Source organism: Fischerella thermalis PCC 7521, assembly GCF_000317225.1.
Taxonomy (GTDB): domain Bacteria; phylum Cyanobacteriota; class Cyanobacteriia; order Cyanobacteriales; family Nostocaceae; genus Fischerella; species Fischerella thermalis.
In genome coordinates this window covers 57672-101563 of the sequence record NZ_AJLL01000037.1, presented here as the reverse complement: position 1 = coordinate 101563, position 43892 = coordinate 57672, and the positions used below count along the sequence as shown (strand labels likewise).

32 protein-coding genes, 1 pseudogene and 1 CRISPR repeat array (1 of these 34 only partly in view) are annotated in these 43892 nt (G+C 41.5%); of the genes and pseudogenes, 20 read left to right on the top strand and 13 right to left on the bottom strand.

Annotation, left to right across the window (positions count from 1 at the left end; genetic code table 11):
* The first annotated feature begins 138 nt into the window (after positions 1–138).
* Positions 139–993, top strand: a complete 855-nt coding sequence (purU, locus tag UYK_RS0109365; protein WP_009455970.1) for a formyltetrahydrofolate deformylase — start codon at positions 139–141, stop codon at positions 991–993.
* A 175-nt stretch (positions 994–1168) separates the two neighbouring features.
* Here purU and UYK_RS0109360 read toward each other — a convergent pair whose 3' ends face one another.
* Positions 1169–2179 (bottom strand): DMT family transporter, encoded by a 1011-nt coding sequence (locus UYK_RS0109360; RefSeq protein ID WP_235182315.1) that lies wholly within the window; start codon positions 2177–2179, stop codon positions 1169–1171.
* Between the two features lie 384 nt (positions 2180–2563).
* Between UYK_RS0109360 and UYK_RS0109355 the strand changes: the two genes are divergently transcribed.
* From UYK_RS0109355 to UYK_RS0109340, 4 genes are all read left to right on the top strand, one after another.
* On the top strand, positions 2564–2914 hold the full coding sequence (locus UYK_RS0109355) for a hypothetical protein (RefSeq protein ID WP_009455973.1): 351 nt from the start codon (positions 2564–2566) through the stop codon (positions 2912–2914).
* A 201-nt stretch (positions 2915–3115) separates the two neighbouring features.
* A complete protein-coding gene (gene tatC / locus UYK_RS0109350) occupies positions 3116–3919 on the top strand; it encodes a twin-arginine translocase subunit TatC (RefSeq protein ID WP_009455974.1) in 804 nt (267 codons plus the stop codon).
* 62 nt (positions 3920–3981) lie between these two features.
* Entirely contained in the window at positions 3982–5655 is a 1674-nt protein-coding gene (gene nadB / locus UYK_RS0109345) for an L-aspartate oxidase (protein WP_026086416.1), read from the top strand.
* A 426-nt stretch (positions 5656–6081) separates the two neighbouring features.
* Positions 6082–7731 (top strand): mechanosensitive ion channel, encoded by a 1650-nt coding sequence (locus UYK_RS0109340; RefSeq protein WP_016871309.1) that lies wholly within the window; start codon positions 6082–6084, stop codon positions 7729–7731.
* A gap of 97 nt (positions 7732–7828) precedes the next feature.
* Here UYK_RS0109340 and argH read toward each other — a convergent pair whose 3' ends face one another.
* From argH to trmD, 6 genes are all read right to left on the bottom strand, one after another.
* Positions 7829–9229, bottom strand: coding sequence for an argininosuccinate lyase (gene argH, locus UYK_RS0109335; RefSeq protein ID WP_016871308.1), 1401 nt, complete (start codon positions 9227–9229; stop codon positions 7829–7831).
* Positions 9230–9382: 153 nt separating this feature from the next.
* The gene (locus tag UYK_RS0109325; protein ID WP_016871307.1) at positions 9383–9568 is read right to left on the bottom strand and encodes a hypothetical protein; all 186 of its coding nucleotides are present in this window, start codon (positions 9566–9568) and stop codon (positions 9383–9385) included.
* A 299-nt stretch (positions 9569–9867) separates the two neighbouring features.
* Entirely contained in the window at positions 9868–10656 is a 789-nt protein-coding gene (gene larB / locus UYK_RS0109320; protein ID WP_009455990.1) for a nickel pincer cofactor biosynthesis protein LarB, read from the bottom strand.
* Positions 10657–10977: 321 nt separating this feature from the next.
* Positions 10978–12774 carry an ABC transporter substrate-binding protein gene (locus UYK_RS0109315; protein WP_016871306.1) on the bottom strand — a complete coding sequence of 599 codons (1797 nt, stop codon included), beginning with the start codon at positions 12772–12774 and terminating at the stop codon, positions 10978–10980.
* Positions 12775–12900: 126 nt separating this feature from the next.
* Entirely contained in the window at positions 12901–13380 is a 480-nt protein-coding gene (gene ispF / locus UYK_RS0109310) for a 2-C-methyl-D-erythritol 2,4-cyclodiphosphate synthase (RefSeq protein ID WP_009455995.1), read from the bottom strand.
* A gap of 110 nt (positions 13381–13490) precedes the next feature.
* On the bottom strand, positions 13491–14219 hold the full coding sequence (trmD, locus tag UYK_RS0109305) for a tRNA (guanosine(37)-N1)-methyltransferase TrmD (RefSeq protein ID WP_009455997.1): 729 nt from the start codon (positions 14217–14219) through the stop codon (positions 13491–13493).
* A gap of 704 nt (positions 14220–14923) precedes the next feature.
* On the opposite strand from trmD, the gene UYK_RS26035 reads away from it, so the two are divergent.
* The 3 genes from UYK_RS26035 (at position 14924) to cphA (ending at position 19048) form a co-directional block, all read left to right on the top strand.
* A complete protein-coding gene (locus tag UYK_RS26035) occupies positions 14924–15190 on the top strand; it encodes a hypothetical protein (protein WP_102205944.1) in 267 nt (88 codons plus the stop codon).
* A gap of 119 nt (positions 15191–15309) precedes the next feature.
* Positions 15310–16173, top strand: a complete 864-nt coding sequence (locus UYK_RS0109300) for a cyanophycinase (RefSeq protein WP_009455999.1) — start codon at positions 15310–15312, stop codon at positions 16171–16173.
* Positions 16174–16345: 172 nt separating this feature from the next.
* The gene (cphA, locus tag UYK_RS0109295) at positions 16346–19048 is read left to right on the top strand and encodes a cyanophycin synthetase (RefSeq protein ID WP_009456001.1); all 2703 of its coding nucleotides are present in this window, start codon (positions 16346–16348) and stop codon (positions 19046–19048) included.
* Between the two features lie 68 nt (positions 19049–19116).
* Here the strand turns inward: cphA and tatA are convergent, their stop codons facing one another.
* The 3 genes and pseudogenes from tatA to UYK_RS26030 form a co-directional block, all read right to left on the bottom strand.
* Entirely contained in the window at positions 19117–19296 is a 180-nt protein-coding gene (tatA, locus tag UYK_RS0109290; protein WP_009456003.1) for a twin-arginine translocase TatA/TatE family subunit, read from the bottom strand.
* A gap of 436 nt (positions 19297–19732) precedes the next feature.
* A CRISPR array of direct repeats spans positions 19733–25021; the repeat unit is 37 nt; unit sequence GTTGCAACTTAAATTAATCCCTATTAGGGATTGAAAC.
* A 363-nt stretch (positions 25022–25384) separates the two neighbouring features.
* Positions 25385–26983, bottom strand: coding sequence for an Hsp70 family protein (locus UYK_RS0109285; protein ID WP_016871304.1), 1599 nt, complete (start codon positions 26981–26983; stop codon positions 25385–25387).
* Positions 26984–27038: 55 nt separating this feature from the next.
* A pseudogene (locus tag UYK_RS26030) lies at positions 27039–27183 on the bottom strand (UV damage endonuclease UvsE); the annotation flags it as partial.
* 205 nt (positions 27184–27388) lie between these two features.
* Between UYK_RS26030 and UYK_RS0109275 the strand changes: the two are divergent.
* From UYK_RS0109275 to UYK_RS0109230, 9 genes are all read left to right on the top strand, one after another.
* Complete coding sequence (locus UYK_RS0109275) at positions 27389–28198, top strand: creatininase family protein (RefSeq protein ID WP_009456013.1); 810 nt, start codon at positions 27389–27391, stop codon at positions 28196–28198.
* A gap of 315 nt (positions 28199–28513) precedes the next feature.
* Positions 28514–31696, top strand: a complete 3183-nt coding sequence (locus UYK_RS0109270) for a cation-translocating P-type ATPase (protein ID WP_009456014.1) — start codon at positions 28514–28516, stop codon at positions 31694–31696.
* Between the two features lie 323 nt (positions 31697–32019).
* Positions 32020–33222 (top strand): methionine adenosyltransferase, encoded by a 1203-nt coding sequence (gene metK / locus UYK_RS0109260; RefSeq protein WP_016871301.1) that lies wholly within the window; start codon positions 32020–32022, stop codon positions 33220–33222.
* A gap of 357 nt (positions 33223–33579) precedes the next feature.
* The gene (locus tag UYK_RS0109255) at positions 33580–33834 is read left to right on the top strand and encodes an RNA recognition motif domain-containing protein (protein WP_009456016.1); all 255 of its coding nucleotides are present in this window, start codon (positions 33580–33582) and stop codon (positions 33832–33834) included.
* A 132-nt stretch (positions 33835–33966) separates the two neighbouring features.
* Positions 33967–34224 (top strand): hypothetical protein, encoded by a 258-nt coding sequence (locus UYK_RS0109250; protein ID WP_009456017.1) that lies wholly within the window; start codon positions 33967–33969, stop codon positions 34222–34224.
* A gap of 165 nt (positions 34225–34389) precedes the next feature.
* Complete coding sequence (locus tag UYK_RS0109245) at positions 34390–34578, top strand: hypothetical protein (protein ID WP_016871300.1); 189 nt, start codon at positions 34390–34392, stop codon at positions 34576–34578.
* Between the two features lie 358 nt (positions 34579–34936).
* Positions 34937–35140, top strand: a complete 204-nt coding sequence (locus UYK_RS0109240; protein WP_009456018.1) for a hypothetical protein — start codon at positions 34937–34939, stop codon at positions 35138–35140.
* Between the two features lie 274 nt (positions 35141–35414).
* Positions 35415–36602, top strand: a complete 1188-nt coding sequence (locus tag UYK_RS0109235; protein WP_026086415.1) for a pyridoxal phosphate-dependent aminotransferase — start codon at positions 35415–35417, stop codon at positions 36600–36602.
* A gap of 136 nt (positions 36603–36738) precedes the next feature.
* Positions 36739–37179 carry a secondary thiamine-phosphate synthase enzyme YjbQ gene (locus UYK_RS0109230; protein ID WP_009456020.1) on the top strand — a complete coding sequence of 147 codons (441 nt, stop codon included), beginning with the start codon at positions 36739–36741 and terminating at the stop codon, positions 37177–37179.
* 261 nt (positions 37180–37440) lie between these two features.
* Here the strand turns inward: UYK_RS0109230 and UYK_RS0109225 are convergent, their stop codons facing one another.
* Together UYK_RS0109225 and UYK_RS0109220 are read right to left on the bottom strand one after the other, a co-directional pair.
* Entirely contained in the window at positions 37441–38424 is a 984-nt protein-coding gene (locus UYK_RS0109225; RefSeq protein ID WP_016871298.1) for an alpha/beta hydrolase family protein, read from the bottom strand.
* A gap of 61 nt (positions 38425–38485) precedes the next feature.
* Positions 38486–39163: an SDR family oxidoreductase gene (locus UYK_RS0109220; RefSeq protein WP_009456022.1), complete on the bottom strand. Its 678-nt coding sequence runs from the start codon at positions 39161–39163 to the stop codon at positions 38486–38488.
* A gap of 456 nt (positions 39164–39619) precedes the next feature.
* On the opposite strand from UYK_RS0109220, the gene UYK_RS0109215 reads away from it, so the two are divergent.
* The 3 genes from UYK_RS0109215 (at position 39620) to UYK_RS0109205 (ending at position 42955) form a co-directional block, all read left to right on the top strand.
* A complete protein-coding gene (locus UYK_RS0109215; protein WP_009456024.1) occupies positions 39620–39934 on the top strand; it encodes a hypothetical protein in 315 nt (104 codons plus the stop codon).
* Positions 39935–40076: 142 nt separating this feature from the next.
* Positions 40077–41804 (top strand): succinate dehydrogenase/fumarate reductase flavoprotein subunit, encoded by a 1728-nt coding sequence (locus UYK_RS0109210; RefSeq protein ID WP_009456026.1) that lies wholly within the window; start codon positions 40077–40079, stop codon positions 41802–41804.
* An 806-nt stretch (positions 41805–42610) separates the two neighbouring features.
* The gene (locus UYK_RS0109205) at positions 42611–42955 is read left to right on the top strand and encodes a DUF1815 family protein (protein WP_009456028.1); all 345 of its coding nucleotides are present in this window, start codon (positions 42611–42613) and stop codon (positions 42953–42955) included.
* 147 nt (positions 42956–43102) lie between these two features.
* Here UYK_RS0109205 and UYK_RS0109200 read toward each other — a convergent pair whose 3' ends face one another.
* A protein-coding gene (locus UYK_RS0109200; protein ID WP_009456029.1) for a CHAT domain-containing protein crosses the window boundary here: on the bottom strand, positions 43103–43892 show its final stretch. The gene runs 1325 nt beyond the window's last position; only the last 790 of its 2115 coding nucleotides appear in the window; its start codon lies beyond the right edge, outside the window; it ends in the stop codon at positions 43103–43105.

Genomic DNA, 43892 nt, shown 5'->3' with positions numbered 1-43892 from the left:
TACTCTACCTAAACCTCGTATTTTGAGGTAAACGAACACAGATACACACCGATACACACCGATAGATTATCCGTGTTCATCTGTGTTCATCAGTGTTCGATTTTTCAAAACTTTATTTTCGCCGTAGTTAAAATTACTATGTCAAGTCCGACAGCAACGTTATTAATTTCCTGTCCCGATCAACAGGGACTTGTAGCTAAATTCGCCAATTTTATCTACGCCAATGGTGGTAATATTATCCATGCAGATCAACATACAGACTTTGCAGCCGAGTTATTTCTCACACGCCTAGAGTGGCAATTAACAGGATTTAATTTACCACGGGAATTTATTGCACCAGCCTTTAATGCGATCGCTCAACCATTAAATGCTAAATGGGAACTACACTTTTCTGATACTGTTCCCCGCATTGCCATTTGGGTTAGTAAGCAAGACCATTGTTTATTTGACTTAATTTGGCGACACCGTGCTAAAGAATTTACTGCGGAAATTCCCTTAATTATCAGCAATCATCTTCCACTTCAGGAAGTCGCAGAGCAATTTGGCATTGACTATCATTATATTCCTATTAATAAAGATAATAAATTAGAACAAGAAGCCAAACAACTAAAATTACTGCGTGAGTACAAAATTGATTTAGTTGTGTTGGCAAAATATATGCAAATTCTCAGCGCTGATTTTATTGCTAAATTTCCACAAATTATTAATATTCACCACTCTTTTCTACCAGCTTTTGTGGGTGCAAATCCTTACCAAAAAGCTTTTGAACGAGGTGTAAAAATTATTGGTGCGACAGCCCATTATGTGACTTCTGATTTAGATGCAGGACCAATTATTGAACAAGATGTCGTGCGGGTTAGTCACCGCGATGAAGTCGAAGATTTGATTAGAAAAGGAAAAGATTTAGAAAGAATTGTCCTAGCAAGAGCAGTGCGATCGCATTTACAAAATCGTGTGTTGGTCTACGGCAACCGCACAGTAGTATTTGAATAAAAGGGAACAGAGATCAGGGAAAGTAGGGTTCCCTCTGGAGAAAAGGGGAAGAGGTTTTCGTATTTGGTTGTAAAATTTTCTCATAAATAGCTGAGTTGAAAATACTTGGTGTCTTAGTGCCTTGGTGGTAAAAATTTTAACCACTAAGACTCCAAGACACAAAGATTTTTGACGCCTACTTCAGATAAAACAATAATCCAACTCCCGCGATCGCTATGATCACACCTGCGATCGCTCTCCAAGTAACTTTCTCACCTAGCCACATTCCAATAGGAATAATAAACACCGGACTAGTTTGCAGCAAGGTAGAAGCAACTCCCGCAACAGTAAATTTTAAAGCTATCTGCTGTAACCAAATTCCTAAGTAAGTTCCGCAAAAAGCTGCAAAAATAATTGCTGCTAAGACTCGTGATTGCCTAGCCTCGGCTATACTAAATAAGTTTTCTGATGGAGACTCTAAAACTTGCCTCCGTAGGCTTTGCCTGTATAGCAGTGATTTTAATATAGATTTGGAAAAGGTAAAAATTAGCAAAATCAGCACACCAGCACTCAACCGCAACAAAGCTGCCCACAAAGGATTCATAACAGATTGTGCAAATGCTGCACGCGAAAACAAAGCCCCCACAGCATTAGCAATTGCTGCCAATACTCCAAACCCTATTCCCCGCCATAGATTTACTGTCACACGAGAAGACGAAGAGGAAAAACTATTCCCTTGTCCCCCTTCGCTCCCCTCTCCCCGCGTCCCCCTACCTTCAGGAGTTCGTTCTGTCACTACCCAAGCAACTCCTAAAATCGTCAGCAAAATCCCACACCAAGCACTTAGATTTAGCTGTTCTTGGAGAAAAATCATTGCACCAATAGCTGTCATGGGTGGGGCTAAGGTTCCCATCAGTAAAGCGCGTCGCGCTCCTAAATTATTGATTGAAGCAAAGAAGACTGTATCACCAAAACCAATACCCACTACTCCACTGAGGAGAATTAGAGAAAGGGGAATAGGAGCAATGCTGGGAAATAATTCGCTACTCAGTACGATGGTGAGTAAAAGCAGAGCGATCGCAACTATGCCTTTCATTAAGTTGAGTTGCAGAGGCGGGATACGTTCACCCAAACGGCTATACACCACAGATGCGATCGCCCACAAACAAGCAGCAGACAAAGCTGCTATTTCACCTTGAAAACTCATGAAGAAGGCAAAAGGCAAAAGGCACAAGTGATAAGGAAATCCCATAAATTAGATAATGCTGACTTGAAAATTTCACCCCGAGCTTTCCATTGAAGCCAGTTAATGACGAATTTAAAAAAATATTAAAAATAATATTTACCCCTTTGCAAAAACTCAAGATTTTTCATATTTTAAGAAAAATACTCTTATAAACATTAGCACTCAATGCACGTTACTGCTAATTTTTTGCTGGTTCAAATTTAGCACTCAAGATATAAAAGTGCTAATTCATTGAGTGTTTTACTACCTATGACATAAGGTGTGATAACACTTTTTTTTCAGATGCATTTTCAATCCAGTTGCAGATATATTTAGTTTAAAAAGATTGATATTGGGGTAACAGCAATGAAATATACTTTTGATATTGTTGGAGTATCTCAAGTTTTACAATTTTTTAATCACCAACAACAAAATTTGCACAAACCACAACACCAAGGTGTGGAATATATCGCAACACACACATGTACATTAGACGCGCTGCTAGAATCTGTGGAGCCAGTACCGCAAAAATGGAATTGGGACAAAGATGAAGTTGTAGGTACAGTGATTAATTTTTGGATGCAGAATTCCGATAGTATTCGTTATTGGAAAGCACGTTTAATAGATGCTGGCAGGGATAACTTACTAGTAGCAAGAATTGCAGATATTAAAGCGTTAAAGAAAGAATTGGAATATCTATTAGGTGGAAATTTATAGCTAGATGTAAAGCTTCGTTATTGGGTATTGGGCATCGGTCATTGGGGAGGAGATTTTCCCATTACCAATTACCAGCCTACGCGACAGCATAAGTATATGAGTGAGCATGATATAAATTCTCAACTTCTACGAGAAGTCCGAGATCCGGGTAGCGGCGACCCCAGATAAAATAGTTAACAAATGATGCTCGCTAGCTGACCCATGACGCCTTTACAAGACGCAAACACTGTAACTGCTCACACTACTCCCAGTGTTGACTTTGAAACCGATGAGCAAAAAGAAACCGATCCTTTGGATGAATTGCCAGGAGAGGTCGAAATGACCCTTTTTGAGCATCTAGAGGAGTTGCGACTGCGGATTTTTTATGCGCTGATTGCAGTAGCAGTAAGTGTAGTTGGCTGTTTTTTTGCTGTCAAGCCTATAGTTCAGTTGTTGGAAGTGCCAGCCAAAGGAGTCAAATTTCTCCAGCTTGCACCCGGAGAATACTTTTTTGTATCTCTGAAAGTCGCAGGCTATAGTGGTTTGCTCCTCGCTAGTCCCTTCATACTATACCAAATCGTCCAGTTTGTACTGCCAGGCTTAACTCGCCGTGAACGCCGCTTATTAGCTCCTATAGTTCTAGGATCAACAGTGCTGTTTGCAGTAGGTTTAGTATTTGCTTATTCCCTACTGATTCCAGCTGCTTTAAAATTCTTTATTAGCTACGGTGCAGATGTCGTAGAACAACTATGGTCAATTGACAAATATTTTGAATTTGTCCTGTTGTTATTATTCAGTACGGGGTTAGCATTCCAAGTACCGATTATCCAACTTTTACTCGGTAGTTTAGGAATTGTCTCGTCAAAACAAATGCTCTCTGGCTGGCGTTATGTAATTTTAGGTGCAGTAGTTCTAGGAGCCGTCATAACGCCTTCTACAGACCCCCTTACCCAAACTCTCCTAGCTGGAGCCGTACTAGGGCTGTATTTTAGCGGAATTGGGCTAGTTAAGCTCATAGGTAAATAGAAGACACGGATAAATATCTCTCCCCCACTCCCCACACTCCCCATCTCCCCACTCCCCCTACCTTGTTGCAGATAGACATTTTTAACCAATTTGATGTTTTAGTAGTCGGCGCTGGTGCTGCTGGACTGTATACGGCGCTTTGTTTACCACAGTCCTTACAAGTTGGTCTGATTACCAAAGAAACTTTAACCTTGTCTGCTAGTGATTGGGCGCAGGGTGGTATTGCTGCTGCGATCGCTCCTGATGATTCACCACGGTTGCACATTGAGGATACAATCAAAGCAGGTGCGGGTTTGTGCGATCGCCCCGCAGTCGAATTCCTTGCCGAACATGCCCCAGACTGCATTAAATCTCTGGTAGAGCTTGGGGTTGCTTTTGATCGTCACGACAATCATTTAGCTTTAACTTTAGAAGCCGCCCACTCTAAACACCGGGTTCTTCACGCTGCTGATACTACAGGTAGAGAAGTAATCACCACTCTGACTGCACAGGTACTGCAACGGAAAAATATTCAAGTCATTCAGCAAGCTTTGGCATTGAGTTTGTGGATAGATCCTCAAACCCAAACCTGTCAGGGGATTAGCTTGTTTTATCAAGGTGAAATTACATGGATCAAAGCTGGTGCAGTAGTGCTAGCAACAGGTGGTGGTGGTCAGGTATTTGCTCAAACCACTAACCCAGCTGTGAGTACCGGAGATGGAGTAGCGATCGCAGCTCGTGCTGGAGCAATTCTCAGAGATTTAGAATTTGTACAATTCCACCCTACTGCTTTGACAAAACCAGGGGCGGAACGCTTTTTAATTAGTGAAGCTGTACGTGGTGAGGGAGCGCATCTAATAGATAATGAAGGGCGGCGTTTTGCTTTTGATTATCATCCGGCTGGTGAACTCGCCCCCAGAGATATCGTGAGTCGGGCAATTTTTAGTCACTTACAAAAAACCACTGCTGACCCCGCCACCGCCCACGTGTGGTTAGATATGCGCCCTATTCCTGCTGACAAAATTCGTCACCGCTTCCCTAACATCATTCATGTTTGTCAACGCTGGGGTATCGATGTTTTTTCCGAACCAATTCCCGTCGCTCCTGCTGCTCATTACTGGATGGGTGGTATTCTCACAGATATGATGAATCGCACCAACATTCCCGGTTTATACGCTGTCGGAGAAACTGCAAGTACTGGAGTACATGGTGCTAATCGCCTTGCTAGTAATTCTTTATTAGAATGTATTGTTTTTGGCGCGCAGATGGCCCATCTGGAGCTAAAGAGTGAATCAGTAAGTGAAGAACCGCTTCCAACAGTGTGGGAATTTGTTACAGATTTAGATAATTGGCACAAACAACGAGCATATTTAGAAGATTTGCGCCAAAAAATTCCCCGTTTAGTGTGGCAATATGCTGGTATCTGTCGAGAACAGTCAGGCTTAGAAATCGCGATCGCCACCGTCAAATCTTGGCAGCAAGATTTTGCTGATTTGCAACTAAGCCAATTTTTAATTTGTTTACACCCCAAACAAAGCGTTAGTTTCAAATTGCCAGATGTAGAACGACAATTGAGACTGTGGGCAGAAACTCACAATCTATTGGATGTAGCTTATTTAATCCTCACCAGTGCTGCTTTTAGAAAAGAAAGCAGAGGGGGACACTATCGCCTAGATTATCCCCAGTCAGATCCTAATTGGCAAGTTCATACACTGGTACAGTATTACAATTGGTGGAAAGCGCCTGTATTGACATAGGTTTTGGTTATTTGCTGTTAGTAGTTGGGCCTTACACTGTCCCTAATCCCCACGGCTGCAAGAATAAGGATTAGGGTCAGTCGGGAGTCAATAATAAATAAATTACTAACTATATAACTATTAATCGCTAACAATTAGCTATTAATTTTTGACTAATGATTAATTACATGATGGTCTAATAAAATAATTGTATTTGTCAATACTAGTCAACTACTAATAGATAGATGTTATAATTTGCTTTTTCAATAAAAAATTAAAAAATTCTCACAAAGAATGTTTGAGATCAATTGCCTGTAAAATTAAAATTTAAATTCAAACGTAAAACACTATAAAGTTATTGGCATGTGGAATTGTCCAGGGCAATCTACATCAAAAGCATCTACAGTGTTTTCTGCGATTTAACTTCAATTTAAATACCGAAAAACCATGAATACAACTTGGCAAAATATAACCCAAGTAATGGCAGCCGATTTGTGGATTAGGGTAGAAAAATTTTTAGCACAATCGCCCACATTACCACCGCAAGAGACTGGATTCAACACCTATGTGCAAAACTCTTTCCAACAGATAGGTGCATTTCTGCCTCGATTGCTGGGAGCAGTATTAATTTTGTTAGCTGGCTGGTTGATTGCTGCTAGTGTTGCTGCTGTCACACGAGGAATTCTCAATCGCACCCAAATAGATAACCGCATCGCCGCAGGTGTAGTTGGACGTGAAGACAACCAACTTCCCAAAGTCGAAACATTGATTTCCAATTTGGTGTTTTGGGGCATTCTACTACTGACCTTAGTTGCCGTTCTAGACACACTGGAATTAAGAGTTGCTTCACAACCACTGAATACTTTTCTCAATCAAATTGGCGACTTTTTACCTAGATTGGTGGGTGCGCTGATTTTTGCAGGAGTTGCTTGGTTAGTAGCCAGTGTTGTCAAGCTAATCACAATCAGAGGATTGCAGGCGTTAAGAATAGACGAACGTTTAAGTCCGCCAGAAGATGGCGGTACTACTCAAAATCAATTGCCTCTGAGTAATACCATTGGTAATGCTCTGTATTGGTTCATCTTTTTACTATTTTTGATACCAATACTAGATACTCTGGGGTTACAACGGGCACTACAACCAGTAGAAACACTGGTAACAGAGATTTTGGCAATTCTACCGAACGTCCTTGGAGCAATCATTATTGGTGTTGTCGGTTGGTTCATAGCAACTATTGTTCAACGGATTGTCACCAATTTACTCGCAGCAACAGGAATTGACAATTTAGGAACTCGATTAGGATTATCACGCACTGAGGGAACTCAACCTCTTTCCAGAATCATTGGCACAATTGTTTATGTTCTAATTTTGATTCCTGTAGCGATCGCAGCTTTGAATACTCTACAAATAGCAGCGATTTCAGTGCCGGCAATCGCGATGTTGCAACAAGTTCTCAATGTGCTTCCCGCCATCTTCACAGCGATCGCCATTTTAATTCTTGCCTATTTCTTGGGGCGGTTTGTGGCAGATTTAGTCACTAACATTTTGACCAGTATAGGTTTTAACAATATTTTGTCCGTGTTGGGTATATCACCGCCCCCAAGACGGATTGTGATTCCCGCAGAAGAACCAACAGCACCCACCCCCCCCAGCCGCACCCCCTCGGAAATTGCGGGCATTATTGTATTAGTTGGGATTATGTTGTTTGCGACTGTGGCAGCAGTCAATATCCTTAATATCCCTGCCCTAACAATGCTAGTAACTGGTATTGTTGTCGTACTCGGACGCATCTTGGCTGGAGTGATTATATTTGCTATCGGTTTATATCTAGCCAATCTAGCTTTCAACATTATTACTAGTTCTGGTAATCCCCAAGCTAGAATTTTAGGTCAGGTGACACGGATAGCAATTATCACTCTAGTCACCGCAATGGCATTACAACAAATTGGTGTTGCACCCGATATTGTCAATCTCGCCTTTGGCTTGCTACTAGGTGCGATTGCAGTGGCGATCGCTCTTGCTTTTGGTTTAGGATCTCGCGATCTTGCCAGAGAACAAGTCCAAGAATGGTTAGAATCTTTCAAAAATAGAGGTTAATGGAGCTTACAAGCACGTCACTCAAAAATCCAAAACACTAATTTAGTATTACAGCTTGAAGTTATAAACCGGGTTTTTGTTACCACAAAAACTCGGTTTATTTTGTTGGTGAATTAATCTCAATTTGAGTACGGGCATGAGATAATGCTATTCTTACCTGCTCAAAACCTGTACCACCGTAGCTATTACGAGCAGCAACTACTTGTCGAGGAGATATTGCTTCGTAAATGTCGGCTGCGAATGCTGGATGAAGTTGTTTCCACTCTTCCAGGGTTAAATCTTTCAGGAGTTTGCCAGCAGCAATGCTGGTTTTTACTACTTTACCCACAAGGTTGTATGCTTCTCGAAATGGTACACCTCGTGCTGCTAGATAATCGGCTACATCGGTAGCATTGGAAAAGTCTTCACATACTGCTTGTGCTAGGCGCTGGGTACGAAATTCCAGACCCTCCCGTAGCAAAATTGTCATTGCTTCTAGACATGCTTTGACGGTTTTAACACTATCAAATAAAGCTTCTTTGTCTTCTTGTAGATCTTTGTTGTATGCCAAGGGCAGTCCCTTCATAATTACTAACAAAGCTTGGAGATGACCGAAGACACGCCCAGTTTTTCCCCGCACTAATTCTGGGACATCAGGGTTTTTCTTTTGAGGCATGATGCTGGAACCAGTTGCACAGCTATCTTTCAGGGTGACAAAACCAAATTCTTCAGATGCCCAAAGAATGATTTCTTCTGAAAGTCGGCTCAAATGAACCATAATTAAGCTGGCAGCACACAAAAATTCGATCGCAAAATCGCGATCGCTCACCCCATCCAGACTGTTAGCATAAACACTATCAAAATCCAATAGTTGGGCTGTGTAATGGCGGTCAATTGGGAAAGTTGTTCCAGCCAAAGCACCACAGCCCAAAGGTGAAATATTCACTCGCTTCCAAACATCTCCCAAGCGTTCCCAGTCTCGTTGTGCCATTTGAAAGTATGCCAACAAGTGGTGAGCTAAACTCAAGGGTTGGGCGCGTTGCAAGTGGGTGTAACCAGGTATTAAAGTTTCAACGTGATTATCAGCAATATCTAACAGGACACTTTGGAATTCTCGCAGTTGCTGACGAATTTGTTGGATCTGATCACGTAGATACAATCTAGTATCTGTTCCTACTTGGTCGTTGCGGGAACGCCCTGTGTGTAATTTTTTACCCACATCCCCAATAATTTCCACAAGGCGATGCTCAACAGCAAAGTGTACGTCTTCTGCTTCCATACCGGGGTTAAACTTGCCTTGGCGATATTCTTGCCGGATTTGTTCTAAACCAGCAACTAATTGTTCTCCTTCTTCGGGAGAAATGATCCCACATTTAGTTAGCATCTGGGCATGAGCAACAGAGCCAGTCAAATCATATTCTATTAACTCAATGTCAAAACTAATACTTGCATTAAAACGAGCGATCGCAGGATGCAAGGCTAATTCAAATCGCTGGCTCCAAGTTTGCTGTTGAGTCATGTTCAGAGGCTGGGGATCGGGGACTGGGGATTGGAAGGGGGACAAGGGAGGTGGGGAGTGTGGGGAGTGTGAGGAGTAGAGGAATAACAACTAACCACTAACCACTATCCACTAACCACTAACAACCAACAATCAACCATCAACAAATAACCACTAACCAAAACTTGTCAGATTCCGAATCATATAACCAATTGCCAATCCAATCAAGAGCGCCCAGGCTTGGCCTGATTGGACAAAATGCGTAAAGGCTTTTTGCATCTGACCAATAAGATTTGGATCAGTGATGTTTTGAGCTAGGATATTCAAATTTTCCGGTAAATGCCAAATTAACTGAGACATCGAATCACTAAGTAATTGAATTTGTTCAAATTTATTCTTGAATAAGGGTTAAAGGGGGACAAGGAAGAACTTTTCACCAATCCCTGATCACCGTTTCTCCTGATCCCTTTTAGGGATCCGAGTTCTCCACTTTCCAATCCAAAATCAAAAATGGTATTACATCTTTGCCCTTTCCCTCTGATTACATCGAGATACTGATCGTTAGCCAAAAGCTTAAAGCAAAGGCAGCCAACGCGATCAAAAGTTTCATTTCTGAGTGATGTTTTTCACTAATGTAAAAGTAACATCACCGTTATAACTCAAGAATCAGATGATGCCATCCGCAATTTCTCGGCTGTTCGCAAAATTTTTCCTGCTAACACTGCTGCGCCAAAGCCATTATCAATATTCACTACACCAACTCCAGATGCACAAGAGTTGAGCATTGTCAATAGAGGTGCTAAACCTCCGAAACTTGCACCGTAACCAATGCTAGTAGGAACAGCAATCACCGGACAGTCTGCTAAACCTGCTACTACACTGGGTAAAGCACCCTCCATACCTGCGACGACAATCAACACAGAGGCATTTGCAATCACGTGGCGGTTACTCAGCAAGCGGTGAATGCCGGCGACTCCCACATCCCAGAGGCGCTGGACACGAAAGCCGGAAAGTTCTGCGGTGACAGCGGCTTCTTCAGCTACAGGTAAATCGGCTGTACCAGCAGAAATAATGCCAATTGTGCCAGGATAACGTGGCTGAAGATTGGGAGGAGCGATCGCACAAATTCTTGCTGATTCGTAGTATCGTAAATCTCTCACCTTGGGTTGCAGTGCTGCATAAATCTCCGGTACAATGCGAGTTGCCATAACTACAGGATTACGTAGACGCATTGTCTCCATAATTTGAGCAATTTGAGAGGGGGTTTTACCAGGGCCCCAAATCACCTCCGGAAAACCAGTTCTGATGGTGCGATGATTGTCAATTTTGGCAAACTCACCCACAGGTTCATAAGCTAAATATTTGAGTTCATCCAGGGCCACATCCAGGGAAACATTACCATTGGCAACAGCTTCAAGTAGCGATCGCAAATTTTCGTCATTTGTCATTTGTCAATGGTCATTGGTTGTTTGTTTGTTGTTTGTTAGTTGTACCAGACGTGCCATGGCACGTTTCTACATCGGTTAGTAGTTATTTTCCATTCTTCACACTCCACCACTACAGGAAGCCCTCCGGGCGTCTACGGGGGTTCCCATACCCTTACCTTAAGCCTATGAGCGCGTCTACGTGACGGAAAACGGAGCCACTGCGTCCTTGGGGGTTCAAGAGTTGTAGCACGTGGCGTCTGCGACCCCCTCACCGCTACGCGTCTACATACACACTCCTCATACCCTTCACACTCCCCCATCACCCCACCTCCCCACTTTAATTTAATTTTCCTCAGCAATTTTTAACTCATAAAGGTTCCAGAACGGGCCACCGAGGGCGGTATACTTGATGCCTTGGAAGCGATCGCGTACTGCCTGCAAATCTAATCTTTCTACCAAGTGAATAAATGGTAATTGTTCTGAGGCTATGCGCTGATACTCGTAATAAATTTCCTTGCGTTTGTTTTCATCTATTTCTTGAGCGCCCTTAATATAAAGACGGTCAATTTCCTTTTCCCAATCAGAAACTACCCAACCAGTCATAGGTGGATCCCCTGGCTGAGGACCAAGATTAAACGCATGGGATGCACCGTTAATTCTCCAGATGTTACTAGCACTGTGAGGTTCAACACCACCACCAGCAAAACCACCAAGATAACAATCCCAATCTTGAGTGACTTTCAGTTTTTCCAGATAAGCGTTGAAACTGAGGATTTGCAAATCAACTTGAATGCCAATCTTAGCTAAATCCTGCCTAATTTGTGCAGCCATATCCCCCCTAACTTTCCTTTCAGCGTTCGTCAGTAGGGTGAATCTCACTCGATTGCCATCTTCATCTACTAGCTGATTTTGGCCATTGTATTTGAACCCTGCTTGCAAAAGTAATTTCTTGGCTTTTTCTGGATCATAATTGTAAACTTTTAAGCCTTTTTCTGGAGGCAGAAAGTAGGGACTTTTGACATAAACGAAGGAATTTTGCAACTCACCTAAGCCACGAAATGCATTTGTTTTCATTGTTTCGCGGTCAATGGCATAGGCTACTGCTTGTCTAAATTCCTTCTTATTAAACCAACGAGATTTTATCGGATCTACAAAAGGCTGACCCTTAGCATTTTTAGCTTGATTGAGATTAAAAGAAATAAATGTAGTGCCAGTATCTGGTCCACCATTATAAATTTTAAACTTTGCTCGTTTTTCTTCCCGCTTCAATAAACTAAAACCTTCTGGAGGAACTTCGAGATTATCCAACTGTCCGGAGCGGAAACTGATTAACTGGTTATCAGTCGATTCAATTATCTGGAAAATCAACCTTTCTATGTAAGGTTGAGGATTGCCTTGAGCATCTTTGCGCCAATAGTATGGATTGCGTCGGAATATGACTCGCTGACTGGGGATATAAGTTTCCATAACATAAGGCCCATTACCAATAATTTCTTTGGGATCAGTGCCTGTTGTCCACATTGTTAGAAACTTGGGATTACCACCAGAATCGGTTGTGTGGACAGATTCTTTGAGAGCATGAGCAGGCAAAATTGTAATACCACCTACCCATCTCAAAAAAGGAGCAAAAGGTTCCGGTACAGTGAATTCTACTTTCAGGTCATCTATTTTGCTTACCTTAGGAGTATCACCACGCTCATTAATTCTTAAAGAATCTTTCGTCGGCGTGGGTATTTTGGGGTTTAGGTAAATGTCATTGTAGCTAAATACAATATCATCAGCAGTCATTGGTTTACCATCTGACCACTTAAGTCCTTTTTTGAGAGTGATGACAACTCGCTGTCCATTGTCAAGAACTTGCCAAGACTCAGCCAAACCAGGTTCTAACTCATTAGTAAGAGGATTTTCGTTAATTAATGAGTCATAAAGGGGTCCAAAGACACTGTATGCTGACTCATTTAGGGCTGGGTTAAAAGTGGAAGGCTCACCCAAAACAGCCACAATCATTTGCGGCACTTGAGCAGCTTTTGTTTGATAATTAGACGGGTTGCAAGCAACAGTTACCAGTGCGGTGATTAAAGCCAGAATTATTAATAAGCGAAAACGCTTAATAGAGGGAAAGATACTAGCAAAACTCATCATTTATTAATATCAAAATATTTTTATTTGCTCTCAACTAAATTTGACGCTAATAGCTCAAGTCAGCTAAAAGCTGACTATAATTATGAACTATTTCACCTAATTGAGTGGGTTTAACTGAATAAATTACCCTTGTAAAAGTAAAACCACTGCATAAGCGCAAATACCTTGTTCTTCCCCAACAGGACCTAGTTTTTCATTGGTAGTAGCTTTAATTCCAACTTGATTTGGTTGTAATTGTAAAACTCCTGCAATTTTTTCCTTCATCTTTTGAATATGAGGTTTTAATTTTGGGCGTTCTGCTACTACCACCGAGTCTATATTGCCTATTTGCCAGCCTTGAGAGCGAATAAGTTGGTGAACTTTACTCAATAACACCAAACTATCAGCACCTGCCCATTGCGGATCGCTAGGGGGAAAATAATGTCCAATATCGCCTAGCGATAAAGCTCCTAGCATAGCATCCATAATCGCGTGGGTGAGGACATCAGCATCACTATGGCCTAGCAAACCCAGAGAGTGAGGTATATTGATACCGCCAAGAATCAGAGGACGATCGCTCACTAGTCGATGAATATCATAACCGTTGCCAATCCGAATGTTCATTTTTAGTCCAGTGTCAAATGTCAATTCTTAGTAGTTAGTAGTTAGTAGTTGTTTAATACTTACTCCTCACACACCTCACACCCCTCACACTCCCCACCTCCCCATCTCCCCTAATCCCCTCCAGAGGTACCGAGTTCCCCATCTTTCCCTTCCTTCTCTTCTAGCCAAGCCTTGAGCAAATCAGGACGGCGATCGCCTGTTCTTTTGATTTGTTGTTCTAATCGCCACTTAGCAATTTCAGTATGATTGCCAGACAGTAGCACATCTGGTACTTTCCAGCCACGGAAATTTGCTGGACGGGTGTATTGGGGATAATCTAATAATCCTTCTTCAAAACTTTCTGATTTGAGGGACTCGACCTTACCAACAGTTCCTGGTAGTAGGCGCATTACACCATTAATCAAAGCCATTGCTGGAATTTCCCCACCGGTCAGAATAAAATCACCCAAAGATATTTCACGGGTGACTAAATGCAGTACTCGCTCATCTACACCTTCATAGTGACCACAAATGACCACCAATTGGTCATAATTGGTTGCTAATTCTCGTAACAGAGGTTGATTTATTGTTTGTCCTTGGGGACTCATCAGAATCACCTCTCTTCTGGGTAAAACAGGTAGGGATTCAACGGCGGCAAAAATTGGTTCTGGTTTCATGAGCATTCCGACACCGCCGCCGTAGGGTTCATCATCGACTTTACGATGCTTATCGGTAGTAAAGTCGCGGGGATTTATTAAATTGACCTGAGCAATCTGTTTGGCCAAGGCTTTACCAATCAGCCCGGAACTCAAAATAGAGGTAAAACTATCAGGAAATAGCGTAACTATATCAAAGCGCACAGTATTTCGTATTGGAGAACACTAATCTTAAATTTGGAATGTCCAGCACAGTACGGCAGAAATCATTAGAAAGTTAATAAACAAGTCACAAAATGGGTAGATGTTATGGTGATTAATTCTTTCTGCCAGGATTACCAAAAATTGTTGCCAAAGGCAAAAACTTTTGGTGTTTCCTTTTTGCCTACCCACCAGATACATAGTCTGAACGAGCGTCTACAGCATAGCAGCATAGCTGCTTTTTGGCGTTGGCTTCAAACTAGCCGATGTTGTATGTAACACATATGAGTTTGGTTGGTTGTATCTAGTTGTATCTATAAGTACTAGAAATAGTGGCATTCTATGAGTCAATAAAAGTTTTTCTAATTACTTAATTTATGTTTAAATATTGTCACATCTAAATTTAACTAATTCGGCTTAAGTCCTGGGCTATACCCAAAGTTAGCAGTGGGATATCAGCCGGAAGATGAAAAATTAACTTAATAACTGCCTTGGGAAGCAGGGTGGCTGCGCGGGTTCTCCTTTGAGGAGATAAAGGCACAAAAGCCAGAGATGCTGAGGAAGGCTCTGATTGTCTTCACAGACAAACATCATTAAAATCATGTCCCCAACAGAGCATCAGCAAATGAGACGCGAAACCTCCCCTATAACGCGAAGCGTTTAGTGGTAGGTACTTCACTATTCTGACTAGGTTAACAACTTCCAGGATGCATCGAACCAGCCTCAAAAAGAAAGTGCGTCAATATCTGTTTGTGTTTCCCAAAATTCGAGGAGACACTCAAATGGACAACCACCCGAGGGACACGCGACAAAGCGTCTACAAGCTCATGGTATTGCGATCGCAGTCACTACAACAAGATGCTATTAACTATAACTGCAAATCTGTTGCCACCGTGACGGCAAGGAATATGGGGGATTGGGGATTGGGGATTGGGCATCGGGCATTGAGTATTGGAAAATCATCAGTATCTTAATTACCAATTACCCATTACCAATTACCCATTACCAATTACCCATTACCAATTTAGGCGCAAAAATAATTGGGCTGCTGACCTTGTAATTTTCACCTGAAGTTGTTGACAGGAGAAACACAATGCCGGAATTACAAGCTAAATTGCTGGAAATGAGGACACCCCAAGCAACAAAAACTGCCGTTCTGGTGATCGGAGGCGCAGAAGACAAAGTCCATGGCCGCGAGATTTTGCGGACTTTTTTTGCTCGTGCTGGTGCTAATGACGCCCACATAGCAATTATTCCCTCTGCCTCTCGTGAACCCTCTATCATCGGTGGTCGCTATATCCGTATTTTTGAGGATATGGGTGCTAAAAAAGTTGAGCTTCTGGACATACGAGAAAGGGAGCAGTGTGAATACCGTGATTACCAACAGTCCCTGGAAGCTTGTACCGGGGTTTTTTTAACAGGAGGTGATCAATTGCGATTGTGTGGTGTCTTATCAGACACACCAGCAATGGATATTATCCGGCAGCGAGTTAGATCTGGAGAACTAACTCTCGCAGGTACTAGCGCAGGTGCGGCTGTCATGGGACATCACATGATAGCAGGCGGTGGTAGTGGTGAGTCACCCAATCGTTCCCTGGTGGATATGGCTACTGGTTTGGGATTTATCCCTGAGGTGATTGTAGACCAACATTTTAACAATCGTAATCGTATGGGACGTTTGATGAGTGCGATCGCTTCTCACCCAGATCGTCTGGGGATTGGCATTGATGAAGACACTTGTGCGCTGTTTGAACGCGATGGTTGGTTACAAGTTTTGGGCAAGGGTTCAGTTACAATAATAGACCCGACCGAAGTCACTCACACAAACGAACCCCATGTGGGAGCAACTGAACCTTTGAATCTTCACAATTTGCGCCTACACATTCTCAGTCATGGCGATCGCTTCCACCTTTACCAACGCACTGTTTTACCTGCTGTCTACCGCATCTCCAACTGACGGACTTAAGTATCTGGAGTTACACTGAGTTGATCGCGCAATTCTACGTTGCAGCAGAAAAATGAGAGTACTACGATGTAAGAAGAAAAAAACTGTTTACCATGAACAGTTTGGCGGTCAATTTCAGTAAGAAACTAGAATTTTGGTTCCGAATCTCCATCTACCTATTCCCATGAGAATCCTCAAAATCCAGACCTTACGCGGCCCCAACTACTGGAGCATTCGACGCCACAAGCTGATCGTCATGCGCCTTGATCTAGAAAATCTTGCCGAGACGCCCTCGAATGAAATCCCTGGCTTTTATGAAGGACTAGTTGAGGCTCTGCCTAGTCTGGAAGGTCACTACTGCTCGCCTGGCTGTCGTGGTGGTTTTTTGATGCGAGTACGCGAAGGCACCATGATGGGTCACATTGTGGAACATGTCGCCTTAGAACTGCAAGAATTAGCCGGTATGCACGTCGGTTTCGGTCGTACTCGGGAAACGTCTACATCGGGTGTTTACCAAGTCGTCTTTGAGTATCTAAATGAGGAAGCCGGACGCTATGCAGGTAGAGCCGCAGTCCGGCTGTGCCAAAGTATTGTTGACCGAGGTCGTTATCCAAAGGCGGAGCTAGAACAAGATTTACAAGACCTGAAAGACTTATGGCGTGATGCAGCCTTGGGACCTTCCACAGAGTCAATCGTCAAAGAAGCTGAAAAAAGAGGTATTCCCTGGATGCAACTAGGGGCACGCTTCTTAATTCAACTGGGCTATGGTGTCAACCAAAAGCGGATGCAAGCAACCATGACCGATAACACCGGTATCTTGGGAGTAGAACTAGCTTGCGACAAAGAAGCCACCAAACGCATACTCGCAAATGCAGGAGTACCAGTTCCCAAAGGTACGGTAATTAACTTTTTGGACGATTTGCCAGAGGCAATTGAATATGTTGGAGGCTATCCCATTGTTATTAAACCCTTAGACGGAAATCACGGGCGTGGCATCACCATCGACATCCAAAATTGGGAAGAAGCAGAGGTAGCCTACGACGCCGCCAGACAAATTTCTCGCTCAATTATTGTAGAGCGGTATTACAAGGGACGTGACCATCGAGTCTTGGTTGTAGACGGCAAAGTAGTGGCAGTTGCGGAACGTGTACCTGCTCATGTGGTTGGTGATGGCAGATCTACCATTGCGGAATTGATAGAGGAAACCAATAAAGACCCAAATCGTGGTGAGGGACATGATAAAGTTCTCACCAAAATTGAACTAGATCGTACCAGTTATCAGTTACTGGAAAGGCAAGGTTACACCCTCGACAGTGTATTAGCGAAAGACGAAATTTGCTATTTACGGGCAACGGCAAACTTAAGTACGGGTGGTATTGCTGTAGATAGAACAGATGAAATTCACCCAGAAAACGTTTGGTTAGCCCAGCGTATCGTCAAGATTATCGGTTTAGATATCGCCGGCATTGATATTGTCACATCGGATATTAGCCGCCCCTTACGAGAGGTTGATGGTGTAATTGTGGAAGTCAATGCTGCTCCCGGCTTCCGGATGCATGTTGCCCCCAGTCAAGGCACCCCCCGTAACGTTGCAGGAGCAGTGATTGATATGCTGTTCCCCAACGAACAAGCTAGCCGGATTCCGATTTTGAGTGTCACGGGTACAAATGGCAAGACGACCACTACCCGCCTCCTGGCTCACATCTACAAACAGACAGGTAAGGTAGTAGGTTATACGACCACAGACGGAACTTATATCGGTGATTACTTAGTAGAAGTCGGGGACAACACAGGCCCACAAAGCGCTCAGTTAATTTTGCAAGACCCGACAGTTGAAGTAGCAGTTTTGGAAACCGCTAGGGGCGGGATTCTCCGCTCTGGCTTGGCCTTTGAAGCTGCCAATGTCGGTGTAGTGTTAAATGTTGCTGCTGATCACTTGGGTATTGGTGACATTGACACAATCGACCAGTTGGCACATCTCAAGAGTGTGGTTGCCGAAGCCGTTTATCCTGATGGCTACGCTGTTCTTAACGCCGATGATCCCCGCGTGGCTGCGATCGCAGAACGAACAAAAGCCAATATTGCCTACTTCACTATGAACCCAGAATCGGAATTGGTGCGAAACCACATCCAAAAGGGTGCAGTTGCAGCAGTGTACGAAAATGGCTTTTTGTCAATATTAAAAGGTGATTGGACGCACCGCATCGAACGGGCAGAAAATATTCCCCTGACAATGGGTGGACGGGCCCCATTTATGATTGCCAACGCTTTGGCAGCTTCCTTAGCGGCGTTTGTGCAAAATGTGTCAATTGAGCAAATTCGGGCTGGCTTAAATACATTCCGGGCTTCGGTAAGTCAAACACCAGGACGGATGAACTTGTTTAACTTGGGTAACTTCCACGCTTTGGTAGATTATGCCCACAATCCCCATAGTTACGAAGCTTTAGGTTCCTTTGTCCGCAACTGGACAAATGGCGATCGCATTGGTGTTATAGGTGGACCTGGCGATCGGCGTGATCAAGACTTTGTAGCTTTGGGTAAGTTGTCAGCCGAAATTTTTGACTACGTAATTGTCAAAGAAGATGACGACACCAGAGGTAGGGCGCGCGGTTCGGCTGCGGAATTAATTATTCAAGGTATTAAGCAAGTCAACCCTAATTACGAATTTGAAGCAATTCTCGATGAAACCCAAGCCATTAACAAAGCCTTGGATATTGCCCCTGAGAACAGTTTGGTGGTAATCTTGCCAGAAAGCGTCAATCGTGCCATCAAGTTGATTAAGGCGCGTGGTGTTGTGAAAGAAGAAGTTTCCCAACAAAATACCACCCCCGCAACTGTAGATGCTCATATGGGTGTGACTTCATCTATTGTCAATTCAATTATTTAGTCAATGGTCATTTGTCATTGGTCATTTGTAAACACAAAGGACTAATGACCAAGAACAAATGACTATTTTTATTTTTCTTCTTCTTCGGAGTTACTATCCTCATCAGTTGTGGTTTTATTCATTTCTTCTTTAAAACCCCGCAAGGTTTTGCCTAGTGCGCTTCCGAGTTCGGGGATTTTTTTCGGTCCAAAAATTAACAAGGCGACGATCGCGATTACCCCTACTTCTGTCCATCCCAGTCCAAACATAAGTGTCTCCCGTGAAAAACTCTACTTAAAATATAGTAGGGTGGGGATGTATGGATGATGTTGTGATTTTATTTGGGGTGTGTGGTTGAGTATCTTTTTTGAACCACAAAGCCACAAAGACACAAAGAAAAATCGATTTTGAAGTCCTAGTGTTATGGCGATCGCCCTAGGCTACTTAGGCTTGATTGGTGCAAACCTGTAGGTGTTTTTTGGAGCAGGTGAATTTTAATCGCTGGAAGCCCTACCAGTTCTGCTTTTGAATGCTTCTAAGTCCAAAAGGGGTTTGCACCAATTGTGAAATGCTTGCCAGACAAGGTTTTGAGCCTATTTTTTCTTCTCCGCCCTTGACATTCCGATGGCTGAAACGCTATATTTACTCTAGGTCTGCACCACTGAACCTTGAAAACCAAATACAGCAAGGCTTCTGAATTGAGCAGTTGCAACTTAAATTAATCCCTATTAGGGATTGAAACTACGGTAATCCTTTGATATTTCAAAATTTAGAAAGTTGCAACTTAAATTAATCCCTATTAGGGATTGAAACGGCGGCGAGAGATCCGGCACCAGCGAATTTCTGAAGTTGCAACTTAAATTAATCCCTATTAGGGATTGAAACTCTTGTATCTACAAGATTGGGCTTTGAATTTTTTGTTGCAACTTAAATTAATCCCTATTAGGGATTGAAACTGATTTCTTTGTGACGTTGATATTTCTTCCACCGTTGCAACTTAAATTAATCCCTATTAGGGATTGAAACGTAGAAACCACGGTAGTAGAAGAGCCTGCGTTGGTTGCAACTTAAATTAATCCCTATTAGGGATTGAAACGCCATAGGCTTTCACTAATCGACAATCACCAAAGCGTTGCAACTTAAATTAATCCCTATTAGGGATTGAAACAGCTCAACCAAACAACGAGACGACCTTGACAGGGTTGCAACTTAAATTAATCCCTATTAGGGATTGAAACAACAAATACACTCACGAAGTGAGGGCGTATCAACCAGTTGCAACTTAAATTAATCCCTATTAGGGATTGAAACGGCTGCAACTATGGCTAGTAGCAGTATTGCAGATGTTGCAACTTAAATTAATCCCTATTAGGGATTGAAACGTATGTAACAGCAATGTGATACCACACACCAACGTTGCAACTTAAATTAATCCCTATTAGGGATTGAAACGCCTTTTAAGGCTACTTAATCAATCTTTTCTAAAAGCCGGGTTGCAACTTAAATTAATCCCTATTAGGGATTGAAACAGTCGTGCAACCCGACTTTTGTACCCGAATTCATTGGGTTGCAACTTAAATTAATCCCTATTAGGGATTGAAACAGAATAATTGAACTGATCAAATTGTTCGTCCGAAAGTTGCAACTTAAATTAATCCCTATTAGGGATTGAAACATCGAACCTTCGCTTGGTATGATCCACGAGATGAGTTGCAACTTAAATTAATCCCTATTAGGGATTGAAACGAATGGAAACAATACCCAATCCGGCTTTATAGCCGTTGCAACTTAAATTAATCCCTATTAGGGATTGAAACTTAAATCTTCAACTGGGGAAGCTAAGCTCGGAAAAGGTTGCAACTTAAATTAATCCCTATTAGGGATTGAAACGCTCAATTGCGGACGCTTAATCGATCGGGATTCCACGGTTGCAACTTAAATTAATCCCTATTAGGGATTGAAACACGGCACGGGCTTGACCGCCCCTTGGCTAAAAAAGAAGTTGCAACTTAAATTAATCCCTATTAGGGATTGAAACTGTGTAGGCTCTCTTGTAGTCCATCATCATTTTGTTGCAACTTAAATTAATCCCTATTAGGGATTGAAACCCAATTCACAGCGACATAAAAAATTTCAAAGGAGAGTTGCAACTTAAATTAATCCCTATTAGGGATTGAAACCTTGCAGGAATTCCCTTTGTAGGAATTCCCTTATCCAAGGTTGCAACTTAAATTAATCCCTATTAGGGATTGAAACTGGAGCTTCTTAGTACCAGTCGCCATGCTCCGGGATGGCTGGGTTGCAACTTAAATTAATCCCTATTAGGGATTGAAACAATTCATGCATGGATACATTTGATATACTAAGGTTGCAACTTAAATTAATCCCTATTAGGGATTGAAACCAAACAGTGGATATAGATCCTGCAAAATCTCAGGACGTTGCAACTTAAATTAATCCCTATTAGGGATTGAAACAACCAGGATTATTACGGAACTTTATACAGTGATGGGAGTTGCAACTTAAATTAATCCCTATTAGGGATTGAAACCCTATATCACTTCTGGAAAGTCTATCTGGAAGAGTTGCAACTTAAATTAATCCCTATTAGGGATTGAAACATTGGCAAATTCATCTGTGTATTTACCAATTCTCAGTGGTTGCAACTTAAATTAATCCCTATTAGGGATTGAAACACAGCCTTCATGATGGCATTTGCCTTGTCGTTTGTGGCGTTGCAACTTAAATTAATCCCTATTAGGGATTGAAACATCAACCTAATGCAAACTGACGGTAGCAGTCAGACCTGTTGCAACTTAAATTAATCCCTATTAGGGATTGAAACTAGGGACACACAAATGACTATATAACTATAAAACTGTTGCAACTTAAATTAATCCCTATTAGGGATTGAAACCAAGGAGAAAAACGGGACTGGTACAATGCCCGCAGGTTGCAACTTAAATTAATCCCTATTAGGGATTGAAACCTTTGACAAAGCCAAAAAGCTAGTGCAGGACACCCGTTGCAACTTAAATTAATCCCTATTAGGGATTGAAACACTACAAATTTCAAAACCAGGATTGAAAATGCGATCGCGTTGCAACTTAAATTAATCCCTATTAGGGATTGAAACGATTACTTGAAATCCCCCAAGGATCAAAACCAGGTTGCAACTTAAATTAATCCCTATTAGGGATTGAAACGCAAATTGAAGAGCAAATAAAAGCAATTGATAATTCAGTTGCAACTTAAATTAATCCCTATTAGGGATTGAAACAAAATATTTGGAGCGCTAAGATCAGCAGCCAAGTTGTTGCAACTTAAATTAATCCCTATTAGGGATTGAAACCCAAAGATATGCTACTAAAGCAGTCTTTTGGGTGGTTGCAACTTAAATTAATCCCTATTAGGGATTGAAACGGCGAATGTCGATGCTTTGGCGGAGCTGGTTGCTGAGAGTTGCAACTTAAATTAATCCCTATTAGGGATTGAAACGTGTACAACGACAATGGCATGATCACAAGCGTCCCTGGGGGTTGCAACTTAAATTAATCCCTATTAGGGATTGAAACACCGGCGAGCAACCAGACATCGTGCCCAACATCATTGTTGCAACTTAAATTAATCCCTATTAGGGATTGAAACTAAAGAGAAAGAGCCTGAAGCTCCTGTGGGTGCGATCGCGGGTTGCAACTTAAATTAATCCCTATTAGGGATTGAAACCTGGTGCTGTTGGTCGTGGCATCGCACTGCCCATGGGTTGCAACTTAAATTAATCCCTATTAGGGATTGAAACGCGCCTCGAAAATGAGGGGACTTTCCTCCATTGGTTGCAACTTAAATTAATCCCTATTAGGGATTGAAACCAAGTGTGTGCTCAGCAAGTCCCTAGCGGGCGTCAGGGACTTCAGTTGCAACTTAAATTAATCCCTATTAGGGATTGAAACAGTAGCTGCTTGCAATTGCTGCTCGGTAACCGGGGCGGTTGCAACTTAAATTAATCCCTATTAGGGATTGAAACGGAAACAATAGACTTGACGCGGACGTCCGTCAGTAGTTGCAACTTAAATTAATCCCTATTAGGGATTGAAACCAAGCAAAAAAATCTTTTCAACCCTAACATAACGTTGCAACTTAAATTAATCCCTATTAGGGATTGAAACTGCAGGTGGCAGAATTGATGGTCCAACAGCAAGTGGTTGCAACTTAAATTAATCCCTATTAGGGATTGAAACGAAAGACCGGCACGCTCAACCAAGGAGACCTAGATTTGTTGCAACTTAAATTAATCCCTATTAGGGATTGAAACGAACCCTTACAGTCTCCCAAAGCATACAGAGAAGCTGTTGCAACTTAAATTAATCCCTATTAGGGATTGAAACAAGCTGGATTACTTACCTTGGGTGGAGGTGAGGATGTTGCAACTTAAATTAATCCCTATTAGGGATTGAAACGGTATAGCCCAATTTTGTGAACCAGAAGAGTATGGTGGTAGAGTTGCAACTTAAATTAATCCCTATTAGGGATTGAAACATACCACTCCCCGGGAATTACGTATCTTCCGATGGATGGAGGTTGCAACTTAAATTAATCCCTATTAGGGATTGAAACGGTTTTACGATCATTTCTATCATCCTTAACAAGGTTGCAACTTAAATTAATCCCTATTAGGGATTGAAACCGCTTGAAAGATATTGCCGCCGATATCGAGTATGGTTGCAACTTAAATTAATCCCTATTAGGGATTGAAACATCGGATTCGGGCGTGTTGATTTTCTCGCTCACGTTGCAACTTAAATTAATCCCTATTAGGGATTGAAACTCCCAGCCCGGTTAGACGCCGGGCTTTTCTGTTGGGGTTGCAACTTAAATTAATCCCTATTAGGGATTGAAACTAAGAATGGGCGAGCGAAGGAAGTGAAAATTGATGTCAAGTTGCAACTTAAATTAATCCCTATTAGGGATTGAAACCAATCAAAAAACATCTGGCACGCATGTGCGCGATGTTGCAACTTAAATTAATCCCTATTAGGGATTGAAACCGGGTATTCGGGACCAAGGATGCTCAGATGGTGCAGGGAAGGTTGCAACTTAAATTAATCCCTATTAGGGATTGAAACGTAATCGATCAGGTAGACAATCCCCTGATCGTAGGTTGCAACTTAAATTAATCCCTATTAGGGATTGAAACATGGTACGGCACTAACAAGCAATACAAATAGCGTTGCAACTTAAATTAATCCCTATTAGGGATTGAAACCTGCATTTGATTTTCCCTGCCCTATGGCAGCGAGCGCCCACGTTGCAACTTAAATTAATCCCTATTAGGGATTGAAACCGACACAACGAAATAGATTCCCCAGACCACGTTGCAACTTAAATTAATCCCTATTAGGGATTGAAACCTTTGCGCTTGAAGTTGATTCCACTGCCGATATCGTTGCAACTTAAATTAATCCCTATTAGGGATTGAAACTCGGCACTTTATTCTATATGAAAAACAAGGAAGGGTTGCAACTTAAATTAATCCCTATTAGGGATTGAAACAAAAAATTCACATTCAACAGACGTTCCGCGATCGCGTTGCAACTTAAATTAATCCCTATTAGGGATTGAAACGGAGGATTCTAATCCCCATCCGGGCTTGCAAGCCCGGAGTAGTTGCAACTTAAATTAATCCCTATTAGGGATTGAAACATAAAAATTAAATTACCACCTTGCTTGCTAACAACCCGTTGCAACTTAAATTAATCCCTATTAGGGATTGAAACTAGGTTCAGCCTCAGGTTCAGCCACTGACTCCTTGGTTGCAACTTAAATTAATCCCTATTAGGGATTGAAACGCCCTTTGTGGTTCAAATACGAGCAACGAGCGTTGCGTTGCAACTTAAATTAATCCCTATTAGGGATTGAAACATTTCAAAATTCATGGATGGGATGAGAATGCCGCCCTCGTTGCAACTTAAATTAATCCCTATTAGGGATTGAAACTTCGAGTTTACTTGCCACCGCAGTTACGTTTTTTTGTTGCAACTTAAATTAATCCCTATTGGCGTTGCTGAATTTGGTCATGAATTATGTGTGCATACATTTTTGTAGTTCGATGCCAAATCATTGTAGAGACGTAGCAATGCTACGTCTCTACGTCTGGTCATACCCGTGAATTGTAAATTCATATCTTGATTCAGCAACGCCAAATAAATCCTTATTAGGGATTGAAACTTAATTGCAATAATGTTTGAGATATAGGATTCCCAAATCATCCGTAAGAGACAAGCTCCCCGACTTTTCCAAAAATTCGGGGATTTTGCCTCTAATCAATTCAATGACTTAGGAATGTGATATTGAAAATTTCTAACTCAATTGTGCTACAAGTTGATTTTCCAATAGAGTTTCATTTGTGAGTAAATCCTCAACGGTGATTCGCAAAAAACGCTGTTCATCAACTAAAAACAGGATTTTAATTCGATCGCTTCCGGGAAAACCTGGTGGTGTAAGTTTAGCAATTGTCCTCGCTCCATCTCTATCATTAAGGGGTTTGACAGTGGTGACATCGTTATCAAGACGACGGGTAATCATGCGATCGCCATCAAAATAAACTTCTGTACCACCTGTGTCTGACCCCAATTCACCCATAATTAACTCAATACTGGGCTGATTCTCTACAGAAGCACCCAAAACTAACTGTACAGGCTGAGTCATGGGATAAGGTTGCCCCTCTCTAATAATTGGATGCCAACTGTGCCGATTATTACGTCTATCCCAGTAACGAATACCGTAGCTGTGGTAGAGAAAATCCTTGATTTCTATGCCTTGAGTTACTTGCAAAGCACCTTGGGCAATAGCTTCAAACGGGCGATCGCAACGAATTTTTTCTGGTGTAAAATATTTCTTTACCCAGGTTTGCACTGCTGGTATTTGTACTGTGCCACCAACTAACAGCACAGCATTAATATCCCCGACTTCTATACCTTGGCGTCGGGCTTGTTGTAATAGCTGAGACATCGACTCATCCAGCCGTTCAAAAAATGAGTGTTCTGTGAGAATACCTTCCAATGTCTCTCGATCTAATTCCAATCCATAACTTTCAAAAGTTTCATCATTGAAATAAACTTCACTCGCTTGGGTTTGAGTTGATAGCTGAATTTTTACTTTTTCCGCCAGTCGCAATGTCAAAGGACTGACTGTTAAACCTTGAGTTTTGGCAAAATAATCAACTATCCAATTGTCTAAATCAGAACCACCTAAATTTTGTCCTGCTTTCGCCAAAACACGGGCAGTTTTCACCTTTTGTTTGGAAGTTTCAGCTAAAGATTTATTACCAAACTTCAGTAAAAATCCTACGGGTTTACTAGCTGTTTTGACGCTTTTATCCAACTGTACCAAAGATAAATCTAGCGTTCCACCACCAAAATCAATCACCAAGATTACTTCTTGGTCTGCCATACCATAACCTAAAGCAGCGGCTGTTGGTTCATCGAGTATCCGCACCTGTTCGACTGGTAGTGCTTGACAAACCTTACCCAACCAGTAACGATAAGCTTCAAAACTATCTACAGGTACAGTTAATACCAGTGATTCCAACCCCCCCTGCATCGGTGCTAGTTGTGTAATCACTTGGTTGAGGAACCATTGTCCAACTTGTTCAAAAGTAACTATTTGCCCATCTAATTCCGGTAGAAAACCTTGGATATCCGTACCGATACCGCGTTTGAAAGTACGGAAAAAGCGGGGATCATTTTTCAAGTCTAAACCGCGATCGCGGACTTGTTGCCCCACCAAAACTTGTGCTTTGGTAGCATCTTCTACATAAACCAAACTGGGAATAAGTGGCGGATTCAGACTTTGTTGAACTGATAAACCAGGTAAATTCAGAGTTTCTGACTCTTGGGTGACAGGATTCCAACGAGCAATAACTGTGTTACTTGTACCAAAATCGATTGCGATCGCCATATCTACTAATTTTGCGTTTTTGTTGCCAAGACGCAAACAGCTACTTCAACTTTTACTAAAAATTATTCTCTAACAGCCACCAAGAACGCAAATAAGCGATCGCTTTTTCTTTGTGCTTCGCTTCTACTTCAATCCAAGCAAGGTGCTTGGTGGTAAACACTCGGCATAGCAGTAATTAAATCACTATCCTTTCTATCGTAAACTGTTTTTGAGTTTGGCAGTTTTGCGATTAGCTCCAACTCTGGCGCAAGCACGAACAGCTAAATTTGCACTCAACCCAAACAAAGCACGAATCTCGTTATAAACCAGATTCTGATCGCTGCTTACTCTGTGGTTTATTAATGCACTATTTAAGGATAGAAACGCGACTAAAATCTACCTTCTACTTTCTGCCTTGTTATACTTATGCTACACTCTTTCATTCCTCCAGCAAGATTTTTTCCCTATCTTACTTGGCAAGATATTGCAAAAATGCCAAACAAACAAAACGTCGTCATCATTCAACCCATTGGTGCAATTGAACAACACGGTTTACATTTACCAATCATTGTCGATTCTGCAATTAGTGTAGCTGTTTTAGGCAAAGCTTTATCTAAATTAGATGTGGATATTCCAGCTTATGCCTTACCTAATATTTATTATGGTAAATCCAACGAGCATTGGCATTTTCCCGGTACTATTACTCTCACTTCCCAAACATTAATTTCTTTATTAATGGAAGTCGGGGAAAGCATTTATCGTGCAGGTTTTCGCAAATTAGTATTTATGAATTCTCATGGTGGACAACCGCAAATTCTCGAACTAGTTGCCAGAGATTTACATATTAAATATAATGACTTTTGTATCTTTCCTTTATTTACTTGGCGAGTACCAAACATAGCCAAAGAATTGCTCACACCCAAAGAACTAGAATTAGGTATTCACGCCGGGGATGCAGAAACTTCTTTGATGCTGGCAATTTTGCCCGAACAAGTCAAAATGACGGACGCAGTTACCGAATATCCGCAAAATCTACCTACAGATAGCGTTCTGAGTATGGAAGGTAAGCTACCTTTTGCTTGGGCAACTAAAGACCTATCCCAAAGTGGCGTCATCGGAGATCCAACAACAGCCACAAAAGAAAAAGGCGATCGCATCTGGGAATCATTAGCTAATGGTTGGGTACAAACCATCAAAGATATATACAAATTTCAACAACCCAAAACAACAAATTAACTTACTCTGCGTCCTTCTGCGCCTCCTCTGTGTGCCTTTGCATTTAAAAACAATTATTTTCGGCAAACTGTGTACCAAAATACAAAAATTAAACACTATAATTGCTTCATATTTCCAACTAGACACAAAGCAATAGCTGAGATTAATTTTTGTTTACAAAATAAATGTTGGAAAATAGCACTTTTCAGCTTACCTAAGTTCCAAAATCAATAAAGTTAGTTAAATTTTTTGCATTAAAACTAGGTTAAGATTAGAATAAAGATTACAATTAGAAATTCCTAAGTGAAGTAGTTTTTCTCACAACCGAATGAAGAAATGAACAATCACTGCAACGTCTCCCGTCGCAGTCGGGATGCTCTTGTTCGTGCATTGCATACTGCTGTTGAAGGGAGGGCTAGGTATAAAATCAATGGGTTGCAAGGCTCAGAAGCTCTGAAGAAATACCTAGAGTTGAAGTTGTCAGAGGCGCAAGGCATTACACAAGTGAGTGCCAATACGTCCACGGGTAATGTTTTGGTATTCTACCGACCAGGACATAGTGTTTTAGCGCTGGCTGCACAGATTGAACGTCTGGTTATAGAGTATGTCAAACAAAGTCATAGCTCAATAGCCGAGGCAGCAAAAAAAATCAATCGATTTCAGAAAAAGCCGAAAAATTTACCCGCAAGCAACAAAAAATCTCATCAGCTGACAGCCAGTACTCAGCAACAAGAAATTGCTACTTGGCATTTAAAAGAAACTGATGCAGTTATTACCGAGTTAAAAACTTCTCAAGTATCAGGATTAACCACCAAAAAAGCACAAGAAAAGCTAAAAAAATACGGGCCTAATGCTTTACCAGAAGCAGATCCCCGCTCCGGGTTAAGTATGTTCGTTGACCAGTTTAAATCTTTACCCGTAGGACTTTTAGCGGTTGCAGCTGGTGTTTCCGTTGCTACCGGTGGCTTAGTAGATGCTTTAGTGATCATGGGGGTTGTGGTTATTAATGCTGCGATCGGTTACGCCACAGAAAGCAACTCCGAAAAGGTGATTCGCTCCCTGAAGAATCTAGTTAATCCCACAGCGTTTGTACTTCGTGATGGCAAAATTGTAGAAATCAGCGCTCAGGAAATCGTCATCGGGGATATCCTGATTCTCAAACCCGGTAGTTACGTGCCAGCAGATGCTAGAATCTTAGAAGCCCGTCGCCTCAGCATAGATGAGTCGGCACTAACTGGCGAGAGTATGCCCGTGAGCAAATCTGCTCAGACTCTAGTTGGTGACAATATTCCCTTGGGCGATCGCACCAACATGGTTTACATGGGGACACTAGTTACTGGAGGGCAAGGAACGGCGGTAGTAGTTGCCACTGGTAAATACACGGAAATGGGCAAGATTCAGATGATGGTCACTGAAGCCACCTTGCCTGAAACCCCGATGGAGAAACAGCTAGACCAAGCCGGTAGCCAGCTAGTCATGGTATCAGGCGCAGTTTGTGTTTTGTTCTTTGGTATCGGATTGTGGCGTGGTAACACCCTGCTACAAATGCTCAAGTCATCCATCTCCTTGGCAGTAGCAGCAGTTCCCGAAGGTCTACCCACAGTAGCGACTACAACTCTTGCCCTGGGGATCGCTAACATGAGAAAGCACAACGTCCTGATTCGACGTTTGGATGCAGTCGAAACCCTAGGTTCCGTGCAGACAATCTGCATGGATAAAACCGGAACGATCACCGCCAACCGGATGACAGTCGTAGAACTGTGTACGGATAACAAATGTATCCAAGCATCTGCTGACCAATTACTCTTGGGTAACGAAACGGTTAATCCCTATGAAAACGAACAGCTGTTAAAGCTGATTCACGTCTTAACGCTATGTAACGAAAGCGAAGTTGAAAAAGAAGGTGATGAGTACACCATCAGAGGTTCCGCCACTGAAAATGCCCTGATTGATGTTGCAATCAAAGCAGGAGTAAATGTCACCAGTCTGCGAGCAAATTATCCACGACTGAAGATCAATCACCGTTCCCAAGAACGCAATTACATGGTGACACTGCACGCCACCCCAAACGAACAGCAAAAGCTGATCGCAGTTAAAGGTAGTCCGTCAGAAGTTCTCAGTCTGTGTAGTTGGCAAATTCAGAACGGCGAAAAAGTTCCCCTTACTGAAGCAGACAGACAAGCCATTGAAAACGACAACGATGATATGGCTGGTAAAGCGCTGCGCGTATTAGGGGCTGCTTACCAACTTGATGACTCCGAAACTATCCATACTCGCGACTTGATCTGGCTGGGATTAGTCGGCATGATCGATCCCATTAGAAATGGTGTGCAAGGATTGATGGAAGATTTCCATCAAGCGGGAATCGATACAGTCATGATTACAGGCGATCAAAGCCCAACCGCCTACGCGATTGGTAAAGAACTGAATCTCAGCAAAGGCGAACAACTGCAAATTCTCGACTCTACCCACCTGAATAACCTCGAACCAGAGGTAATGAAAGGATTATGCGATCGCGTTCACGTTTTTGCCAGAATCAGTCCTGCGAACAAATTGCAAGTTGTGCAAGCATTACAGAGTAGCGGCAAAGTCGTGGCGATGACAGGCGATGGCATCAATGACGCCCCAGCGTTGAAAGCTGCGGACGTGGGGATTGCGATGGGACACACAGGTACAGATGTCGCCCGGGAAGTTGCAGACGTCATCCTAGAAGACGACAATTTGGAAACCATGATTATTGCCGTCAGCCACGGACGGACAATCTATAACAACATCCGCAAATCTGTCCACTACCTGCTATCTACCAACGCCAGCGAAATCATGGTGATGTTAGCAGCTACAACAGCTGGTATCGGTCATCCCCTGACAGCCATACAACTATTGTGGGTCAACTTAGTCTCAGACATCTTCCCAGCTTTAGCCTTGGCGATGGAAGCACCAGAACCGGATGTGTTGCTCACACCACCCCGTGATCCCAAAGAACCAATCATTAGAAATGCAGACTTTGCTAGAATCCTAGTGGAATCAGCAGCATTGTCTGCCAGTGCATTAGCAGCCTACTGGTATGGCATCAGCCGTTATGGCTTCGGTCCGCAAGCCAGCACCATCGGGTTCATGAGTTTGACAATGGCCCAGCTGTTGCATACCTTCACCTGTCGTTCCCAGACTCACACAATCTTCAGCAAGCAAAAACTGCCGCCGAATAAATACTTAAATATGGCTATAGGTGGCTCCTTTGTTCTCCAGATTCTAGCTGCGATAGTACCCGGACTCAAAGGTCTGTTGCAAATCTCGCCTATCAATCTTGTTGATACTGCGGTGATCGGTAGTAGTGCGGTATTACCATTCCTGTTCAACGAGGGTAGAAAGGAAATAGCAACTAGATATTTGCGGGTAAATCACAACTTCCCACGTCTGCTTGCTGGTAGTCAAGATGACTCTGCCACTAGCCCTGTATTGAAACCAGGAGAACAACAGGAAGTAGAATTAGAAACTACTGCTGTTATGGTCTCTTCGTGAATAATCGACAAATAATTTAGTAGAGGTACGGTAATGCCGTACCTTTACGTTTAATACCATTTCACGTTAATCACGATACATTTAAATTCTGTAGAGACGTGCCATGGCACGTCTCTACAACACAAATATGTTTCATGTTTAAAGTGAATTGGTATAAAATTAATTCTTTGAGTCTGGGTTGGCGTCAGAATTTAGGCTTGAATTTGAAACGCAGAAAGAAGTTTGAGCTAGCGCTTCCGACGTTCAAAGCTTCGGTGGGAACGCAAAGGGAAGGGCAAAGGAACGCAGAGTTTTAGTTATGAATTAAGAACAAAATTAAATATATGAAAAAAGACTTCATGTTTAGTTCTGAATCTGTCACGGAGGGACACCCGGATAAACTTTGTGATCAAATTAGTGATGCAATTGTTGATAAGTTCCTGCAAAAAGATCCTTATTCTCATGTAATTGCAGAATGTGCTGTAGCAACGGCGCTGGTATTCATTGCTGCGAGATTTGAATCGGATGCAGTTGTAGATTTTACAAAAATAGCTAGAAAGGTAATTGAGCAGGTTGGTTATGATGAACCTAACTTTAATGCTAAAACTTGCAGCATTATCACTAGTGTTAAGGAGTTACAGTCCAGTAGCTATCGTTATTGGGATGCAAGGAAATTAGCAGATGATGAGATAGAGTTAATTCCGGCTACGGATCAGGTAACAGTATTTGGTTTTGCCTGTAATCAAACTCCTGCTTTAATGCCACTTCCGATCTGGTTGGCGCACCAATTAGCTAGGCGACTAACTACTGTACGGCACGAGAAAATACTGCCTTACATTGCACCGGATGGTAAAACTCAAGTCGGGATTGAATATCGCGATCGCAAACCCCATAGAATCCATAGTATCTCGATTTTGGCAAGTAAAAAGTCTAATTTTACATCAGACAAGAATGATGATAAGACACTCCAGCAAGAAGTTAAAGAGATGATTATTGATCATGTCTTTGCAGAAGAAAAAATTCAGCCTGATGCAAAGACGAGAATCTTTATTGACTTTAACCAACATTTTGCTATTGGTGGCCCATCTGTACATTCGGGGTTAACTGGGAGAAAGAATGCGATCGATACTTACGGAGAATATTCTCGCCACAGTGGTGCTGCTTTAAGTGGTAAAGATCCCACTCGCATAGATAGAGTTGGTGCTTATGCTGCGCGTTATGCAGCGAAAAATGTTGTTGCAGCAGGTTTGGCAGAAGAATGTGAAGTGCAACTGACTTATTCAATGGGACTGGCTAGACCTGTCAGCATCCAGGTAGAGACCTTTGGTACAGGCAAAATTTCTGATGAAGAAATTACGATGCTTTTGGAAAAGAATGTTGATTTTCGGCTAGCGGGAATTATTAAGAAATTTAACTTGCGGTTATTGCCTGCAATCTCCAAAGGAGGATATTACCGCAAACTAGCCGTCTACGGTCATGTGGGTAGGACAGATCTCGGAACCGTGCCGTGGGAAGAAACAGATATAGTTACGGCTTTACAAGGATGAAATCGTTGATGTATTAGGGACGAGGACAAAATAAAATGCTTACTAATGATTTTCTGCTAAAACTCATTTTGTATGAGTATCATAAACATTCTACTCTCTCATATACTTTGGGAGGTATTTACTGGCGTTGTAGTCATTGTTATCAAAAAATGCCAGTCTATAGCCACTAGGAGAAATGAGATCTGCATTCATCTGTTAGTGAAAGAGGTACAAGGCTAAATGTAAAATCTCATAAGCGTAAATCATTATTCTGTGTTAGGGTTAAACCATCGAGAATTATTTTCGGCTATGTGATTGACCACAATTAGCACCTCTCCGAATCTAAATCTCTACATCTATATGATTCTGGAGACTTTTATGTCAATCTATGTCAGTAATCTCTCTGATGAAATTCAAGAAGATGACCTCAAACAGATGTTTTCCAAATATGGATCTGTGGTCAAAGTTCGGTTGCCTATATATCGGGCAACTGGTGAGAGGAGAAGATTTGCTTTTGTAGAAATGGAAACAGATGCTGAAGAAGCAGTAGCAATTCACTCACTCTTAGGCACTGAATATATGGGCCGTAACCTCAGAGTTAATAAAGCTATTACCAAGGTAGGCAAAAGTTAATCGTCTAATTTGTAGGCTGTTTATTCCATTAGCATGTTTACCTCCTGCTGGTAACCCATGGTTTAATTCCTCAGCCCCATTCATGACCAAGTGTAATTAATTTAACTAGTTTTATATTCCCGTGAGGTCTAAATGAATTTTGAAATGCCTCTAGTTGTATCACCTAGCTTTGCTCGTTTTGTAGCTTTAGAAGTAGAGCCAAATTCATTAAGGAAGAAAGACATAATTAAATGTCTGAAAGCTTTGGAAATCAAAAACCCAGAAGTTTTAAATCTTAAATGGAAAGAAGAATTGTGGAGTTTGCTACAAACATCTGCCAAATTACCACCCATGTCTCTAGTTAAACCTGTAATTATGAAATACAAATCACAAGCCTGTGATAGTAACTAAATTTCCTCAGGAATCTCTTAAGGGTTTTTCAATGAAGCAATTTGAATATAATCTGTATGTTTCTATCGGGCATTAGTCACATGATCCAGCATAGCCTACTTGTCCACAGCAACTGCCCAATAGAAGATTTACACTACACATTTGTTTAGAAAAAATGGTGAGCTTGTGGCAACAGTAAAATATAAACAAACAGGGAAATATCTCCCACCTCAGATATTTATTTTGGGAATATGTTTTGTTCCTGGAGTAACTGAAATTAACAGCGATCAGCTAACTGAAATACGGCAATTTATCAAGAGTGATCGTTTGCTTCAGCATTATTTGGAGCAAAAAATTTTGATTATCCAAGATTGAAGATCTGACTCCTTAAACTTGCTTCGCTTCAGCTTAAGTTTTTATTGGCTTTACTACAAATATACCGATACCACGCATGGTACAAGGTAATGAGAGTGATGAGTAATGTCAATTGAAAACTGTTTGGTTTTTGGCCTCTACAAATTAGTAGCTTTTAGTTACTAATTACTGTATGAGTTTTAGACACTCATGGTCTCTAACTATAGAACTGTAGTAGGAGTGTCAATCATTTTTGGTACAAATCAATATCAGTGTTGGGAATATCGTCTCTAATAACCACCTTACCCAGTACTAGGAACGGTAATCTTAGTAATCGATGAAATTAAACTTGAATATAAAGTTGAGGCATTGCTTGCTCATGGGCTTTAAGTATAAATGGAAAAATGGCTCTGTGCCTTCCCGTGACAAGGCAGCACGCAGCAAATATCTACTGGAAGAAGGGCAGTTTAACAATGAGAAAGACCGAAACCTAGCAGAGCAAGAAGCTCGCAAACACTTAGGTGTACCAACGCGAATTCCAGACGATGATCGCTCTATGCTCGGGCATTTCCAAGACTGGTAACGATGCATTTAGCTAAATCGGACTTAGTTTTAGTCACACCACTAGATCTGTTTATCATAGATAGATAAGCTGAGTGGTGTGACTAAATTTTTGTGTAGCAATAAATTTTTAGATACGGCAGAAAGGCACTTGCTTAAAGTTTGACTTCCGCAGCCGCCTTTCATGCACTAAAACCAACAGAACTATGAATCTACTAATAATGACATATGATGAGGATCAATTAAACTATTTTGATTGCAGTTATCAAATATTTACTATGTAGCGATCGCATTCAATGAATCAAGTTATTATCAGGCAAAATCTTACCTCTCGGATGGAGGCGGTACAGTCGCCGATTATACCTGTAGTCAGCGAATTGATCAAAAACAATCCCGGCACCATTTCCTTAGGGCAAGGTGTTGTTGCTTACGCGCCACCACCAGAAGCCATTGAATATTTACCAAAATTTTTAGCTGAACCAAAAAATCATCTCTACAAAACTGTAGAAGGAATACCACCATTACTAACAGCAATTACAGAAAAATTACAAACTTTTAACAATATTGAAATCAATACAAACAATAGTATTGTTGTGACTGCTGGTAGCAACATGGGCTTTCTCAACGCCATTCTTGCTATTACTAATATCGGGGATGAAATTATTCTGAATACACCCTACTATTTCAACCATGAAATGGCAATTACTATGGCAGGGTGTCATCCAGTCTTAGTAGAAACCGATGAAAATTATCAACTACGTCCCGATGCGATCGCCCAGGCTATCACTCCAAAAACAAAAGCTATAGTGACAATTTCTCCTAACAATCCCACTGGGGTTGTATATAGCCAAGCAGCCTTACAAGCAGTCAATCAAATTTGTCGCGATCGCGGTATCTACCACATTAGCGATGAAGCCTATGAATACTTCACCTATAACGGAGTCAAACACACTTCCCCTGGTGCATTTCCTAATAGTAGTGAGTACACTATTTCTCTGTATAGCCTTTCCAAAGCCTACGGTTTTGCTAGCTGGCGCATCGGTTATATGGTGATCCCCAAACACCTGCTTGTCGACGTTAAAAAAGTCCAGGATACAAATCTAATTTGTCCGCCTGTAGTTTCCCAGTATGCAGCCTTGGGTGCCTTGCAGGCAAAACCAGAATATTTGCGAAATAATATTGCAGCGATCGCTCAAGTGCGAGGATTGGTAATTGATTCTCTCCAGTCTTTAGAAGGATTGTGTAAAATTGCTGCTGCTGATGGTGCCTTCTATTTCTTTCTCAAAGTTAACACCGAAATAGAACCCTTTGAATTAGTCAAAAGATTAATTCAACAACATCAAGTTGCAGTTATTCCTGGAACTACCTTTGGTATGCATCAGGGATGTTATCTGCGTGTTGCCTATGGTGCATTGCAAAAACAGACAGCAAAAGAGGGGATAGAAAGACTAGTTAGAGGTTTGAAAAAGATTGTTAATAGTTAAAATTTGAGTGCTTAAACACAAAAACACTAATAAACAAAGAATTAATTAATTTCTTGGAGCCTTAGAGCCTTAGTGGTTAGTTATTCTAATGTTATTATGAATCTTGGTAATATTTTTAAATTTAAAATTTACAAAAATGCCCATTATCAACAAATTCATTGAATTAGAAACTAATCAAGGAATTAACATTCATAATATCACTCCTCAAATTGATGCGATGATTTCTTCAACACCAATTCAAAATGGTCAAGTCTTAGTTTTTTCTCGACATACAACAACTGCCTTGGCTATTAATGAATATGAAGAAAGATTATTAACAGATATCAAAGTTTTTTTAGAAAAAATAGCACCAGAATCAGACCACTACTTACATAACGACTTGCATCTAAGAAAAAATATTCCACCAGATGAACCAATGAATGCCCATTCTCATCTCATGGCAATGATACTGAATAACAGTGAAATAATTCCTATTGTTAATGGCAAATTAGCTTTGGGAACTTATCAATCTGTCTTATTTTTTGAATTGGATGGGCCACGTAAAAGAACTGTATTTTGTCAAATCTCCGGAGAATAAAGCTCATCAGTGTGTATCTGTGTGCATCTGTGTTCGTTTTCCCAAAAATTATTGGACTGTCGAGATGACTTCCAGCTACAACCAAAAATCAAGAAATAACGAACACCGATAAATCATCAGTGTGTATCTGTGTTCATCTGTGTTCGCCTTCCCAAAAATCATCGGACTATCGAAATAACTTGCAACCACAACCAAAAATCAAGAAATAACGAACACCGATTAACACCGATAAACACAGATAAACATTGATATTGGATTTAATTACTTACTTTGCCATGATTGAATCAAAGTATTGGAATTATTCAATAATCGATTCAATTCATTAAATGCTTTCGCTTGATGGCAAACATGGGCATCAATAAATAAACCAATTATATCTGCTATTAATAACTGTAATGCTTCTGGACTTTGGGTAGTTGGAAAATCTAGAAATGCTCTACCTGTGGTAAAATCGAAAGGATTAGCAATTGTAAAATGATTTGCTCCCTCTAGAAACACCAAATAGCTATCATTTCTTCCACCAGCAATTGCTTCTTGGAATGTACGCATCACAGCAGTAGTTGGATCGCCTGAAGTGATCCCATAGCGATCGCTACTGTTAGTAATCACTCCATCACAAGTTCCCCCGATCAATAACATTGGTAGAGAATCCGGTAAAGGCAAAATCTTACCAGGTTCGTATCCCATTATTGTTCCTCCCATAGAATGGGCAGCATAAGCAAAAGATGCTGCTACCTGTGGGAAAAAACTGGGGTTGGCGTTTTCTATCGCTACTCTCCCACCTGCGGAGTGTCCACCTAAAATAACCCTTTCTAAGTCCAGCATTCCAGTTAAGATACCCTCTGCTTGCAACTGTTCTAGTTTTGCTAGCAATGTAGGTAAAGCAGAAGCAGTGGGAACAGTACCATAAATTTCAGGCTTCCATGTGGTGACATCCACTCCTGGAGTCAGGCTTACTACTCCGGGAAGATTTTCGGTAACCCAGTTAAATGTAACCACCACCAGCCCACGTTCAACCAGTTTAACTGCTAGCCATTGGTATATATGGGCTTCACAGTTAAACCCGTTAAAAAAAATCACCACTGGAAAGGGGGCTTTTTGGCGATCGGCAGGCACAATTCCCATATTCTTTTCTGTATGGCTGCCTGACATCTGTGCTGGATACAAGATTTTGAGATAAATCGTATCGTAAGGAGACTCAGCACTCTCGACTTTTGCTGCTTGAAAAAAAGCACGAACAGTCATGTCAAAGGGTATCTTACGTTACTCATATCAAATCTTAACTGCCAAGCAAAATTTTCTCAAATCAATCCACGTTAAATTTTTCAAACTGTGGTTGTCCAAACAGCATGTTTGCATCTACTGCTGACAAAATTTTATTATTAGCAGCATCAGAATTTAAACAACGGCAAACTAACTGTGCCACATCGGCGCGATGAATCATACCAGCAATGCGTGGATCTTCGGTTAAAACTCCATTCCCAGTTGCCGATTCAGACTGTAATCCACCAGGACGAATAATAGTGTAATTCAGTCCACTGCCTATTAAATGTTGTTCGGCTTTTTCCTTATCAATTAAAACCGGCTGTAGTGCTTCCAGTATTTGCGGAGATAAAGCGACAACACTATTACCACTACCAATAGAAGTTACCAAAATAAACTTTTTCACTTTTGCTTTCACCGCCACATCAATGAGATTTTTATTACCTATATAATCTGCTCTAGTGCTATCTTTGGCTAAACCACCAATTGTTGTGATCACAGCATCAATAGGTTCATCTCCCAACATTGCACGTTCGACATCCTCAACATTCATCGCATCTCCCAGAACCACTGCAATTCCCATTGTTTCTAATTCATGGCGAGTTGCATCAGTTCTCAAAAGTGCTTTTACCTTAAATTGTTGCGAGGTCAAGCATTGGGCTATTTCTCGTCCTACGCCTCGACTGGCTCCAGCTAGAAAAATGTAGGATGGTGTTGTCATAGGTGTTGTTACAGAATTTAGAACTATTCAACAAATATTAACTATACCTGTTTTTAGTGAGGAAAGTACTCAAAATAGTAGACTTCGACCAGATATAGCAATGGTTGTTGGAGCAGAAGATGTTCTATTTGATTGGTGAAAATGAATTGTGAGTAAAAACGGCAAAAACACAGACAGAGAACACAGAGGAAGGGAAGCAGATAATTGCACAAATTATTTAGGATTAGTATATGAATTTCACACAAGTTGAAAGTAACCTCATTGATACTTTACACATAGTTTTTGGTCTGAGCAAAGATACATATCCAAAGAGTGATTTAGTTTGAGAATTACTCTATCTGAAGACAGTATCAATTGTTAAGTCATATTACAATTGTTTCAAAAATATTTAGAAATTGTCGAAAATTCAAACCTGGTTCTAACGTAGAACCTAAGGAGATACTAGAGGCAAATAAAATGATAAATAACATTCAAAAGTATAGATTTGTCTGCACTCTTACCTTTGGTGATATTTACGGTCAAATTATTGTTTGGTTGATTACGATTACCGTTAGTTTGGCATCAGCCCTAGCCCTAATGGGTGCAAGACGTCCAGTTTATGCCTTAGCTGCGGTTGGGCTGGTTGTTTTGTTATCTCTACCTTTCTTGCTTTTTGCTTTTGTAACCACTTTGTTAAATCATATAGAATTGGCTCCTATGGAACCAGGAACAAAAATGGAACCAATGCCTGGTAATGCTTCTCAGCAAAAACCTGTAGAAGCAACCAGCTAATAAATTTTAGATTTTAGATTTAGATTGAAGACTGGATATTATACACAAATTCCCTGTCTGTTGGCAGGGAATTTTTTGCACATGGCAATTAATCGCGTTCTTACAATGGAACAGCAGCTTTTTTTACAGTTGAGGGCTGATTATGCTGGAACATGATGTGATTATTATTGGCGGTGGCTTAGCAGGATGTCGCGCCGCAGTGGAAATAGCTAGGAAAAATCCCAGTTTAAATATAGCTGTGGTTGCGAAAACTCACCCCATACGTTCTCACTCTGTTGCTGCTCAAGGTGGAATTGCAGCGACGCTAAAAAATGTTGACTCAGCTGATACTTGGGAAGCACACGCCTTTGATACAGTCAAGGGTTCTGACTACCTAGCAGATCAAGATGCAGTCGAAATTCTGACTCGGGAAGCGCCGGATGTGGTGATTGATTTAGAACACATGGGTGTGTTGTTTTCGCGGTTGAGTGATGGACGAATTGCCCAACGCGCTTTTGGTGGACATTCCCACAATCGTACTTGTTACGCTGCTGATAAAACTGGTCATGCTATTTTGCACGAATTGGTAAATAATTTGCGGCGCTACGGTGTGCAAGTTTATCAAGAATGGTATGTGATGCGCTTGATTTTGGAAGAAAATCAGGCAAAGGGTGTGGTGATGTATCACATCTTAGATGGGCATGTGGAGGTAATCCGCGCTAAGGCTGTCATGTTTGCTACTGGTGGTTATGGACGAGTATATAACACTACTTCTAACGATTATGCTTCTACGGGTGACGGTTTAGCTATGACAGCACTGGCTGGTTTGCCTTTAGAAGATATGGAATTTGTACAGTTTCATCCTACGGGGTTGTATCCAGTCGGGGTGTTAATTTCGGAGGCGGTGCGTGGTGAGGGGGCGTATTTGATCAACAGCGAGGGAGAACGGTTTATGGCTAGATATGCTCCCAGTCGCATGGAACTTGCTCCCCGTGATATTACCTCACGGGCGATCGCTTACGAAATTCGTGCTGGTCGTGGTATTCATCCTGATGGGAGTGCTGGTGGTCCGTTTGTTTATCTTGACTTGCGCCATATGGGTAGGGAAAAAATTATGAGCCGCATTCCCTTCTGTTGGGAAGAAGCCCATCGCCTAGTGGGTGTGGATGCGGTAACTCAACCGATGCCCGTCCGTCCTACTATTCACTATTGTATGGGTGGTATCCCTGTTAACACTGATGGTCGAGTCCGTAGTAGCGGGGATCATCTTGTCGAAGGTTTCTTTGCTGCTGGTGAGACTGCTTGTGTTTCTGTGCATGGTGCTAACCGCCTTGGTAGCAATTCTTTACTAGAATGCGTAGTTTATGGACGCAGAACTGGGGCGGCGATCGCAGAATACGTACAAAATCGTAAGTTACCAGAGATCGACGAGCAACGCTACCTAAGCGAAGCTAAACAACAAATTCAGGCTTTGTTAGATCAGCCAGGACGGTATCGGATTAACCAAATCCGTCAAGCATTTCAGGACACTATGACTGAGTTTTGCGGTGTTTTCCGCACCGCAGATTTAATGAGTGAAGGACTGCAAAAATTACAACATCTGCAACAACAATATTCGCAGATATACTTAGATGATAAAGGAAAATGTTGGAATACAGAAATTGTTGAAGCTTTAGAACTACGAAGCTTAATGGTTGTCGGACAAATGATTCTGGCTTCTGCCTTAAATCGCCGAGAAAGCCGTGGCGCTCATTTTCGTGAGGATTATACTCAGCGAGATGACGAGAAATTCCTCAAACATACAATGGCTTATTACTCAGCAGCAGGAATTGATATTCAGTACCGTCCAGTAACAATAACAATGTTTCAACCACAGGAAAGGAAGTACTAGAGGGGAAGGATGAAGGGTGAAGGATGAAGGATGAAGGTTTAAGAAGAATATTATTCCCAATTCCTGCTCCCCGATCCCAATCCTAGAAAAGTATTATTTATCACATTTTAATAATGGTTTAATCTTAAATACTGCCGAAATGGCAACATCACCTGATAACGTTTAGTTATCGTCAGGAAGTAAGTCAAACGAATTGAGTTTTTTTTGGGATTGTGGATAAGTAAAGTAATAGTACAAGTAATATTCAGTAAAAAATATTACTGGTATATCACAAATCTCAAATCACCAAGGTCATCTACTAAATTCTATGTATCCAGGAGAAAGTAATAAATAAATCAATAGTTGGATCATACCAACTGACGCTGTTGGATAGCACACAAGCTCATTACATAACACAAATCCACAAAAATCAAAGCTAAATGGCGTCACTGCCATTGATAAATTGAATATTTGACAGCAAATCGCAAATTTAGCAGAGATTTGTAGTTTTTCTGTGGTTGACTTGTGCTAAATATGGGTTAATCTTATAGCGGATCGTTTTAACCGGCCATCTACCCTGACAGAAATGTATAAAGATAAAGATAATATTTAATTTGACAGTTCTGTCCGATATTCGATGTTTGCAAATTGAATATTTTGATACGGCAGTACCAGCCGCAATCAACTACCTTAAGCTAGGTAGGTATGTAACGACTTAAAAGTTCTTTGTCTGGGAATTGTAATGAATAGTTTACAATACCAGTGGATGGGAAAATCTAAAGAAAATATAAAAGGGATCACATAACTGTGGTGTTAGGAGGAAATTAGTGTTTCTAAGACTAGCGCAACAACATCGGCAATTTGTTCAAGACCTAGTGATGAATCTACAAGCTTTAGCGATTGTTCTAGAGCGACGTGGATACCCGGCGTCTTGTTACACATGCGGCGACCAGATGAATAGTGCTTCATTTATGGTTAGCTTAGGAGAAAATCACCTCATTCGGTTCTTGGTATCTGATTACGGAATTACTTGGACAGAAATGCGAGATGATCGCGAATTGATGAAGTTAGAAGGTGCTGAAGCAGTCAACCAGCTACAGGAACTTGCCAACATCATCAAACTTCCTATCCAACCTTCTGTAACAACTAAAACCCTGGCTAAACGTTACTAATTTGCAACTGTAACCGCTCAGGTAGTACGGACAAAGGCGCGACCAACAAAGATGACACATTGGGAAGTGGGAGTTAGTTTAAAGTCTATAGCCCAAGTCAACAGTCTACAAACTATTGACGATTGGCTATCGACCTAATCCCAACTATTACAATCCGTTCCCAATCAAAATGAAAGGCGCCCAATAGTAGGGATGGCTGAGACTGACTACAGTTGACTTTGGTATACTGTCAATCCGGTCTTGCTGCTGACCCAACTGAGACGAACTCCCAGTAATCAAAGCTATTTGTGCTTGTCGTAAGACTTCAGCTTTTGTTAATTTTCCTGAAGGCAGTAGGGCATAAAAAACACTCATCAACGCCTGCGTACCGCCATCATCTACAGCCCACAGCGAAGCAATGGCTGATCTCGCACCAGTTTTTTGCATCTGATAGCCAAAACCTAAAATTTCTTCACCGTTACCTAGTTTGCCTCCTAATCCTGTCTCGCAAGCACTCAACACTACTAAATCTACTCGAGGCAGTGACCAAGTGGCAATATCTTTGAGGGTAACTCGCTCACCGTTGCCAAATAAAATAAAAGAATCTTCTGGTTTGCCGACAACAAATGCTGCATGGGTTGCCATATGGACAATTGTAAAATCATCCATTTGTGGCACAGTCGTTTGTGGGTTAAAGGCATTATCTAAGATTTTCTTTGTGCCTGGAACGATGGTAGCTAAATTTTCCACTTCTTTGGCTGCAAAAGGTAATCCCGAAAAAATTTCTTTCCGATTAGCCACTTCTACTGTATAACTGCCTTTAGTAAAGGCTGCTGCCAAAATGCGTAAGTCTGATGAAGGTGGAGTGTTAAAGTTTGTCAAACTTGCTGCGGTGATATGGTTGATACTATAGCGCTGCACTAACCATTGTTTGCCATCAAATAAAGCGGCTAAAGGG

What these genes read in the sequence shown, in the direction of transcription:
- purU (WP_009455970.1), top strand. Translation starts at nt 139, where the DNA reads ATGTCAAGTCCGACAGCAACGTTATTAATTTCCTGTCCCGATCAACAG.
- UYK_RS0109360 (WP_235182315.1), bottom strand. Translation starts at nt 2,179, where the DNA reads ATGAGTTTTCAAGGTGAAATAGCAGCTTTGTCTGCTGCTTGTTTGTGG.
- UYK_RS0109355 (WP_009455973.1), top strand. Translation starts at nt 2,564, where the DNA reads ATGAAATATACTTTTGATATTGTTGGAGTATCTCAAGTTTTACAATTT.
- tatC (WP_009455974.1), top strand. Translation starts at nt 3,116, where the DNA reads ATGACGCCTTTACAAGACGCAAACACTGTAACTGCTCACACTACTCCC.
- UYK_RS0109340 (WP_016871309.1), top strand. Translation starts at nt 6,082, where the DNA reads ATGAATACAACTTGGCAAAATATAACCCAAGTAATGGCAGCCGATTTG.
- argH (WP_016871308.1), bottom strand. Translation starts at nt 9,229, where the DNA reads ATGACTCAACAGCAAACTTGGAGCCAGCGATTTGAATTAGCCTTGCAT.
- UYK_RS0109325 (WP_016871307.1), bottom strand. Translation starts at nt 9,568, where the DNA reads ATGTCTCAGTTAATTTGGCATTTACCGGAAAATTTGAATATCCTAGCT.
- larB (WP_009455990.1), bottom strand. Translation starts at nt 10,656, where the DNA reads ATGACAAATGACGAAAATTTGCGATCGCTACTTGAAGCTGTTGCCAAT.
- UYK_RS0109315 (WP_016871306.1), bottom strand. Translation starts at nt 12,774, where the DNA reads ATGAGTTTTGCTAGTATCTTTCCCTCTATTAAGCGTTTTCGCTTATTA.
- ispF (WP_009455995.1), bottom strand. Translation starts at nt 13,380, where the DNA reads ATGAACATTCGGATTGGCAACGGTTATGATATTCATCGACTAGTGAGC.
- UYK_RS26035 (WP_102205944.1), top strand. Translation starts at nt 14,924, where the DNA reads ATGCATCGAACCAGCCTCAAAAAGAAAGTGCGTCAATATCTGTTTGTG.
- UYK_RS0109300 (WP_009455999.1), top strand. Translation starts at nt 15,310, where the DNA reads ATGCCGGAATTACAAGCTAAATTGCTGGAAATGAGGACACCCCAAGCA.
- cphA (WP_009456001.1), top strand. Translation starts at nt 16,346, where the DNA reads ATGAGAATCCTCAAAATCCAGACCTTACGCGGCCCCAACTACTGGAGC.
- tatA (WP_009456003.1), bottom strand. Translation starts at nt 19,296, where the DNA reads ATGTTTGGACTGGGATGGACAGAAGTAGGGGTAATCGCGATCGTCGCC.
- UYK_RS0109285 (WP_016871304.1), bottom strand. Translation starts at nt 26,983, where the DNA reads ATGGCGATCGCAATCGATTTTGGTACAAGTAACACAGTTATTGCTCGT.
- UYK_RS0109275 (WP_009456013.1), top strand. Translation starts at nt 27,389, where the DNA reads ATGCTACACTCTTTCATTCCTCCAGCAAGATTTTTTCCCTATCTTACT.
- UYK_RS0109270 (WP_009456014.1), top strand. Translation starts at nt 28,514, where the DNA reads ATGAACAATCACTGCAACGTCTCCCGTCGCAGTCGGGATGCTCTTGTT.
- metK (WP_016871301.1), top strand. Translation starts at nt 32,020, where the DNA reads ATGAAAAAAGACTTCATGTTTAGTTCTGAATCTGTCACGGAGGGACAC.
- UYK_RS0109255 (WP_009456016.1), top strand. Translation starts at nt 33,580, where the DNA reads ATGTCAATCTATGTCAGTAATCTCTCTGATGAAATTCAAGAAGATGAC.
- UYK_RS0109250 (WP_009456017.1), top strand. Translation starts at nt 33,967, where the DNA reads ATGAATTTTGAAATGCCTCTAGTTGTATCACCTAGCTTTGCTCGTTTT.
- UYK_RS0109240 (WP_009456018.1), top strand. Translation starts at nt 34,937, where the DNA reads ATGGGCTTTAAGTATAAATGGAAAAATGGCTCTGTGCCTTCCCGTGAC.
- UYK_RS0109235 (WP_026086415.1), top strand. Translation starts at nt 35,415, where the DNA reads ATGAATCAAGTTATTATCAGGCAAAATCTTACCTCTCGGATGGAGGCG.
- UYK_RS0109230 (WP_009456020.1), top strand. Translation starts at nt 36,739, where the DNA reads ATGCCCATTATCAACAAATTCATTGAATTAGAAACTAATCAAGGAATT.
- UYK_RS0109225 (WP_016871298.1), bottom strand. Translation starts at nt 38,424, where the DNA reads ATGACTGTTCGTGCTTTTTTTCAAGCAGCAAAAGTCGAGAGTGCTGAG.
- UYK_RS0109220 (WP_009456022.1), bottom strand. Translation starts at nt 39,163, where the DNA reads ATGACAACACCATCCTACATTTTTCTAGCTGGAGCCAGTCGAGGCGTA.
- UYK_RS0109215 (WP_009456024.1), top strand. Translation starts at nt 39,620, where the DNA reads ATGATAAATAACATTCAAAAGTATAGATTTGTCTGCACTCTTACCTTT.
- UYK_RS0109210 (WP_009456026.1), top strand. Translation starts at nt 40,077, where the DNA reads ATGCTGGAACATGATGTGATTATTATTGGCGGTGGCTTAGCAGGATGT.